This window comes from Rhizobium sp. N324, assembly GCF_001664485.1.
In the GTDB taxonomy this organism is placed as follows: domain Bacteria; phylum Pseudomonadota; class Alphaproteobacteria; order Rhizobiales; family Rhizobiaceae; genus Rhizobium.
In genome coordinates, this window is record NZ_CP013630.1 from 3,051,964 (window position 1) to 3,109,634 (window position 57,671).

Sequence of the window (57,671 nt, forward strand, 5' to 3'; positions counted from 1 at the left end):
TGACTTCCCGGTTTCGCCTGAACCATGAGGTTCTCGTAGGCGATCGAATTTGAGATCGCAAACATCGGGTCACTGCATCGGCGATGCACGAGCAAGGGCACGCCCACCTCCCGCGCCCCAAACTTGGTCTCGAACGTGCCGAAATATTCGGTGGCGCTGTCCGCCAGCGTTTGCGCTGACGCGGACGGCGCGTTGAATATCGTGGGATCGATTCCGAATCTCAGGCATATCGCGTCGGTCAGCTGGTCCGGGAGAACAACGACCGGCTCGATCTGAATGGGATCGCCGACGACAACAGCCCGTTTGGTACGGATGAGCGCGCCGACGGCAGCCTGAGGGAGGGCTTGCCCAGCTTCGTCAACGAGCAGCCAGCCGAGCTCGGCAGGCCCGACTTTACTGAACATCCGCGCCACCGAGGCGAAAGTCGTTGAAACTGCGGGCACCACCAGAAACAGGGTCGACCATAGGTGGGGTATGAGCGCGTCGCGTTCCGGGCTTCCAAGCGACCGCGTCCCAAACCCGTCCATCAGTACGTTGAGATTGTGCCGGATAGGCTTAGAGGCCGCGGCGGCAAAGGCTTTGTGAACGGCCATAGCAGCCTCGAACAGGTCGTTTCGAAGCCGCGCCGTCTCCTCGTTGAGCCACGGTGACGCTTTTTGTCGCTCGGCATGCCCGAGCGCAAAAAAGTCCGAAGTTATAAATGTCCCGCCTACCTCGGCCTGGAGAGATCGAAGCTCTTCCTTAGCCTGATCCAAGGCGGCCCGTTTGGTATCAACGTTGGCCCGGATTTGCCCAAAGGTGGCGACGGCTCTCGAGTTGGCCTCCTTCTTCACGTTCGCTGCCTGCTCTGCGCGAACCAGATACTCCTTTGAAGTCGCGAGTTCAGCTTTAGCAACGTCGTTCGCGGCTTGCCAACTGCGAGCCGCTGCGTTGTTGAGGACCCGGCTCAAAATCCCTGGACGATGGTCCGTCGCGTTCTTCAGACGTCGCGCCGCCGCCTCCGAATGCTCGTTGGCAGTCGCCAGCGTAGACCTTGCGCGATCGGCCTCAGCCTCGGCCATCTGTGACGCCACCAAGCTGGCCTCCAGCGCGGTTGCCAGGGCTTCCATCTCTGTTTCCAACTTGGGAATTGAGGCCAGCAGATCGCTTGCCCTTTGAAGAGAGGAGAGCTTAGCTTTCACGTCGGCGCTGACTTTGCGAAACCGCGATCGAGCGGTTTTCCATCTCCTGACAGCCTCGTCATGGTCGGACGGGGGTTTTTCCTCGGCGATGATCCTGGGGAGGCGTTGTGTTGTCGTGCCGTCTTCCGCTTTCTCAATGATCACCTGGGGGTTTCCGCTTGCCTGTTGGAAGAAGCGGTGCATTCCCAACTCTTCATCCCACCAGAACTTTTGGCGGAATTCGCTACGGTTCCGGGCATTGCCAAGCACCGCGGCGATCATTCCCCAAGTGTCGCGCCCGAGGACATTGTCGGAGACGGATTTGAAATATCGAGGCGTCGCCACCCCATCGGTGACCGCTTGAATACCGGGCAGCTCCGCGCTGACGTTCTCGACCGCCTTGTTGTTTGAAGATGCCACGACGATCTCGTATCCGCGCAGAGTCTCGCTGACACGGTAAAGGTGAACGAAGGTCTGCCCCTTCTTGATCCGCTGGCCGGAATTCTTGAATGCGTCTTCCGGATCGTCGTAGCGGATCATTGCGTCCGCTCTCTTCGTAACGACACTCGCGATCACATCACGCAGCAGCGTGGTCTTGCCGGTGCCCGGCGGACCGTTGACGGCAAGAATGCCCTCATGCTCGAGGTCACGATGGGAGAGATTTACCGCACACTGCTGGAGTAGTGTCAGCGGATGTCGTCCCGGCGCTGGCCATGACGACGTCGGAAAGAGCTTTGGTTGAAGCACCTCCGCCAACGCCGCTTGATCGGACATCAGGTTTTTGCGATAGCGAGGCCTGACGATCCGAAGGTACCGCCCGAGAGCATGCGGTGCGTCACCGCTGCCCACCAGCGCACTGGCCTTCGCGAGATCACTAAGGAAGAACGAGTTTAGCAGCACCGCTTCAGGCGGGTCGGGAAACTTGTAGTACTGATACGAGCGAAGGACGATCGCGGGCGGTTTCGCGAATTCCGTGCCAAGGCCTATCCGTTGCGTCAACCACTGATACCCGGACGCCATGACTTCGCGTGTCAGCGGAAGCGGGTTGCCGTCCTTGTCTTCCCTCGACCACTTCGCCAGAAGTCCTTCGAGGAGCCCGCGCTCCACCTCCGGCCATCTCTTCAGGTCCCCGAGCTTGCCCGAAAGAGCCACGGGGACACCCCACCCGAAGCTTGAGATGGCGATCGGATCAGGGTCGACCAGCCTTCCTTCGCGGTCGACCATGATAGTTGCCAACACGGCCTCTCCGGAAGCCGCGGGCCTCTCAGCTCGCGTGTCGGTGTAGGCCACGAGCAGCGCGCCGACAGCCTTTTCCATGTTAACCGTTCCGAGGATGACCTGGTAGTAGAGCCGTTGATTAGGCCTGCTCTTTTCGCCACCATTTTCCCAAGGAAGCGGCCTGTCAACGATGCTGGCAACTCTAACGCGCTCGCCACCCACCATATCCTCGGGCCGCCGGAAGGTCGGCGGCGACAGTACCTCCATCGCCGTCCAGGCAGACAGGACGTTTTGGGGATCGTTCGAAATAAGAATATTGTCGCCGGGGTCAAACTGGAAAGCCGCTGCCGCTACGACGTCGTTATCGAGGGTATTTGCCTGCCCGCCCCCGGCGTCACTTGAGGTAAATTGGTCTTCGGTGCGATCCTCGCGCCTAGTTGGCGGGACGACGATTGGACTGGGATCAATTGATGGGGCAGCGTCAGGCACAGCTTCCGCGGCTTCGGGACGCACCTCGGGTGGCTCGCGTCTCCTTGACGTCGCTGGCTTGCTCTTTGGCAGAGTGCCGAGACTGGCCACGGCGCGAGCGTGAAGGGCTTTTGCTCGCTGGGTCTCGCGCTTTTTCAGCTCGGCGACCAGTGTGTTGAGGAAAGCACGATCGTCGCGGTTCTCGTCGAATAGTCGTTCGAGTTCCGCGATGCTCGAATTGAAATACGGCCTGCTGTTCATGGCTAAAGTCTATTTCACACCCAATTCGACGCCCTTCGCAGCGCGCGGTTTCCCAAGCGCGTCCTTCAACCAGCATTCTGATTTTTTGGGAACGTATGAAAACGCCTTGCAGGAGTTGTCCCCAATGCATGCTGTAAAGCACTGTAGATAATTGCTGCCCTTCAAACGCTTGTAGTCCCCGCCAGGGAGGTCCATGCCGGAATAGCTGGTGAAGTCAGACATTATCACGTCGGCCGCCTTGCTCGATGCATACGACGCGACGGCGTCGCCATTTCTGATCAAAGCGACGACATTGTTTTTGAGAAAGCAGACGCCGTATTTGGTGTTGTAGGTGATCGCCTTGCATTGACCGTCCCCTTCGCAGGTCGCATGGCATTCAGAGAACGACACGTCTTTCACCGCGCGGTAGTCGAAACCGATCGCGTCATAGCCACGAGCGTCTATCAACGACGCAGTAATCGACGGTGGGGGCGAACTGGTGGGCATCTCAGCGGGTTTGACCGAGGCTTCGGCATCTGGCTTCCCGTAGCAGAGCACCTGAAAGACCGAGGGAGTGATCTTGTCGGCGAGATCCGCCGTGGACAGCGCCGGCTGATCCTTGTCAGCGTCGCCCGACTGGGCGGAGATGCCCTGGGACTGCAAAAAGAGGTCAGCGACCGAGGCACGAATAGCGAAATTCACATTTTGAGCCGTGATCCCTATCGCATCTGCCGTCTGCTTGGAGAGCGTGGCACTGGTGATACCCATCAGAAACCCCGCCCGATCAACGACAGGGCCGCCGGAATTCCCGGGCTGGATCGGCGTCGAAATCTGGAGGTAGCGAGTATCATTCCGTAGTCCAGCGAGCGCATTGACGTTGCCCGTCGTGACCTTCACGGAGTCGGCGAGCAGGGTCGCAAGCGGATAACCGATGGCGACGAGGTCTTCGCCGAGCCGCGTTGGGGCGCGACGGAACACGATCGGTTTCAAAGGTTCCGGGCTTGCGATTTTCAGCAAGGCAAGATCGTTGGTCTCGTCAACACGAGGATCGGAGGCATCCCCTTTTTCTTTGACTTCAATCCTCAGGCACCCCTCGACCACATGGGCATTGGTCATAAGCCAACCATCGGACGTCACGACAAAACCCGTTCCGGAAGATGTCGGGCTTTGTGCAAGGCAATTGAAACCGAAGGATGCCGAAAAAAGGGCGGCGAGAAAAACGCGAGACGCTACTGACATTTGGATTTTCCCCCAGATGCCGGACAGTAAAACGTTCCCGCAAAATTGCGCAACCCAGTATTGAAACTAGCGTTAAGTTCCGGCGGCTATTCAAGCCGTGCAATGACGGGATCACGCCATTGATACCCGCCGGTATTCGTCGTCTCCGAGCTATCGCCGGCTCTTTCCACGTCGTCGGTCCAAAAGGTCGATTGCCGTTGCAATCCGAGGATCATCCAGTGGCCGCAGGTCGGCGGAAACCGCCCAGTCAGGAGGACTGACCGATCTCCAGGTCTTGTACGTGCCAGGCACTGGAACAGCAGCGAGCACGTCTTTGAGCGCACCGTCGTCACTGTAGACGTCCATCAGCATCGACGGATTGCCGAAGTAGGGAGGCGCGGCGGTAAACGCGCCCGCCCCGACCACCCGCGATACGGTGCTTCCCCACGTCGTACGCCGGATCCAGAAACCCGGACCGCCAGCGTCCACGTACATCTCGAACACGTTCGAAGGACCGTCAGCCACAACGATCGCCCTCTCCTAGTTGAACTCTCGGAGGTTCAGGTCTTTGCGGGCCTCGCGCAGATCGATCTTTGCCTGGATGCCATGCTTTGCAAGAAGATGAAGCAGGTTCGCTCCGGAAATGAGAGTAATCGGCTTGCCGGACGCGAACTTGTGAGCGTCCGGGCCGTAATCGGCCGTGGTTACGAGAAGCCCCTTCGAGGCACCTTCGTTCAGGACGGTGCCGTAGAGATCGCGAACAGCGGAGACCCCAACGGTTCGCGTGTAGCGTTTGGCTTGGATCACGATTTTGCCACCACTAATCGGATCGGGATCGAACGCGATCGCATCCACGCCGCCATCGTTGCTCGCCTGGGTGACGCGAACCTCGCCTCCCCTCGACGCGAATTCCTTCTCGAAAAGCTCGCGAACCAAGTGCTCGAAATCCTCCCAGCTCATGGAAGCCAGGTTTGTTTCGTTGCTGACCGCATCGACAGTCGCTCGGCCCTCCACGAAGCGCCTGTCGTTTCGATCCATCTCCATTACCGGAGGGATGGGTGCGAGCGCCGACAATGTGGAAGCTGAGACGCCCTTCAGGCTCTTGAAGCAGCTCTTGGGATCGACGCGTGAGAGATCGATAGCCATGAATTCGCTCCTTCCGACGAGCACGGACATGATGCAAGCGCGGACGTCCTTTCCGGTGCTTCGGTCGACATATGTCGAAAAGCCGTTGAACAGGACGCGTTCGATGTTTCCGAATTCGTCGGCCTCAAGGAGTTCATGGATCGTGCGAAGGCATATCTGATAGCAGGCGGAATCGAAGTTCGCCTTCTGCTCCTTCTCGGTGATGTAGGTTTCCTTCATCTCCCCTGTCGCCTGAACGAAGCGGACTGCTTTGAGCCGCGGCATGTTATCCGGCGACGGCAGCTCGTACTCCACCATCAGCGTCTTGTCGGCAGTCAGGTAGTCTATGGAAAACGACTGCTCGAAAAGGTCGCCGTAATCCGAATTGTCGAGAACCAGGGACGCATGCTCGATAACCGCTTGCTGATCGCCGGTCGGCACCGCCTTGGAGAGAGCATCCACCTTGGCGTTCGCGAATGCCTGATTGTCGATGAAGTCCTGCTTTTGTTGGGCCTGCTGCCGCTCGAAATCGCGCTGTCTGTTACCCCATTCGATCAACCGACGATCAACGCTTTCTTGGTCGGCGATATCCTTGGCCTTCCATTCCGCATGAGCTCGCTCGAAAGCCTCGTAGGCGTCAGCGAGAATAACCTTCTTACGCCCGAAGAGCCCTTCGAAGAACCCGATCCGAGGAGGCTGGAAGACAGGCTCGTCGTAGCGCATCCGATCAGGCTTGCTCTCCGTGAACCATTTCGTCTGCTTCCATTCCGAGAAATCCTTGAGGCTTTCCCAGTTGACGCGGTCGTCCACACGAAGGGTATGGGCCAAGATCGTCGACAACGCATCGATCTTGAGCCCCGCGTCGATGGTCGCCTGGTCCGCGGCGTCCTTGCCTGCGAGCAAAGCGGACTTTCGGAGGTGTTCTGCGTAACGCTTGTCCCAATCGGACATCAACGCGTCGACCTTGCTCTGGAGCATGAAGAGCTCTGCCGCACTGACCTCCTTGTGGAGATCAAGGACCTTGTGCCTGAAGTCGATGGAATACCGAAGGATACGTTGTCCGTTGGCACTGTATTTGGCACGGAGCTCGCCCCCCGCGATGTTCTTTAGGTTCGTAGAAGAATAATTGATTGTCACAAGTCCGCCTCCAGCCTTATCCGCAAATTGCTACACCTGAGATTGCGGCGCAAGCGTCGGTCGGCGGCAATTTTTTCGTTCAAGCGCATCTGACGAACAGTTTCTGCGAATGTGGAAAACCTCGGTATCTCTCGTCTGCGAACCTCGCGCGTTCTTGGGTCGGTTTAACCGTCGTCGTTGACTTCCAGCGTCTGCAGCGCGACGACAGCACTTTGCTGGTACTCCTGAACAGGTTCATTTCCATCGATGAGCGAAGTTGCGCAACCCAAGTCTACCCTCCCGAAAGTTCTCCTCGCACGCATGAAGGCTCGGGCCCGTGCGATCCAGGAAGCCAGCTTAGAGCACATCGGACTGCCGACCGACTCCGATGAATGGGGCGAAATGCCTGAAGAGCTGACTGAGCCGTTGGATTACCCGCCCGACCAAGAGCTTGCCCGATTGATGGACCAACTGGACTTTGCCCTGCATGCTTATCCTATCAGCGATGGCGCGCGTCGCAGGTTTGAGAGCGGTAATTGGACATTTGGAAGCGCATTCCAAGCGTTTCAGCCCCGTAAGATAGTTCGTGGTTTCATTCTTCCTGTGAGGCAGGTTCCGATCTCGCAGCCGGTATCCCTAAGGGTGTTTGCTCTTATCGAGATCGACGACGAAAGCTACCTGGATCGCCACCTGCCTCAGGGGATTCACTATCACTACTGCTTAGCAGACAGGCGGCACACAACTACGGTTATCTGTTGGGACAACAGATGGAGGTCGGACAAAGCCGCCCGGGAGATGTACGCGGACTATTCCACGAGCTTCACGCGCAAGGTGCCAAGAACCTGCGCGCTAGACCCGAGCTTTGGAGCGATGAGAAGCGGCAATCCATTCGAGCAGCGTGCTCGCCGGACCTGACAAGATTTAACATCAACGAGTTTCGTTGCGCGTCCAATGGCTCGTCTCCGGTGTGGCCGACGAATGCCGTGCTAACACCGCGCCCTACCCCCGCGTCGCCACCCGGAAATCGTAAACGCAAATAGACGCTGCGCATAAGTTGGCTTTCCAGCGGTAATTACGGGCGATGGACGGTGAGAGCTATACTCCGCTCACGAAGCCCCTAGCGAGACACTAGACCCCGATGACCTTACTGTAGCCGGGATCAGTTTGCAGCAATTGCTAATCAAAGTTTTGCGGCGGTCCATCTGTGCAGCTCATCTGCACCGGCGGACTTGGTCCAATGCTGTCTTCTTTGCAACAAAACCTTAGCTGTTTAACGGTAGAGCTGACAATCGAGCTCAATGCGGGAAACAGAGATGACTAACATCGAGAGCGAGTTGGAAATCGAAGACGACGTCCGCAGCATGACGCCGCACCAAAAGCCGTTCATGCCGAGCCATGTCGGTCGACTTGTCGAGCGTGCGAGCTATTTGGATATCGCGATCGCAACGGCCGTAATTCTTCTCGCCTCGTCTTTTTATTTTGCGCACGCTCCACAAGGATGGGGCCTGAATAAATCTGACGCAGGCCTTCAGGACGCGCTCTACTATTCCGTAGTAACGTTCACCACCGTGGGTTATGGCGACCTTTCACCCGTGGGCCTCGGGCGCTATGTTGCAATGGCGCTCGCAGCTTCCGGTCTGTTCCTTTCTGCGCTTTTAATCGGCAAACTTGCCTCAGAACGTCAGTCGGCACTGTTACTTCTGCTGCACACGAGTGATACCCAACGACGAATATCGAAATTCGATCACGAAATCGCTGAACTGAAAACGCGCCTCGAAATGTCTCAAGCGCCGTTCGCGTCCACAACAGTTCAGGAAGACTTGGAGAGGATGAGGGCGCTAGCGGTTGCGCTGAAGCGCTATCTTGCGTTCAACTCCTTTCAAGCGGGCATAGCTGCTTTCGGCAACGCAAGTACGCTCGCATCTCTCTACGAAGAACTCGGCGGCACGTTCCACGCAGTGATTGACATAATGCACAACACGGAAAGCCGTGAAGTTGTCAGCCGTTGCTATAAGGCCTGCAAGCGCATTTACGAAATCATCGGTCTCATGGACCGCCAGCATAACCATGGCGTCCCGACAGAGTCGTTCACCGCCGCCGCTTTCAGAAAGTATAGCAGGTTGGGAGATCCGTCTCCTACCAAAGTCGGAATGGAGTGCGCCCGGTTGGCGTTAGAATTGAAAATTGCCATCGGGGACACGAAGGAATGGCTAGCCAAGGGCTATCACCCTATTCAGATCGATCGCGTATACCACGCATTCCCCGCTATCCCTAGAACCGAATGGCCAAAGGGAATGCACCGTGAACTTGCGTCCAAACTTGGTATATCACACAGCGTCCTCTCGAAATGCGTCGACAAATTGCAAGCCCAGAAGCGATTGCCTAAGATAAGCGCAATCGAGCAACTGCTTGACCTCTAGCCTCCCCTAGTGCGCGAGGGAGCCTCTCTTCCATTCGAATTTCGTGACAATTGGTCACTTTATTCCAAAGAATCGCAAGGTATTCGACCAAAGGTTCTGAACGACGTCGATCCCCTGCATGAACAACAGGCCGCAAAACTGGAACAGTTCTGAGAAGAGATCATTCCAGTTTTGGATAGCACCCCTGGCCGTGCAACTAGCGAAATACCCAATTGTTATCCCATATGACGCAGCATTCAGGCTACCTTTCCAATTGTATGGATTGTGGTCGGACTGCACGACCGCCAAAATGCGGTGTCTCAATTCGGTGAAATGCCAAGGAAAGAAAACGTATTCGGCAAACTCTTTGAGAACGCGCCACCCCAGTTCCAGGGTCCGAAATGGACCGACGACAGCCCCGATATCACTTCCGACGCTGCAGACCAGACGGCCAGTGTCAGTTGAGACAGATGTCACGGTCTTGATAGCGCCGAGGCCGACGACAATCGGGATATACACAAGGCCAGCCATATCCCCGATCAAAGTCCCGAACGTTAGAGTTCTGAGGGGATAACCAAAAACGCCCGAAAGTACACATGTCGCTAAGAACGCTATAGGAACAACTGCCACGCGGAAGAGCATGCTGGCAGCCCGGGCCTTCGACCCAATTCCTAGCAAGGCGGCGAAGCCAAGCCCCTGCAAAAAGACGCTGACGAGGGAGATACCGAGGACCAAAAGGATTGTTGACGCGCTTACGGTGGACCAGTGCACGTTCCAAAGTGTTCGAATGACCTCAAGGAATAACGCGAGGGTGCTGACAGTGACGGCTCCGCTGAAATTGACGGGGACCACGCTGCGCGGCGACAGCCAGGTCCGGGTTTCCTACACCTACGAGACCGACAAGGGCCGCCGATGCAAGGGACGCGCAGACGTCGAAACGATCTACCTCTACGGCCGCACGTTGATTTCGCGCATTAAGGCCCTGGACGGCTGCTGAGAAACGCGCCGGTGCGCTTTTTCCGTGGCCGGTAGAATTTTGCCAAACCTAAGAGGGTCGCTCTTCGCGATCAGCAAAATCGCCCGCAGCGATTTTCACCCCTTGCAGCCAGCCGAAATCCACGGAACACTTTATCCAGAAGCCGCTCGCGGCAATCACCCGATCAATCACGATCCGACTGGCCAGTACCTGTGGCCAGAATGGTGTCGCATGTTCCACTGGATATGAATCTATGGCCGATCACGACCTTTACCGCCTCTCGCGCTACAGCAAAGCGAACTTCAAGCTGGAGTACCCCGAAAAGGCCAGCGCCGATCCCACTCGTCCCGTCTTCATTGCACCCAACCTTTCGGCCCGCCCGGTCTTCGTGGGACCGGATGCGGCGATCGAAATCGATGGCGGTTCCGTCCAAGGGTATATCAACGGCGCTCCATCTGCGCCGGGAGGCCAGCTGGCTCAGCTGATCGACCGCTACAGGGAGCGGATCGGTGCCGCGACCTCAACCGATATTGATAACGGAGCACTGAAGATCGTTATCGTCGGCACATGGCATCACATCGACTTCAGTTCGGCCCCGAGGTTTGAGGGCTGCTTGACACACATTGTCGCAAACGACGGCTCGGTGACGACGAAGCTGTATGACGAGCGCGTGTTCGAATGGGACGAAACGCCCCATCGAATTGGTCATGGCTTCATCACCTCTATGTTTGGCGAACTGGCCGATTTCGCGGAGGACCTGCACGATCTGGCGGATTATCAAGTTTGCAAGTCGCGAGGGCGATACATCGGCACCAGCGGCCTCCCCGCTGTGGGCGGAGTGATATGGACCGCAAATGACGACACACCCGTGCTCTATTCCGCAGCGACGTGCACCGCCGAGGTTGAGTTCGAGGCTGACTATGAAGAAGAGGAATATCTCGCCGGCCAGCCGATCATCGGTGACGGGACCCTTGGCGCAGCGGTCGCCTCGAAGCTGCATGACCTCGACACCGTGCTAGGCTGGTTCCGCGGAAACGATGTGGACAGGTCCTCCCACCGACCACGGAAGCTCAAACTTCGGGAAGCTCCGGACGCGATCGAGGCGATCGGCTATTGGATTCAGGTCCGCTCCGGCGACGACGAACCGAGGTCCGAGTTTCGCCTGTTTGGCGGCGTTCCGGAGTGGAAGCACGAGGTGCTGGAAAAAACAGCCGAAGCGGATACCGACGAATACCTCGGCAACCTTTATGCGAGCGACTGGATTTACGACCCCACACATCAGGAGCCTGATCGCGAAGTACGTCTTCTCGCTCTGGGGCCTCTTCCCACCCTTTCCTCTGAGCCTCTTTGAGACCGATGGGCGCGGACGCCATTGCCGTACGTGCAAACGGGCGCTCAGTCCCGCCCAAGACCAGTCGGCTCCGCCTGACCGGCCCAGCCGAGAAACTTCGGTGCCCTGTCGAACTTCGGCCTGCAAGTGAGGAGACATAAATTTGTATCGTTGAGGCAGTCAGGTAGTCTTTGACAGGTGGCACAAGCTCGGGGTCACATACAACGTACACTTACGCCTGTTACTCGTCATGCGAATCTGAATATAGGTCAACCATCAGGGGTTGAGGTAACGGACTAGATTATGGACAAACTGGATCGCCAAGTTCTCGAACAGCACGCACGTGCGATCGTGCACATGCGAGAGCGGCATGCCACGAAAGCACTAGGCCTTGTTCTCGGCGCTGGAGTGAGCAAGCCCGTCGGCTTTCCTGCGTGGGAAGAGCTGGTACAGAAGATAGCCAATTCCGATAAGGTGAAGGGGGCCCACCTCCTTGCAGCGACAGACGGCGTTTCAGCGACGGCCAAAACGCAGATGCTGCTCCACCATTACCGGACGAAACGTCTCGATGAAATGTCGTGTCAGCCGAACGCAAAGACGCTGCGCAAGGTCCATGGTGAATGGAGGCGGATCGTACAGGAGGCTCTGTATGATGGTGTGCCTAAAACCGCCGAGCTGCTCAAGGAGAAGCATCCTTATCTGAAGGACCTCATACCGATCATTGCGTCGTCGCCGATGACTGTCACCTACAATTTCGACGATATGGTCGAGCGGCTGGTTCAGCATGAGGTCGGCTCGACCTATGGGAGACCGTTTGAGACCATCTGGGATGTAGCTCTGCAGCCTAAGAGAGACACCGCGGTGATCTATCATCCGAATGGCTACCTCCCGAGCAATATCCTCGAGCACCCTAGCGAAAACCTGGTCTTTTCCGAAGACGAGTTTGCCGACCAGCTGATAGAGAGCATGGCTGGACATCACGCATCGCTGCTGCACCATATCTCCCGCTCGACGTGCTTGTTCGTGGGCCTATCACTCGTCGACGAAACACTGCGCCACCTTCTCCGGCAGAGCGCACGGGTGAACCCTGGGAACTTTCACTACTACATTCAATGGCGGGAAGCTGGAGCAGCGAGAAACCACGATAGCGAACGTGCAATAAGAGAAGCAAATTTCGAGGTTTACAATCTCATCACGCTATTCCTCGATGACTCGGAGATCGCTGCGCTCGGTCGCTTGATCACCATACGAGACGGTGACCTCGTGCATGTGGCTGAAGAGGAAGGTATAGACCTCAGGTATGTCTACTATCTCACTGGAGCGATAGGTGCGGGCAAGACGACCACCCTCTCCTATCTGGCTTCTCTGGAGACCTACGAGGAATGGACGGAGCCGAGACACAGCCTCCTCGCCAAATCGTGGACGGACCTAACCCCTGACCAACGCGAGGAGGTCGACAGATGGATACTTTCTCAGTTCGCAAAAAAGAACCTGGCTCTCCTCGATCGCAAGCACGGGGTGATCGTCGTCGATCGTCCGCCACTTGACCCTCTCTCGTTCGCGCTGCCATCAGATATCGCGGCGAAAGCGCAGGCCATGATTGAAGGCATCAGCCCGGGAAAGTCGAATAGGCGCGTGGTCGACGGTCAGGTCGTGATGCTGAGCGGAGAGCCGAGAGAACTCGAGGCTCGCGTGATCAGCCGCCACAAGGAAAGCGGTGCGGATGTCATCGAAGAGCTCCAGGAAAGCCTGAGGAAAATCTACGGAGTGAAAGAGGAGATCGACACGTCTGGAAGCTCCATTCATGACGTAGTCAAATCCGTTGCGAAGAAAATCCACCTGCAAGCATACTGCCCCGACGACTTGAACAAGCGTCTACACGATCTTGCGGACGGCGGGGCGCTATGACCAGACCGCTCGTCTACGTTGCCGCTCCTCTTTTCAACTCTGGGGAAAGGCAGCTGAACTTGGCAATCAGGGACCGCCTCCAGCCCCACGCGGATGTGTATCTACCTCAACTGGACGGTGCTCTCCTCGAAGACAAGGTTCGAGCTGGCCTTGCCCCCCAAGAGGCCGCCGAAGCAATCTTCGAAGATGATTGCGATGCCGTCAGGAGGTCAGATGCGCTGTTGATCGTTCTCAACGGTCGGGCGATCGATGAGGGCGCGGCTTTTGAACTCGGCATGGCCTGGGCCTTAGGCAAGCATTGCGTCGGCTTCAAGGATGATCCACGGCAACTGCTTGCTACTGGTGAAAACCCAATGATTTCCCAGTCCCTGAGGACGATATTCAAGGACTTGGGTCAGGTGGAAAATTGGGCGCAGACCTTGCTCAAGGGAACAGGCTTGCGCGACCCGATGTAAGGATTAGATGTTATTGGCTTCCCGCAGCAGCGGGGAGCCCGCATCTCGCTGTCCAACATTGCCGACCCGAACTATTTTGCGAAATCCCATCCGAGGGGCTTGAGCGTCGCAAAAATTCAGATGACCATGGATTTATCAACTCGTTGGGACATGCGACCCAACTCAAGGAAACTCAGATATCCATGCATTATCAACCTGTTCGCGGGAACGCGGAGGCTATCGGTCTCTGCGAAATCCACACGGCCGACTGCGTCGAGATACTCTCCGAAATCCCGGACGGATCAATCGATCTTATTGTTACGAGTCCGCCCTACAACGTCGGCAAACCGTATGAAACGCGCTCGGTGCTAGACACCTACGTCGACTTTCAGACGACAGTCATCAACGAATGCTATCGTGTCCTCAGCGCAAACGGTTCGATCTGCTGGCAAGTGGGAAACTGGGTCGACGCCTCCGAAATCATCCCGCTCGACAGTATCTTCATTCCCATCTTCCGCCGCCTCGGCATGAAGATCAGAAGCAGGGTGGTCTGGACCTTCGGTCACGGGCTGCACTGCACAAAGCGTTTCTCCGGGCGACACGAAACCATCGTCTGGGCAATCAAGTCCGACCAGTACCATTTCGACCTGAATAGCGTTCGCGTCCCTCAGAAATACCCCAACAAGCGCCACTACAAGGGCCCGAACATAGGTCAGCTCAGCGGGAACCCGCTCGGGAAGAACCCCGGCGACGTCTGGGAGATCTCCAACGTAAAGAATCGGCATCCCGAAAAGACCAGTCATCCGTGTCAGTTCCCGGAAGAGCTCGTCGAGCGCCTTGTCCTGGCTCTTTCCAAACCATATCAGACAGTCCTCGATCCATTCGCGGGATCGGGCACCGTCGGTGCGGTCTGTAATCGGCTTGACCGAAGATCGGTCCTCATCGAGCGATCGCCGGAATATGTCGATATCATTCGCGATCGCCTCGACGGATCGAAGCCGCAAGCTCGCACGCAGGTGAGCGGCGAAATAGCTCTCGATCCGTCCATCGACGATCTGTTCTCGGTCGATCAGACATCCACGATAAATCCGGGATCGAACCCTGTCCCCTCGCCCGGATACCCTCTTGCGTTCGAGACGATCCTTGTCGAGCCGACCATGTAGTCGTTTCGATGGTGAATGTGCCCGTGCACCCACAATGTCGGTGCCGTCTCGCAAATGAGGTCTTCCAAATTCGACGCGTAGCAAGCCGAAAGCGGATCGTGGCGGAACCAACTGGCGACGGAATGCGGCGACGGCGCGTGGTGCGTCACGACAACCGTCGTTTGACCGACGCGTTTCCGTAGTTCCGCCGCGATGAAATCCTTCGTCTCGACGTGCTTGCGGTAGGCGTCTATCGGCTTGAACTTCTTAAACGGCAACTTCGACAGTTTGATCTTTTTGTAGTCGTTCATCCCGCTTAGCGCATACGACATCGCTACTTGGGGATTACGGCCGAACAACCCAAAATCGGACCACAAAGTACCGCCGACGAAAGCGACGCCGTCTATTTCCACCGCAGCGTTCTCAAGAAAATGGAGGTTTTGAAAGCCAGCCGCCTGCTCGACCTCGCGCAGACCGTCAATGATGGACGAACTGTAGAACTCGTGGTTGCCCGCCACGAACACGACCGGAACTCTCCGAGCGACGTTCTCGGCGAGCCACCTCATGCTGGGGGTTACACCTCGCGTCAAAACATCGCCCGCGCACACCACCACGTCCACGTCCTTCGGCGGATCGGTTTCAAACGGAACACCGAATTCAAGATGCAGGTCGGAAAACACCCATATCTTCATTCTTTCACCCTGGGATCACCGCGTGTGCAGCAGGCGGCGCACGAGCCCATTGCGTTCTGGCCACCACCGCAAGAAATGGACATCCTGCAGTCCTTGACCTCACATCCGAGCTTCCGAGGAATGACAATCGTGCCGAACTCCATACTCATCTGGATCGAGAGAGGGTCCAACTCCAGAAGCAGCGCATGTTTGCTTTCCTCAAAGGAAAGCCATCCATCGCCCATCCTCCATCGTTTCGCAAACAGGTCAGACAACAAACGGCGACTTCGGTCTTGCAGGAAAACCAAGGCTTCATGTCTCGTCGCATCGCGGTGTGCGTAACGCTTTGCGAAGTCCACCAACCCAGCGGCCTCATTGGTGGGCATCTCCGCGATGTCTTTGATTTTAGTCGCGATATCCTCGGGCATGCGCGATATCGCAGCATAGAGCGCCTCGACGTAACGCTTGTCCCTCGTGAAATTCATTCCGGCCTCGTAAGGGTTGTCGCGCCAGAGGATTGTTTCGGCAGCCGCTGTCCAGCTACGATCCGAAATCAATCCCAGGCTTTCAAAGGCCGGAAACGCCTCCGCCCCCAGGTCGGCCTGAGGGCATCCATACCCGGCCCGAATGTTCGCTCGCGGAAACCCCGACGATCGCTTTCCGAGGCCCGTTCGACCACGCCGCCGATATCTCAGTAGTCCCGACTGGCTAGCCGCCCAGACCACGGCTGTCGCTATGTCGTCCCACCGCGGAAGTTTCGCTGGCAGTGCAGGATCGGAGACGGGCTGCGCACCGCCGTCGACAACGATGGCCTGGCCCAGCGTTGCCATAGCCTGGCATGCTACCTCGTGAGCGGCGATAGAGAGATGTTCCCAGTCGCCGTTCGGAGCGCGCGGGAGCGTGAACCGGAAGAACTCGATTGCGGGAACTGACCAGTCGGTCGAAGTCCGGGGATGCCTTTCGGTCTGTTCGGTCTGCTTGCCAACAATGATCCGGCGGCCCAGCGGCTGAAACCCGATCTCGTCGAGCGCCTCCCCCAGCGAACCCGGCAAAGCAGTCTGTACTTTCTCGCCTTCCGCGGGCGACCGCGATCGTTTTGCCATGATATCCGCCCTTCCCTACAGCATGCGATGGAGCCAGGCTTCCCGCGGGTCAGACTTCGATCACGAAACCTCGGTCGAATTGCCGATAGCACTCTTCCCGGGAATACCCTCTCGGATTGGCGATCACTCGCGTGTCGTTGAACGTGTAATCGACGAAGTGATGGACGTGCCCGTGTATCCAAAGAATTGGACCGCCAGGTGCCATCAAGTCATCGAGGTTCGATGCGAACGCCGTCGTCAGCAGGTCGGTCCGATATTTCTTTTCGACCGAGAGCATGCTGGGAGCATGATGTGTCACGAAGACAACTTTACGATCTCGATAGTTCGCGAGAACACCCTCCAGAAAACGGCGGCTTTCCTGGTGGATTTTCAGTGAATGTATCGGCCTGAAGCGCTGCGACGGCTCTTCACCGAAGGCGATCAGCCGGAAATCGTTCATCGTGTCGGCGGCGGTTTGCATTCCCTTTTGCGACCACTCCGGTCCGAACAGGTCGAAATCTGTCCAGAGCGTTGCGCCGGCGAAAACAACCCCGTTGATTTCCACGCAGCCGTTCTCGAGATAGTAGAGGTCTCCCCTGGTATCGTAGCGGGTTGCGGCGATGTGGCCCTGCACGATCCCGCTGTGATAGAATTCGTGGTTGCCCGCGACGAAAACGACCGGCATGTGGGCGGCGATGCGGTCGTCGAGCCAACGGAGGCTCGGAACGACACCCCGAGTGAAAATATCGCCAGCGACGACGCAGACGTCGGCCTCCGGAGTATCGAGTTTGGCAAGCTCGCTCATGTCCAGGTGCAGGTCGGACAGAATCCATAGCTTCATCAGTTTACCCTCTCCAGTCGTGGTTGCCGCGCACTTGTGTCGTCGCGGTTCTCCTCCGCGAATTCCGTCGCGGCGACGACCACGAAGGCTGCCGACTTCAAAAATTCCGAGACCTCCGTCCCGGTCAGCGTTTTTCGGACGGTGAGCTCGGCCGCGAGCGCCTCGATCGCCGGCCGATTTTCAGCGATGATCCTTCGCGTCTCGCGCATCCGGGATGCCAGCAATCGGTCCACTCGCGCCCATAAGTGCGGGCTTCTCAGCCGTAACCTCGAAAGCTCGTTGTAATCGTACGGGCTGTGCTCGACGACCAGCGTCTCACCGAAACCGAGAACGCCCTCGACAAGGGTGGCCAGATACGTTGCTTTGTTGATGTCCGCATCCGGATGGCCGGACGCGCCATCGCCATGCTCGCCCACGAGCTCGATCTCTGCGGCCATTCCCGCCAAAGCGACGCATATGTCCCCGTGATAGGATCGGGCGGTGCGGCGGAGACCCGCGTTTTCAAGGCGGACGGTTCCCAATTCGAGGCCTTGACCAGCGTCCACCCGATAGCGGTCCACGATCCTGATGCTTTCGATAGTCCGGCCGAAAGCAAGGGCAACAATGGCATGTCCGACCTCGTGGATCGACAGGATTGCCAGTCGGTCCGGAGGAACGATCCGCGTCTCCGGCAGGCACGCTAGTAAATCGTCGGCAACAACTGCCCGGTTCAAGCCTCTTGCTCGACGCCGGCTTTCTCTTGCCAGTTGCTCGAGCTCCGCGCCGGACATCCCTTCCGTCTCGTCTGTCACTCGCGTCTCTAGCGAGCTCGGGATGACCGCCGGTATGTACTGCCGCAAGATGGCAAGCCGGGACGTTGCGTCCGGAAGCGGAAGTGCGATGTGCCGATCAAACCTCCCTGGTCGAAGGACCGCGGGGTCTATCAAACCGGGATGGTTCGTGGTGCCGATGACGATAACACCCGATCTCTGGGTCGCTCCGTCCAGGCACTCGAGAAAGCCGTTTACGACCTGGCGGGTATAAGTCCGCGAGTGGCTATCCTCGATCGCCCGCGACTCGAAGCTGTCGAGCTCGTCGACGAGCAATATGGCTGGTGCCGCGGCTTTCGCCATTTCAAAGGCTTCGCGCATCGCGGCAAGCATCTCCCCTTGATGCCCCGCGCTTTGCCATCGCGCGTAGGAGCCGTGAATCAGCGGCACGCCACAAGTGGTCGCAAGAGCCTCGGCGAACCTGGTCTTCCCGACACCGGATGGACCGGACAGCAACAGTCCAGGCTCGACGTCCGTCCACGCGATCTCGCCACGTCGATAGCGAGCAAGGTCGCGGGCTAATTCAAGACCCCAGAGTTTGGCCTGTCCGTAACCGTGGAGTTCCTCCAGGCGGATTGACTTCGTTCTATCTGCCGCGGCTTGTCGCTTCTCATCCATTTCCCTCAACAGTCGCAGCGACCGCTCGACCGGCCGCCCGCTCCGAAACGCCACCAAGACATCGTCAAGTGGTTGTTTGGCGACGAATTGTGCGTCTCTAAACGAGACCTTGGTCGCAAACGCTCGGTAAATCGCGGCCTTCACAATGCGTGGGTCAAGCTCGTCGATAACATGATACACGTCGGCGAATTCTCGAATTTGATAGGGGACCTGCTTCTCGTCCCGGAATATCAACACGAGCGCTTTGGGCTCCTGAGCCCGGGCCAACAAGGCTCGTTGCTTTTTCGGTTCCGTGATCTGTTCCACGACCGCATTGCGGCCGCCCGGGAAACTTCCGGTTTTCGCTTTACCGTGCAGGAAGGCTTCGCAAGCCGCCTCGATAGCGTCCGCAAATCCTTCGATCGCGACAACGATGGTCGCCAGGAACTTGGCATCCGCCTGATCGCTCCACGGCCTGAGAAGTCGATTGACGATACAGAGCGCCAAGGCGTGCTTTAATGTCGGCAAGCGTTCAACTCCTTTGACGCACGGCAATGCGTTCCGAAACGCATCGGTTGCTAAGAGGGAATCCAGCGATAAAAATTAAGGACGCCGCACCGAAAGGCGGCCGGGCAACCGATCGCTATATTTGCGGATTGGAAGGTGTGCCGAGGCGATACCATCGCGAGAACGTTCGAGCGATCCCGCCTTCGGGATCGAAGTAAAAAAGCTGAGACGAAATGGACGCGTGGCCATCGAAGATATTGGGATGGTCAAATGCGTTTCCCAGAAGGCAGGGCACCTCTCGCCTACCGACTTTCCATTTGTCGATCATTACTGGAATGCTCGGCGGATGCGGAAAGTCAGGTGCCGCCAGATCTGTGACGAGAGACTGCAGCTTCGCGAGCAATGCCCTGCGATCGTCGCCGAGAAAGATACCGTTCTGGGTCGCCATCATGTGTATCTCCGTAATCCAGCATCTGAACCTATCGAGAATCGGCAGTCGACCCCGCTCCGTCGATGTCTTTGATTACATCTTTATTAACGTATTTCAAGTCATTTAAAACGTATTTTACGTCTTTTTTGACTTACCTCGCGATAACCCGTTTCTGCAGGTAATGACGACTTTGTTGACAGGCGATCTGATAAGGGCCGCGCGAGCGCTCATTGGGATGAGTCAAGTGGATCTCGCCAAGAAGGCGGGCATCACCCAGAAGGCGTTGAGCGATTTCGAGTTAGGGAAACAACAGATCACCGCGAGAGCCAACGAGAAGCTCCGCCGGGTCTTTGATGAACAGAAAATCCAGTTTATCGCGGCGAACGTCGAATCCAGCCACCTCGAGGGGGCCGGCGTGCGGTGGAAACCGTCGAAGCCGAATTCCGGGATAAAGACTATATAGACCGCGAGCCTGCAGTCCGGCTGACTGATCGCCAATCGAGGCCATCACGCATTGAACACTGCGGCCCAGCGCGCGCTTTTGGTTCATTCCAAGCAATCTGCTTTACTCAATTCGCTTGGCAGGAACGGCCGAGTTACACCGCTACCGGCGCTTCGATCGCCGGATGGGGGTCGTATCCCGCTACTTCGAAATCTTCGATCTTGTAATCGTCGATGCTGGCCGGCTTGCGGGTGAGCGTTAGAGTTGGGAACGGTCTGGGCTCCCGAGATAGTAGCGTCTCGGCCATCTCCATGTGATCGAGATATAGGTGCACATCGCCGCCTACCCAAATGAGTTCCGATGGCGTCATGTCGACTTGCTGCGCGACCATGGCCAACAGCGCCGCCTGCTGGCAGATGTTGAACGGATTCCCAAGCCCGATATCGCAGGACCGCTGATTGACCATCAGCGAAAGCTTCGGGGGTTCCTCCCGCCCCAAGCCGGACGCGTAAAACTGATACGTCATGTGGCACGGGGGCAAAGCCATCGTACCGAGCTCCGGCACATTCCAGGCGTGGAACAGCATTCGTCGACTGCTGGGATTTGCTTTCAGGGTGGCGATGACTTCGGCCACCTGATCGTATTCCTTACCGTCAGCACCGAGCCAACGTCGCCATTGCTTCCCGTAAACGGGACCGAGGTCTCCCCACTTCGACGCGAACTCATCGTCCGCGACGATGCGCGCCTCGAAATCCTCCTGTGAAATTTCCTCGCCGGTTGCTTTCCGATATGCCGCCAGCGGCCAGTCCGTCCAAATCCGGACGTTCTCCCGCAGAAGCGACTGGATATTCGTCTGCCCGGTCAGGAACCACAGCATTTCCTTCACCGCGGTTTTCCAGAAAACGCGCTTCGTGGTGTAAACCGGAAACGCGCCGCCTGACATATCGAACCGCATCATGGCTCCGACCGTCGAAAGGGTGCCCGTCCCCGTGCGGTCCATACGGCGATCACCCTTATGAATCAGATGGTTAATCAGATCCAGATACTGCTGCTCGGGGTGATTTGTCATCGCGTTGGTCTCCGACCTTCGACATGTCATTCATTCACTCACTTAGACGGAAAATGTTTACCGTCGCTGCCATTTTGGTCAATGATATGAGAGGCTTGGCCGAATTTTCTTCAAAATAATGCCGGGAAAGAAGGGCACGCCGAGGAAGATGTCGGCCGAGCGCTGATAGAGCTGGCAGGAAAGCTTGCCGTCGGCGACATAGAACTGGAACAGGCAATGGCAGGGCGGCAGCGCCATCTCGTCGACCTCGGCCGGATTCCAGGCCGAGACGATGTGGCGGCGTGAATTCGGGTTGTTAACGATGCCTTTGACGAGATTGGCGATCTGGTCGATATGGCCGCCGTCCGGCGCCGGCCAGGAGCGCCACTGGGCGCCGTAGACCGGCCCGAGATCGCCGTTTTCGTCGGCCCACTCATCCCAGATCGAAACGCCGTTCTCCTTGAGATAGCGGATATTCGTCTCGCCCTTCAGGAACCATAAAAGCTCATGGATGATCGAGCGCAGATGCAGCTTCTTCGTGGTCAGCACCGGAAAGCCTTCCTGCAGGTCGAAGCGCATCTGGTAGCCGAAGACCGAGCGTGTGCCGGTGCCGGTGCGGTCGCCCCGGTCGGAGCCCTTTTCTATCACATGGTTGAGGAGATCGAGATATTGCTTCATGTCGCGCTGATTCCGTTTCGGCCAATTTAAGCCGCCGGCAGCAGGAAACCAATCACCGCCGGGCATTTTCCCAAAAAGTTTCTGATGCGGTGCATAACGCTTTTATGACGTTGGCCCTTTCCTTGGGCTGAGGAAACCACTATATCAACTCTGCCGGCTTTCGGGCCGGCTATGGCGATAAACGAGCGGTGTAATAAACCTATTGGACCCGGGGGCGGTACCCGGCGCCTCCACCAAAAACCGGCGGGGTTGAAGGCCGGCTTTTGATGGGGGCGAAACAGGATCGACAAGGGTGTAAAGATCGTCTTTTTGCTCGGCATTGTACCGCCGTTATCGGGCTAAAATTGTAGTTGCAAACGACAACTATGCGGAAGCTCGTCTCGCTGCTTAATCGCGGTGTGACACTTCAATCAAAGCCCTAGTGGTTCGCACCTCTAGGCGGGGTCCGAAGGCACCTGGCAACAGAAGCCTTCACCTTCTCCCTGCCGCCGAAATCATGTATGCTGCTGAAAAACGTGACTCGGCTCCGGTCTTTCCCAAGGCGCCCGGACGTGGCATATAACCTTGTGAAAAGACTTCCGAACCGACGAAAGACAGGAAAAGCATGGGGCAGGATCATATCCGCTACGACATTCTGGCACAGGATGCACTTCGCGGCGTCATCCGCAAGGTTTTGGCGGAAGTCGGAGCGACGGGCCGTCTGCCCGGCGACCATCACTTCTTCATCACCTTCCTCACGGGTGCTGCCGGCGTGCGCATCTCCCAGCACCTGAAGTCGAAATATCCCGAGCAGATGACCATTGTCATCCAGCATCAGTTTTGGGACCTGAAGATCACCGAAACGCATTTCGAGATCGGTCTTTCCTTCTCCGACGTTCCGGAAAAGCTGGTGATCCCGTTCAATGCGATCCGCGGCTTTTACGATCCCTCCGTCAATTTCGAGCTCGAATTCGACGTGCCGCTCGCCGATGGCGAGGAAGCACCGTCCGGCGAGATTACCGCCTATCCCGTCGACGCGGCTGGAAAGCCGGATGAGGCCGCGGGCGCAAAACCCGCCGACGGTGAAGAGAAGAAGCCGGGCTCGGTCGTCTCGCTCGACTCCTTCCGCAAGAAGCAGTGATTTCAAAGGGAGGCCAGGCCTCCCTTTTTCATAAGGATATAGGCCCCGCATGAGCGCCGAAATCGTCAATCTGCGCCAGTTCCGCAAGCAGCAGGTCCGCTCCGAAAAGGAGGCGCAGGCCGAGCAGAACCGCATTTCCTTCGGTCGCACCAAAGCTGAAAAGCAGCTCACCCGCAGCCTGAACGAGAAGGCTGACAAGGCCCATCGGGCCGGCCGGATCGAGACGGATGACGACGGAGCCTGACACCTTCATGCAGAGCGTGAGCAGCCGGAATCGATTCCAAGATCAGCCACTTATGCGGTTTTACTGAATCAATCCGCGAGAACCAAACCGAGATGCCGCTTCATGATCCGCAAGCATTCGGCGACATTACACGGCCATCGCACCAGTTTTTCGCTCGAAGACGAGTTCTGGGCTGAGCTCAAAACGATCGCCGCAGGCCGTTCCATGCCGCTTGCTGCACTGATTTCCGAGATAGATGATCATCGACCGCCGGACAGCAACCTCTCCTCGGCACTCCGGCTGCATGTGCTCGCCTGGGCGAAAGCCGGCGATGCTGCATGAGCGAACAGCGCCGCGCGCTGTAATGCGTGTTCACTGTGCCTGAACGCCCGGCACCTGGTCGAAATTGAGCGAACCGGGCTGCGGCCCGCTGCGCCGGGCCGCTTCCGCCTCGGCGGCTGCCCTTGCCTGCGCATCCGCCTTGTCTTTGGCCTCAGCCGCGCGTGCCGCCTCCGCTTCCGCGAGAGCCTTCTGCGCGGCCGCGGCCTGCGCCAAGGCGCGCAGCCGCTCTTCCTCGGCCTGCCGTTGCCGCTCGATTTCGGCCGCCCTGATGCGCTCGGCGTCGTTGAACCGGTAGAGCGCCGCCTCGCGCCGCAGCCGCTGCTTTTCGAGCACAATCGCCTGCAGGCGCTCGACGCGCCGGCGTTCGCGCTCAAAGGCGCGCAGCGACAGGAAGCTGGTGATATCTGTCACATCCATCGTCTTGCCTGGCGACGGCAGCATGCCGGAAAAATTCAGCCTGAGCGCCGGCTCGGCGCCGGAAAGCGCTTCCGTTCCGGGAATGAGCCCGACGCCCAACGTCGCGCTGATCCGTTCCTCCGGCAGCGCGATCTGCGCATCGGCGGTAATGCGGGCAAGATCGTTGGCGACGGTGACATTCTGCACGCGCAACGTCCCGTCGGCGATATTGAAGGGGATGCCGAGCGGCGGCAGCTTCGCCTCTCCGTTGCTGAGCAGCGTCTCGACGATCGGATGCACCTTGCCGGCATTGATCTGCTCCTGCATCGTATCGGTCGCGGCAAGCAGCGGCGGGAGGATGGCAAGGTTCAGTCCGCGTATGCTGGTATCTCCGAGCCTCAATTCACCCGAACCATTCAGCGAGCTGGCGATCTCGCCGATGGTCTTGCCGGAGGCTTCCATCGACAGCGACAATCCGAATTTGCCGTTGGCGATCGGCGCCCCGTCGCGCAGCCAGACGACGCCGGCCAGATCGGAGTCGGCAAGCGCAAGCTTCGTCTGCACGAAGCCGGTGCCGTCGGCATTGGTGAACAGCAGATTGCCGGAGAGCTTTCCGCCGTCCCAGTTGCCGGCCATGTCGTTGAGCTGCAACTCGTCGCCCTTGTAGGCGACGTTGCTGGTGAAGTCGGTGACCGCCGTTTCCGGCAAGCCAGGCCAGAACTGCTTGGCCGTCAGCTTCACGTTGACGTCGAGATCCTTGAAGACGGGCAGCCCGAGCGGCGCCGTCGTCAGCGCGCCACTGGCGGGATCGACGATCTGCCCGAATACCGCCTCGCCAAGCCAGCCGGCATCCGCCTTGGAAAGGGTCAACGCGCCGCTCGCCGTCGTCTTCGTAGCCTTCCGGTCGAAGCTCAGCGCGCCTGAAAACTCATTGTCGGCCGCATGGCCCTTGAGATCGGAAAAAACGATCTTGTCGCTGTCGACGCCGGCATTGACCTGCAGGCCGAACGGCAGCCCGGTTCCCGTCTGCGGCAGAGCGATCCCGTTCATGATCAGATAGGGATCGATATCGGCGCTGTCGAGCGAAAGCGCGATCTGGCCGTGCATGAAAGTCTCCGGCCGGACATCGACCTTGCCGTTGGCGGTAAACGAGGTCCGGTCGGTCGCAAAGGTCAGCGCAGCATCGGCCGGATCGTTGCCCGATGCCTTCACTTTCAGAGTCAGGCGGCCGTTGGCGCCGACATCGACCGGCAGCGGGTCGAGCCCGGCCTGGCCGAACAGGATGGACGGCACGGCGTTTTCGAGCGTCGCCTCGAGGCTCGTGGTCCCGTTGCCGGTCAGCGCCAGCAGGTCGGACATGCGGTAATCGAGATTGACGCGGCTGCCGTTCGCCACACCGGCAAGCGTCACCGTCAGGGCATCGCCCTCGTCGCCGCCGAGCGTCAGCGCGCCGCGCAGCGCCGTATTGCCGTACCAGCCAGCATTGCGCACCAGCCGGTCGAGCACCGGATGATGCGGCAGATGCTCGCGCAGCATGGTGAAAAAGCCACCGGGATCGGCCGATTTGAAGGTGATCTCACCCGCACCCTTGTAGTCGAGCAGCGAGCCTTCCGCCCTGCCCGTGGCCGTCAGCTCTGCGCCCGCGATATTCTTGATCGACAGCCGGTCGACGGCAAGCGCCCCGTCGGCGATCGTGAAGGTGGTCTCGACATTCTCGGCCTCGACCCCGAAGGCGGTGAACTTATCGGCCTTGAGCTGGGCGGCAATCTTGTGATCGAGCACATTGTCGCCGGCATCTTGGCCGGTCATCAGCCCGCTCAGCGCCTGTAGCGCGTCCAGATCGAGCGTATCGCCGTTCAGGGCCACCGACAGGGTCGGCGTCTGGCCGGAGATCGCCTGCCGCTCCAGCCGGCCCTTCAGCGTCGCCGGTCCCATGGCGATCTCGAGATTTTCGAAACGCTGCAATTCGGGTGTCAGGCTGACATTGGCGGAAAAGCCCGCCTGCCGCAATTGCCGGATGGCCGGATCGACCGAGCCGGCAAGCCAGGAGGCAAGCCCCGTCGGCTGGCTGGAGGCCACCACGATCTGGCCGTTGAAAGAGGCTTCGCCCTGCAGCAGGAGCTTGCCTTTGCCTTCCACCTGCGTGCGCCCCGGCAACGTGCCGGTGGCGCTGTCGATCATCCAGCCGGTACCGGCCGGTTCGAGTTCCAGCTGCACGTCGCGCAGCGTCGTATCGCCGGCGACGATCGCCGGCAGCTTGACACTCGCCTTTCCAGGCACCTGCGGGATCGGCACCTGCCCGATGACATCGATCAGCGAGTTCAGCCGCTGGCGTGCCGAAACGGCCGCATCGCGCGTCGTCTTGCCGGCCGCGCCCTGATTGCCGATACGGTTGACGTCGATCTGCTGCCCGTCGGCGGTCAACAGGAATTCCGGCGCATTGCCGGTATCGAGCGTCGCCTCGCCGGTGATGACATAGGGATCGTCCGTCGGGCCGATCTCCATCCGGTATTCGGGAATGCGGATGCGTTCGTTGGTGAGTTCGAAGCGGCCCTTGACGCGGGGCGGCTGCTCTTTCTTGTTGGCGGGTTTGGCGCTGTTGCCGCTTTCGATCGCCGCCGAAAGCTGGCCCTGATAGTTCGGCTTGCTGTCGACGAGCTTCAACTCGCCGTCGAGATCGACGCTTACAGGATGTTTGTCCGGCGAAAGCTTCGTGCGCATGCGCAGCACGCCCTTCTCGTCCGGCTGGCTGCTCGCGATCAGAAAGCTGCCGTGCTCGCCGTCAAGCGCCGCATCGCCTTCGATGCGCCAGGGGCCGGCCAGCGACTTGGCCGACATTTCCGCATTGAGGCCGGTGATGCGGCGCGAGCGGCCGGACTGGTCGTCGATGAACTCGACTTCGCCGCCATTGACATGCACGTTTTCGAGAACGACGGTTTTCGCCGGTATTTCGGCGTGGCTGCCGCGCATCCAGTCGAGCGTGCCGTCCTTGAGCAATCTCAGGCGCACCTTCGGATTGACGATGCGCATGTCGAAAATCAGCGCCTCGCCCGACAGGAAAGGCGCAAGCTCCGCATCCATGGAAAACTGCTCGACCTTGACGATCGGCGTGCCGTCCGCTTCCTGGCCGACGCGCACGTCATGCAGCGTCACCGACGGAAACGGCAGGAGCCGCGCGTCCACGGTGCCGTAGACGGTGACTTTCTTGCCGATGATGCGGCTTGCCTGATCCTCGAAATTCTTGCGGAAATCCGTCCAGTCGATGAATAGCGGCGCAAGCAGCGCCACAAACAGCACTACGACGATCACTCCCCCCAGAAAGACGAGGAACCGGCCTACCAATGCAAGGATTCTCCATTCGGGATACTGTTGCCAACACTAGCGCTATTCATGCCGGGGGCAAGGCCCAAGTTCATGAGAATATTCCGTTTTCAGCCCTGGTGGAAAATCTTGCCGGGATTGAAGATATCGTCCGGATCGAGCGCCTGTTTCACCTGTCGCATCAGATCCACCGTGCCCCCCAGCTCCTGTTCGAGGAACGCCATCTTGCCCTGCCCGATCCCGTGTTCGCCGGTGCATGTCCCATCCATGTCGAGCGCCCGCCGATTGAGCCGCTGCACGAAGCTCTCGGCCTTGGCGATGTCTTCGGCGCTTTTGTCATCGAACAACAGCAGCACATGGAAGTTCCCGTCGCCGGCATGGCCGACGATCGGACCGAGCAGTCCATGCGCCTCGATATCGGCCTGCGTTTGCGAAACACAGTCGGCAAGCCGCGATATCGGAACACAAACATCGGTCGAAAGTGCGGCAAGCCCGGGCGCCAGCGCCCTTGCGGACCAATAGGCATCGTGGCGCGCCTTCCAGAGCTTGGTCCGCTCCTCAGCATTGGCGGTCCACAGGAACTCGCCCCCGCCGCATTCCGCCGCGATCTCGCCAAAGGCTGCCGATTGCAGCGGCACCGTCTCGTCGGTGCCGTGGAATTCGAGGAAGAGCGTTGGGCTTTCGGCATAGGAAAGCTTGGAATAGGCATTGCAGGCCCGCATCTGCACCGTATCGAGCAGCTCGATGCGCGCCACCGGGATGCCCATCTGGATCGTCATGATGACGGCGTCGCAAGCGGCCTTGACGCTCGGAAAGGCGCAGGCGCCGCCGGCGATCTTCTGCGGGATCGCCTGCAGGCGCAGCGTCACCGAGGTGAGGATGCCAAGCGTGCCCTCGGCGCCGACGAAGAGCCGCGTCAGGTCGTAGCCGGCGGAAGATTTGCGGGCGCGCCGGGCCGTGCGGATCTCCTCGCCATTGGCGGTGACGGCGGTGACGGCAAGCACATTGTCCTTCATCGTCCCATAGCGCACGGCATTGGTGCCGGACGCCCGGGTCGAGGCCATGCCGCCGATCGAGGCATTGGCGCCGGGATCGATCGGGAAGAACAGGCCGGTATCGCGCAGGTGGATGTTCAGCGCCTCGCGCGTCACACCCGGCTCGACGGTGCAGTCGAGATCCTCGGGATTGACCTCGATCACCCGGTTCATGCGGCTGAAATCGATCGAAATTCCGCCATTGGCGGCGTTGACTTGGCCCTCGAGCGAGGTGCCGACGCCGAAGCCGATCACCGGCACCTTATGCGCCGCGCAGACCCTGACCGCCGCCTTCACATCCTCGGCGCTCTCGGCAAAGAGCACGCCGTCCGGCGGCTGCGGCGGGATGTAGGTAGTCGTATGGGCATGCTGTTCGCGGAAGGATTGGCCGGTCTGGAAGCGCTCGCCGAAGCTCTGCTTGAGAATGCCGAGCACGGCTGATATCCCCGCCTCATTGCGTGTGCCGGCCTTCGCGTCCTTCAGCGCCATCCCTTTGATCTCCCTGCCATTTCGCAGAAACCACATCGTGTCCTGCAGGCTATAGCACCGCGCATCTTTTCAGACGCGCAAAGGCCGCTGTAGACCTTTAAAATTACTGGATAATTTCATCCTTAAATCGATTCCGGTTGAAGGAATTATCCAGCAGGCTGGGTATGGGGCAAGTCAAAGCGGCTGTCCAGTTAAGTTTGCCAGAAGATTTCATTCCCCCTTTGTTATATGCCCATCGCCACATACAAGTCCGCCGTCCCCGGCGCCTCAGACAATGGGTGGGTTGAGCCGCGCAAAACCCTCCTGCCGCCGATACGGGAAATAGGGATAGGGCGCTGTCACAGTGCTGACGGCGTCGAGCCTTGCGATCTCATCCTTCGAAAGGCTCCAGCCGACCGCGCCAAGGTTCTGCCTGAGCTGCTGCTCGTTACGGGCTCCAATGATGACACTCGAGACCGTCGGCCGGCCAAGCAGCCAGTTGATGGCGATCTGCGGCACCGTCCGGCCGGTCTCCTCAGCGAGGGCGTCCAGCACCTCCACGATGTCGAACAGCTTCTCGTCGTCGACAGGCGGCCCGTACTGCGCCGTATCATGCAGCCGGCTTGCCGCAGGCAGCGGCTGGCCGCGGCGGATCTTGCCGGTCAGCCGCCCCCAGGCAAGCGGGCTCCAGACGAGAGCGCCGACACCCTGGTCGGCGCCGAGCGGCATCAATTCCCATTCGTAATCGCGCCCCGCCAGCGAATAATAGACCTGATGGGCGACATAACGGGGATGGCCGTGGCGCTCGGCGGCGGCAAGCGACTTCATCAACTCCCAGCCGGCAAAGTTGGAAACGCCGACGTAGCGGATCTTGCATGCGGAAACGAGCCCGTCGAGCGTCGACAGCACCTCCTCGACCGGCGTCGAGGCATCGAAGGCGTGCAGCTGCAGGAGGTCGATATAATCGGTCCCGAGCCGGCTGAGCGCTGCCTCGGTGGCGCGGATCAACCGGGTTCGCGAGGTGCCCCAGTCCCGCGGCCCCTCACCCATCGGCAGCGCTGTCTTCGTCGAGATCAGCACGGCGTCGCGCCGGCCGCGGATCGCCTGGCCGAGCACCTCTTCGGAAGCGCCAGCCGAATAGACATCCGCCGTATCGAACAGCGTCACACCCGCCTCCAGGCAGATATCCACCATCCGCCGCGCCTCTTGCGCATCCGTCGTGCCCCAGGCGCCGAACAGCCGACCGCTGCCGCCAAATGTGCCGGCCCCGAAGCTTAAGACCGGCACCCTCAAGCCCGATGCGCCAAGATTTCTGTATTCCATGATGCAATCTCCTGTTTGTTTTGCAGAGATAGACCTCGTGAAAACGATGATATAGATTGCCTAAAAGCATATCATCTGTGATTTGAATTCATCATGAGCCGTCAGGACGTCAATCGATCAGGCGAAATGGAAGTCTTCGTCAGCGTCGTCGAGCGCGGTGGCTTTTCAGCTGCCGCGCAAATCCAGCGCATGACGCCATCGGCCGTCAGCAAGCTGGTCGCCCGGCTGGAAGCGCGCCTCGGCGCCCGCCTCGTCAACCGCTCGACCCGCAAGCTGCAGCTGACGCCGGAGGGCTGCGTCTTTTATGAGCGCAGCATCGCCATCCTTGCCGACATCACCGCGGCCGAGCGGCAGGCCTCGACTGGCGAGGAGGTCTCGGGCCGCATTCGCATCAACACCAGCGGCTCCTTCGGCAATCATGTGCTGGCGCCGCTCGTTCCCGCCTTCATGACGGTTCATCCCGCCGTGACGCTGGATATTTCCCACACCGACAGGATCGTCGACCTGATGGAGGAGCGCGCCGATGTCGCGATCCGCGCCGGCCCGTTGAAGAATTCCAGCCTGATCGCCCGCAAGCTCGGCGCCACCGGCAAGATCATCGTCGCCTCGCCCGATTATCTCGAGCGTCACGGCGAGCCGCTGAGCGTCACCGATCTCCGTCGCCATTGCCGCATCGGCTTTTCCTATGCCCGCGCCATCGAGGGCTGGCCGATGCGCGAGGACGGCGAAACGGTGACGGTCCCGATCACGCCGGGCGTGCAGGTAGCGGACGGTGAAGCCATGCGCCATCTCGCGCTCGCAGGCGCGGGCCTTGCCCGCCTTGCCGCCTTCACCGTGCGCGCCGATATCGATGCCGGCCGGCTGGCGCCGGTGCTGAAAGAAGCCAATCCCGGCGACACCGAGGAATTCTACGCCCTCTATATGGGCCAGGGCGGCCCGCTGCCGGCGCGCGTGCGCGCTCTGCTCGACTTCCTCGTCAGCCATGTGCATCTCTGATGAGATAACAAAGACTTGAAGCGGCCGCTTGAATCACATTCGCATGACAGGCGGCCGCAAAGCCAGATTTCGCAATTGACCGCGCACGCAGCGCCCGCCTATACGAGCCGTACCGACCGGCCCTTGCCGCCGGCCTCTCTTCGTCATGCCGGAGCCTCCTCCCATCTTCAGCCTCGGGGCTTGGCGCCGGCCAGGAAAGATACGGGGATCATGCCATTCAGCGACGCACGCCGCCTGCTGCGCGATACCGCCCTGCCGAAATGGGCGCTGCTGCTGGCGCTCTCCACCGCCCTCACCCTCTTCCTTGAACTCTTCGCCCTGCCCGCCTCGCTGCTGATCGGGCCGATGGTCGCGGCCATCCTGCTGGCGCTGACAGTCGGCAAGGGAAAGCTTCGCGTGCCGCTCTGGCCGCTGCAGTTCGGCCAGGTTCTTGTCGGCCTCATGATGGCGCGCACCATCACCCCTGATATTCTCGGCGCCATGGCGAAGGACGCGCCGCTCTTCCTGCTGTTCGTCTTCTCCGTCATCGCCATCGCCACCGGCCTCGGCTGGCTGCTGACGCGCTGGCAGGTGCTGCCGGGAACGACCGCCGTCTGGGGCTCCTCGCCGGGTGCTGCCTCCGCCATGGTGATCATGTCGGAGGCCTATGGCGCCGATGCCCGCCTCGTCGCCTTCATGCAGTATCTGCGTGTCGTCTTCGTCGCCGTCGGCGCCTCGGTGGTCTCGCGCCTCTGGGTGGCGGCTGACGGCCGGGAGCCGCCACCGCTCATCCTCTTTCCCGCAGTCGACTGGCCGGCCCTTGCGGCGACCGCCGCCTTTGCCGGCTTTTGCGCCTATGGCGTGCGGCGCCTGCGCATCCAGGGCGGCATGATCATCGTGCCGCTTTTTCTCGGCGCCTTCCTGCAGGGTGTCGGCCTCTTGAAGATCGAGCTGCCGATGTGGCTGCTCGCCATCGCCTATGCGCTCGTCGGCTGGAGCATCGGCCTGCGTTTCACCCGCTCGATCCTCAGCCACGTGGCGCGCGCCCTGCCGCGGGTGTCGGCCTGCATCGTGCTGCTGATGGCGCTCTGCGGCTGCATGGCGGCAGCCCTTCACGTCTTCGCCGGCATCGATCCGCTGACGGCCTATCTCGCCACCAGCCCCGGCGGCGCCGATTCCGTCGCCATCATCGCCGCCTCCAGCGATGTCGATGTGCCCTTCGTCATGGCGATGCAGACCGGCCGTTTCCTGGTGATCCTGATGATCGGCCCGGCGCTCGCCCGCTTCATCGCCCGCCGCTCCGGCCTTGCGGAAAATCCCGTATAAGGCGCCGCGGGTTATGCGCCAGCGTTGCCCACTGCCCAGGCGTCATTCCGTAAGCCTTCTTGAAATGCCGGTTGAGATGGCTCTGGTCTGCAAAGCCGGTCGCCGCCGCCGCGTCCGAAATCCCCTCTCCCGCGCCGATCATGGTGCGGGCCCGCTGCAGGCGCCGCATCAGCAGATAGCGGTGCGGGCTGGTGGCGAAGGCCGCCCGGAAATGCCGCGACAGCGCGAAACGGTCGAGCCCCGTCACCGCTTCCAATTCGCCGGAGCGTACCGGCCGCGTCGTATGCGCCTCGAGATAGTCCCGTGCCGCCCGCGCCTGCCGCCAGGCGACACCGCCGAGCGGCCGGCGCGGCATCAGCGCATGCCGGGACAGCCCGCCCGCCACCTGCGACAGGAAATCGTCGACGAAAAGCTCGTCCAGTTCGCGGTCGAGCTCGCCGAGCGCGGCGAGCAGCACGGCGGCCAGCGCCGGATCCCCAATGACGGGCTGGTCGACGAAAGGCAGACCGATGCCATCAGCCTCCAGGCATTCAAGCAGCAGTGACGGCTCCAGGTAGAGCATGCGGTAGTGCAGTCCGTCCTCGGTCCCGGCCCCGCCGTCATGCTCCTCATCGGGATGCAGCACAATCACCTGGCCCGGCAGGCTGAAGCGCCGCTCGCCGCGATAGCCGAAAGTCTGCACGCCCTTCAGCGTCACGCCGAGTGCATAGGTGTCGTGGCGGTGCGGCTCGAAGGCATTGCCTGAAAACTGCGCCTCGATGCGCTCGATGCCGGGAAAAGCCGGCGCCGCCAGGATGACGTCGCCGGATGGTCCCGCGCACAAACGTTCAAGACCTTCGAAGGCCTGCGGATGTAGATCCTGGCTCAACGCGCCCGAGACTCCATAACCCGAGATGAAAGACTATCCGATGTTTGATACCAAAATTGCCGTCGTCCTGCGAAACAATCTTGCCGGCTGGCAAAAACTGAACGTCACCGCCTTCCTGATGACCGGCATCGCCGGCGGCCATCCCGAAATCATCGGCGAGCCCTACAAGGACCGCGCGGGCAATCTCTACAATCCGCTGTCGATCCAGCCGATCATCGTGCTTTCCGCCGACGAGGCGACGATGTCTGCCATCCACCGCCGCGTGCTGGAACGCGACGTTACCGCCTCGCTATTCATCGAGGAAATGTTCGCCACCTGCCATGACGCGGCCAATCGCGCCGTGTTTTCCGAATATGCACCCGACGATGCCAAGGTCGTCGGCATCGCGCTACGCGCCGACAAGAAGATCGTCGACAAGATCACCAAGGGCGCGGCGATGCAGCAGTAACAAAAACGGCCGGGCTTAGCCCGGCCGCTTGAATGACGGAAAAATTCCAATTCAGCCCTGTGTGATCGGCGCGATCTGGATTTCGACGCGGCGGTTCTGGGCGCGGCCGGCCTCGCTGGCGTTGGAGGCGACCGGCTGTGACGGGCCGAAACCAACAGCCGAAACGCGGCGCTGGTCGATGCCCTGGCCGCCGAGATAATCGGCGACCGAAAGCGCGCGGCGCTGCGACAGATCCTGATTGTGCTGCAGGCTGCCGGTCGAATCCGTATGGCCGTTGACGTCGATCAGCGTGCGGTTGAACTTGCGCAGCACGATCGCCACCGAATTCAGCGTCGGATAGAAGCCCGGCTTCACCGCATCCTGGTCGACGTCGAAGGTGATGTTCGACGGCATGTTGAGAATGATGTTGTCGCCGTTACGGGTCACGGAAATACCGGTGCCTTCGAGCTGGGCGCGAAGCTCGGATTCCTGCTGATCCATGTAATTGCCGATCGCGCCGCCGGCGAGCGCGCCGACGCCGGCGCCGATCAGCGCTGCGTTGCGCTTGCCGTGTCCGCCGCCGCCGACAGCCACGCCGACCAGAGCGCCGCCAAGCGCGCCAAGCGCCGCGCCGCCCGCCGTATTGGAAACCTTCTGTTCACCGGTATAGGGGTCCGTCGTTGTGCAGGCGCTGAGATAGCTTGCTGCAACAGCCAAAAGTACGAATTTCTTGATCATGGACAGGATGGTCTCCGTTCGAAGCTGATGCGAGCAAATGGCAAGGATTGCGGCAAGAAAATGAAGATGCTTTCGTGATAGGGGAATTTCAGGCGCCGAAATAGGAGCCATGTTGCCGGAATGCGCTGATACCAACAGTTTTAATGGATCGACTGCGCCCATAGGCAGCAGGCACGACGATCAGCCCTCATGGTGAGGAGGCCCGCGGGGCCGTCTCGAACCACGAGGGCGGGTGACGGCTCACAACCTTAGAAATTCTGGAACAACTGTCTGACCGTATCATAAGTCGCGTTGGCGATATTCAGCGATTGCAGGCCGAGCTGCTGCTGCGTCTGCAGCGCCTTGAGCTTGCTCGACTCTTCCTCCATGTCGGCATCGACGAGCCGGCCGATGCCGGCGGTGTTGTTGTCATGCAGTTTGGTGGCGAAATCGTTCTGCAGATTGATGCGCTTTTCCAGTGCACCAAAGGCCGAACCGACCGTCGTCAGCTGCGTCAGCGCGGCATCGACGACACTGATCATTTCGCCGATCTGTCCTTTCGTTGTGGCCGCCGAAAGCGAGATCACCACCTGCCCGGTCGTGGCGCCGTTCTTGCTTTCCATCAGCACATAATTCTGCGAGGCGCCGAGCTCGGTGGCGAAATAGGACGAGGTCAGCACGCCGTATTCGCCAGAACCGGTGGCGCGGTCGTCGATCAGATAGCGCGCGTCCTTGGAGCTCGTCGCTCCCACCGGCGTGTTGTCGATGTGATAGCTCAGCATGCCGACCGAGACCGTGCCGTCGGCATTGCGGATGAAGGAAGCCGGGATCTGGCGCGGCTGCGTCGGCGTCGCGTCGTTGTTGAGGATCACCCAATTGTCGCTGTTGAAGGTCGCCGATTCCGAAACGCTGCGCAACTGCTCCTGCAGCTGTTTGATCTCTTCATTGACCTTGTCCTTGTCAACGCCGTCTTCGGTCGCGGCAACCAGCTTGGCCTTGATCTCGGAGACGACGTCGATGACGTTCTCGACGCCGGTATAGGCTGTGCCCATCGTCGCCGCCGCCATGCCGAGCGCATCCTGGATCGCCGAAACAGCCTTGTTGTCGGTGCGCGCGGTGGTGGCGACCGACCAGTAGACGCCATTGTCGGCGGCTTTCGCGACACGCATTCCGGTCGTGATGTGGTTTTGCGTAACCGTCATATTGCGGTTGATATCGCGCAGCACATGAAGCGCCGCGTCCACGGAGACGCGCTGATAAATACTCACGGGAACTAAACTCCAAAACGCAAACAGGACGCAAACTGCACAAGAAATGAACCGTTGCCGCGCGGACATTCATGTCCGGGGTCGCTGAAAATCCAGCGCGTTGCAGCCTTCGAGAAACGAAGAAGACCAGCCGGTTGCTGCCCACGATCATTGCCGTTTATGCTTAACAAACGGCTAAACTTCAGAAGTAATTTATCTTATTTCGCAAGGTTTCATACACCATAGGAAACGCCGCCGAATGGCGATCCGGCGGCGTGTTCAATTCGGATAGAAGACCTATTCGGCGGCCTGCAGCTGTTCCTCGTCGGGAGCGGCGCGTGGCCGCGTGGCGACGGCCATCTCCTCGTGCAGCCGCGCTTCCTCATGGGCATGCGGCTTGCCGAAGCGGGCGAGCAGCAGATAGGCGACCGGCGTGATGAACAGCGTCACCAGCGTCGCGAAGCCGAGACCGCCGACGATCACCCAGCCCAGTGCCACGCGCGCTTCTGCACCGGCGCCATGGGCAAAGACCAGCGGCACGCCGCCGAGGATGGTGGCGATCATCGTCATCATGACAGGGCGAAGGCGCAAGGCGCAGGCCTTTTCGATCGACGAGCGCACGTCCTCGCCCCGGTCGCGCAGCTGATTGGCGAATTCGACGATCAGAATGCCGTTCTTCGCCATGACGCCGACCAAGAGCACCAGTCCGATCTGGCTGTAGATATTGAGGCTGGAGCCGGTGATCACAAGCGCGAAGACGGCGCAGGCAAGGCCGAGCGGCACCGTCGACATGATGATCAGCGAGGACAGCACGCTTTCGAACTGCGCCGCCAGCACCAGGAAAATAATGACGATGGCAAAGCCGAAGGTCAGCGCCATACCGCTTGAATTCTCCTCCAGCGTCGCGGCTTCGGCAAGCGGCAGCAGGCGCGCGCCGGCCGGCAACAGCGGCTGCGCAAGCTCGGTTACTTGCTTGACCGCATCGCCGAGCGACATGCCGTCCTTCAGGCCGGCGGTGATCGCGACGGAGGCGAGCTGCTGTTCGCGGTTGAGCTGCGGCGCAACCGAACCTTCCTTCATCGTGGCGATGACCGACATCGGCACGATCTTGCCGTCGCCGGTTTTCAGGAACACGTTTTCCAGGTCGGTCGGATCGTCGATCGGCCGCGTCGTCGAGGTCAGAAGCACAGGATAGGACTCGCCGTCGACAAAGACGTCGACCACCGAGCGCCCTTCGAGCAGCGACTGGATCGCCGTCGAAAGCCCCGTAATGTCGATGCCGAGATCGGAAGCACGCTCGCGGTCGATCGCCACCGACACCTGCGCCTGGCTAGGCTCGTTGGTCAGGCGCGGCGTATCGTACCGGCCGGTGGCGTCGAGTGCCTGGACCAGCTTGGCGGCCGCTGCCGTCAGCGCGTCGTGATCATTGCCGATCAGCGCCATCTGCACGCCGCTGCCGGCACCGCGGATGCGCAGGCTGTTGGAGGAGATGGCATTGCCGCGCAGGGCCGGCACCCTTGCTGCCGCCTGATTGATGTCGCCGACGATCTCCGCCTGTGTCCTGTGGCGCTCTCCCCAGGGGGCAAGTGTGAGCACCATGAAGCCGCTATTCAAAGAACCGCCCTGGCCGGAGATCGAGAAAATGTTGCGGATGTCGCCGCGGTCGACGAGCGGCTGCAGATTTTCCTCGACGAGCTGCATCTTGTCGCGAGTGTACTCGAGGCTCGATCCCTGCGGCGTCGTCAGCCGCATCATCACCATCGACCGGTCCTCTTCCGGCGTCAGTTCGCTCTTGACGCTCGAGAAGGCGACGAGTGCCGCGCCGGCAAAGATCACCGAGAACAGGAGGACGACGAAGGGGGCGTTGAGGCAGCCATGCAGCGCCCGTTTGTAGAGCCGGGCGAGCGCCCCGCCCAGACGGCCGAGCGCGCCGTGATCTTCTATCATCGGCTTCGTCAGCATGCGCGAGGCCAGCATCGGGCAGAGCGTCAGCGCCACAAGCGACGACAGGCCGACGGAGAAGGCGAGCACGAAGCCGAATTCACGGAAGAGGCCGCCGACCTGCCCCGGAAGGAAGGAAAGCGGGATGAACACGGCCGCAAGCGTCGCGGTCGTGGCGACAACCGCGAAGAAGACCTCGCGGGTCCCGAGCACGGCGGCGGCGCGCGGCCCCATGCCTTCGGCGCGCCGGCGCACGATGTTTTCGAGCACCACGATCGCGTCGTCGACGACGAGGCCGGTCGCCAGCACGATCGCCAGCAGCGTCAGGATGTTGATCGAGAAGCCGACCATATAGATCGCCGCCAGCGTGCCGATCAGCGCCACCGGCATACTGACCGCCGGGATCAGCGTCGCCCGCCAGTCGCGCAGGAAAAGATAGATAACGGCGGTGACGATGACGGCGGCAAGCACCAGCGCCAGCACCACCTCGTGGATCGCGCCCTGGATGAAGACGGCGTCATCGCTGGTGATCGCGATCGTCGTGCCCTCGGGCAGCGTCTTCGACAATTGCTCGACGGCGGCCTTGATGCCGGTCGAGATATTCAGCGTGTTGGATTGCGCCTGGCGGATGATCCCGAGGCCGATGCCCGGCTTGCCGTTCGATCGCAGCGCCGTTTCCCCGTCGCGTGGGCCCAGCGTCACCGTCGCGACGTCGCCGAGCCGGACGCGGTCCTGCAGCATGACGTTGGAAAAATCCGCCGGCGTCTGCAGGTTGGCGGTGGCGCGCACCACGATATCCTGCGTATTGCTCTTCAGCGATCCCGCCGGCACGTCGAGTGCGGCATTGTCGAGCGCCTTGGTGAGGTCGCCGATGGTCAGCCCGCGGCTCGCAAGCGCCCCCTGATCGACATCGACGCGGAAGACCTTCTCCTGGTCGCCATATTCCTCGACATCGGCGACGCCGTCGACGGAGGCAAGGCGATCGATCACCTCGTTTTCGACGAGCTGCGTGAGATCGTCCATGTTGAGTTTGGTGGAGGTGACGGCAAGGCGCATGATCGCCGAGGAATCCGAATCCGCCTTGACGATCTGCGGCGCATCCGCCTCATCGGGCAGGTTCTGGGTGATGCGGCCGATCGCGTCGCGCACGTCGTTGGCGGCGACGGCGAGATCGATCGTATCCGAGAATTCGAGCGTCACCCGACTCTGGCCGAAGGAAGAGGTGGACGAGATCGATTTCAGCCCGCTGACGCGCGCGACCGCGCCCTCGATCACCTTGGTCAGTTCCTGGTCGATCGTCTGCGGCGATGCGCCGTCGAAAGTGGTGCGTACGGTGACGACGGGACGGTCGACATCCGGCAGTTCGCGCACCTCCACCCCGACATAGGCCGCAAGGCCGGCGACCACCATCAGCGTGTTGAACACCAGCGCCAGGATTGGCCGGCGAACGAAAAGCGCGGTGAAGCTCTGCTTGCCCGAGGCCCTGTCCTGATGAATCTCGGTCACACTCATTGCGTGGCGACCTCCGCATTCGCGGCCGCGTCGGCGGAAACGCGCACCGCCCCGCCCTCACGCACCCGCTGCAGGCCCTGCGTCACAATCTTGTCGCCGTCCTTAAGCTCGGCTTTGACGAGCACGAAATCCGGGTTGCGCTGCACCACGCTGACCCGCACCTTATGCGACTTGTCGTCGTCAACCAGCCAGACGAAGGACCCTTGCGAATCCCACTGAACGGACTGCGGATCGACCGCCGGATATTTGTCACCTGGGAATTTCATGCTGACGCTGAAGGACATGCCGGCGCGCAGCTCATCGGAAGAGTTGTCGATGCGGGCGCGCAATCGAAGCGTACGGCTTGCCGCGTCTATGCGGTTGTCGACTGCCTCGACCACGCCGGCAAACATCTGTCCCGGTTTTGCCACCGACATCGCCTCGACCGGCTGGCCGACCGATACCGTGTTGGAGAAGCGCTCAGGGACCCAGAAGTCGACGAGGATTTCCGAACGGTCGTCGAGCGTGACGATCGGGATGCTCGTCGTGACGTTGTCGCCGATATTGACCGGCACGATGCCGACGATGCCGTCGATCGGCGCAATAATGTTGCGCCGTGCGAGATTGAGTTCGGCGGCCTGCAGCTGCAGCCGCGCGCCCTGCTCGGCGATCTCGGAATCGAACACGTCCATGCGCGACACGCTGGATTTGATGTTGTGATAGAGATCGGATTTCTCGACCGCGGCCTTGACCGCCACATCGGCCTGGCCGCGGGCGATCACCTGCTCCTCGCTGTCGAGCTTGGCGAGCACTTGGCCGGCCTTGACCCTGTCGCCTGACTTGATGAGGATTTCGCGGATAGTGCCCGATGCCTGCGGTGTCACCGCAACCGAGCGGATCGCGTCACCCGTGCCGATGGCGTTCAGCCGGTCGTTGACGACGCCCTGAACGACCGCCTGCGTCGCAACGAGAATGGCGCCGTTGCGCGCCCCGCCATTGCGGCGGTTCTGTCCCTGACCCTTGCCCTGTCCTTGGCCCTCGCCACGCTGCTGGCCTTGCGCCCGGGCGGGAGCCTCAGCATCCGCCGTCTCCTCAGCCTTCGGCGCGATCCTGGAAACGATGCTCTCTGGAATACCTGCATCGCGCATCGTATCGCCGGCGCCTGGGACAAGGAAAACCCACGCGGCAAAGCCGGCAATAATGACGATGAGCGAAAGTATAAACTGCTTCCAAAAGGCCATTCACGTCTCCAGAGGGACTCGAGGTTGGACCAGGGTCGGTCGAAAGAGGCGCTGCGGGATCAAGATCCCGTCTGATGCGACAATATCGCGCGTTTGCAGCTTACCGGCAAGCATAAGCAGCCGGCATTACCGATTTGTAATTTCAGCAAAGAATGGAAATAACCCGGCCGCTCACTTTTGCTTGAACGAAGCTCGCAAACGTCTTGGACGCTCCTGAAAAAACGGCCGGGATCGCCGATTTACCGGCGCATCGACCATCGCAAGCCCATGACGGCCACAATCCCCAGTATCGGCCACACCGCCCAGAACTGCCCCGTCCAGGTAAAGAGGTTGATGCCGACCATGCCGAGGGCCACGATCGCCAGCGAGGTGACCTTCCGGTTGAACAGGGTCTGGCTGCGATTCCAGGCCAAGGCTGCGACGACGGCGAGCGCAAGCACCGGAAAGCGCGCCCAGAAAACGCCCTGCCACGATAAAAGATTGATGCCGATCAGCACAGCCGCGATGACACCGAGCACACCGAACAGCCTGCGTCTGCCAGGCACTGGGCTTGCTTCGGCGATTTGAGCCGCCGGCTGCGGCCGCGGGCCTGGTCGTTGGGGCGGCGGCGTCTCGTCCTTGGCATCGCCGATCTTCACCGCGTAGCTCGGCACGCCTTCATCGACGTTCTTCACCATCAGCGGCCCGAGAAACTCAAAACCGACCGCCACCTTGTTGCGGACCTGGTCGTAAACGGTGCTTGAGATGACGATGCCGCCGGCCGAAGCCGAAGCCTGCAGCCGTGCGGCGATATTGACGCCGTCGCCGTAGATGTCGTCGTCTTCGACGATCACATCGCCGAGATTGATACCGATGCGGAACAGCATGCGTCCGTCTTCCGGGCGGCGGGCGTTGAAACCGGCAAGTTCGTTCTGGGTATCGACGGCGGCGCGCACCGCCTCGACCACGCTCGGGAAATCGGCGATCAGCCCATCGCCCCAGGTGTTGATGACACGGCCGCCATGGCTTTCGATCAGGCGCCCCATCGCTTCGCGGCAACGCTTCAACGCCGCAAGCGTCCCTTCCTCATCGGCCCCCATCAGCCGCGTATAGTCCTGCACGTCAGCGCAGAAGATCGTCGTCAGCTTGCGCCGCGTTTCACCCATGGTGTCTCGTCTCCGCGCTCTCCGCCGGAAAGATCGCTGCAAAGGCCGAATTTGCTCGAGTGAAGATCAATAGCGACGATTGCAGCGACGATAAATTACGCAGCCTTTGTGTTTGTTACCATCGATAATTATAAATCACCGTCCTTCACGTTCCGGCCCTCGAACGGATCACGATCATACGAAGGCGGTCGGCCGGCCCCATGAAATCATCCGGAATCGGATCTTTCTCATGGAGTTCGAAAAGGTCGCCCCATGACTCCGGCTTGCGTGACAGAATGACATCGCCGGTCTTCGGATCACGACGAACGAACACCTCGCTCTCCTCGAAGCGAAATTCGGCGGGAAGCCTGACCCGTCCACCTTGCGATAGCTATCATGATACATACCGCTGACCAGCAGCCAGCAAGAGCGTCACCCGGCCCTTCCACGTCCGGCGCCTTAAAGAAAAACGTTGGATTACTGAACGATCTTGCGCGGGCTCGCCGTATGCTCTCTCGCCACCGTGCTCGAGCTATCGATTTCCTGCAGCAAGACGTCGTAGCCCCAGAGATCGGCGAGATGCTGGAGGACGAGCTTCGTGTCGTTTTCCTGAAGATAGCAGCCATTCATTACGATGTGCTGCAGCAACAGCCGGCGGTCGCCGGCGAGGTCGACGTCGACGATATCGATGGCCGGATCGGTCCAGCCGATATCGTATTCGCGGGAGAGTTGGCGGCGGATGCGCAGGTATCCGCGCTCATTGTGGATCGCCGAAACCAGCACCCCTTCGGTCTGTTCCGGATCGTCGTAGAGATGGAACAGCCGCAACTGGCGAATCAGGTTCGGGCTCAGGAACTGGCTGATGAAACTCTCGTCGCGATAGTTGGCCCAGATGTCGCGCAGGATCGCCATCGCATCGCCGCGTCCGGCGATATCGGGAAACCATGCGCGGTCTTCTTCGGTCGGCGTCGTCACGATCCTCTCTATATCCTGCATCATCGCAAAACCAAGCGCATAGGGATTGAAGCCCGAGAACCGCCGGTCGTCATAGCTCGGCTGGAACACGACGTTGGAGTGCGACTTCAAGAATTCGAGGAAGTTTCCGTCGCTGATCTGTCCCCGCTCATGAAGCCGGTTCATGATCTGGTAGTGGACGAAGGTGGCGGTTCCCTCATTCATCACCTTGGTCTGCCGCTGAGGATGGAAATATTGCGCGACATGGCGGACGATGCGAAGAATCTCGCGCTGCCATGGCTGCAGCCGCGGCGCCGTTTTCTCAAGAAAGTAAAGGATGTTGTCCTGCGGCAGGCCGAGGGCGGCGCGGCGCTTTTCCAACCCGATGTCGCCCGTCTTTTTGGTTTTGCCGACGGGAACCGTCCGCCAGAGGTCATTGAACATCTGCTCCTCGTGGGCGCGGCGCTCCTGCTGGCGCTTCTCCTCCTGGCGAAGATCGATGGTGGTCTTGCCCGCGAATCGATGCACCCCGTGCGACATCAGCGCATGGGCTGCGTCGAGTGTGCGCTCGACGGCCGTCTCGCCGTAGCGCTCCTCGCAGCGGGTGATGTAACCCTTGGCGAAATCGAGGTAATCGAGGATGCCCTCCGCATCGGTCCAGAGCTTGAAGAGATAATTGTTCTTGAAGAAATGGTTGTGGCCGAAGGCTGCATGCGCGGTGACGAGCGTCTGCATCGTCGCCGAGTTCTCCTCCATCAGGTAGGAGATGCAGGGAGAGCTGTTGATGACGATCTCATAGGCAAGGTCGCGCATCCCGCGGCGATAGAAAGTTTCGTGATGCGCGAAATGTTTGCCGAAGGACCAATGGCGGTAAAAGAGCGGCATGCCGGTCGAGGAATAGGCATCAAGCATTTGCTCCGAGGTGATGACTTCGATCTGATTTGGGTAGACGTCGAGGCCGAGTTCGTTGAGCGCGATCTCCTCGCAGGCGTCGTGGATGCGCTGGAGTGTTGAAAAGTCCCAGTCGGCACCCTCGAACAACAGCCGCTCTCTGGGCCTCATCGTCACGGTCATGGTGTCACCCTCGGCTGTGCGTCACGTTTCTGGAAGAGATCATGGAAAACCGGGAATATTTCGTTTCGCCGGCAGACCTTGCGCATCGAAAGCGGCTGCAGCTCGGAACGGATCCCGTCATAGAGCATCCAAAGCGGTGAACGGGATATCGAGGAGTCGCCGCCTTCCTCGCCGACCTCGATATAGGCGAAATACTGACACAGCGGCAAAATCTCGCGCAGCAGCTGCCCGCTCAAATTCCCGTCCGAATGGGCGTTGTCGCCATCGGAGGCCTGGGCGCCATAAATATTCCATTCGGCCGGATCGAAACGCGCCGCGATGATCGACCGCATGGCCGCAAGGGCGCTGGAAACCAGCGTACCGCCCGTCGCCGGGCCATAGAAGAAGGTTTCCTCGTCGACTTCCTCCGCCTTGTCCGTGTGGCGGATGAAGACGATCTCCACTTTCTTGTAGCGCTTCGACAGGAAGAGATAGAGCAGCAGATAGAACCGCTTGGCCAGGTCCTTCATGTGTTCCGACATGGAGCCGGAGACGTCCATCAGGCAGAACATCACGGCTTTGGCCACGGGCTTCGGCTCGTTTTCGAAGCGGCGATACCGCACGTCGAGCGGATCGATATAGGGAATACGCCGGCTTTTTTCCGTCAGGGATTTAAGTTTTGCTTCAAGCGCCAGGCGGCTCTCGTCGTCCTCGCACTCCTCGATCTGTCGCTGCAGGGCTTCGATCTCTTCGCGGCGCGGACGGTGAAGTGCGACACGGCGCATCATCGCCAGCCTGGTCGTGCGACCGACGGCGATATTGGACGGCGATCCCGATACGGAATAGCCGGCGCGGAAGGGCGTTTCCTCTTCGGTTTCGGCCAGACGCCGCTTGGCAAGGTCGGGCAGTTCCAGATCGTCCAGGAACACATCAAGGAATTCCTCGCGCGTCAGTACGAAACGGAAGCCGTCCTCGCCGTCGCCCTCGCCCGCATCCTTGGGTTTTCCGCCCCTGCTCCCCGGCGGGCGCGGAAGAATGTCGCCTTCGACGAAGGCCCTGTTTCCAGGCAGGATATGATCGCGGATGCCGCCATCGCCCCTCCGCAAGTTCGGCTCGGCCATCCCGTCGATCGGCAGGCTGATTTCCCCGCCGTCGAGCACATCGCGAATGTTGCGGTTTTGCAGAGAACGTTTGACCGCCTGCTGCACGGCGCCCTTCATGCGTCGAAGGAACCGCTGCCGATTTTCCAGACTTTTACCGCGCGGATTTAACCGCCGGTCGACAATGTGCATAATGGCTCCGCATTAACTTGCCTGTTTGACGCGCATGTACCATTCCACAAGGCGTCGAACCTGCCTCTCGGTGTAACCCCGCGCGGCCATGCGCGAGACGAATTCGCTGTGCTTCTTCTCTGTCTCCGAGTCCTTCTTCGATCCGAAGGAAATGACCGGCAGAAGATCTTCGACCTGCGAGAACATACGTTTCTCGATTACTTCCCGGATTTTCTCGTAGCTCGTCCATGACGGATTTTTTCCGCCGTTGGCTGCCCGCGACCGCAATGAGAACTTGACGATTTCGTTGCGGAAATCCTTCGGATTGGCAATTCCCGCCGGCTTTTCGATTTTCGTCAGTTCCTGATTGAGGAGCTCGCGGTCGAGAAGCTGGCCTGTATCGGGATCCTTGAAGTCCACGTCTTCGATCCAGGCATCGGCATAATCGACATAGCGGTCGAACAGGTTCTGTCCGTAGTCCGCGTAGGATTCAAGATAGGCCTTCTGAATCTCGTTGCCAATGAACTCTGCATAGCGTGGCGCAAGATCGGCCTTGATGAATTCCATATAACGCTTCTCGACATCGTCGGGAAACTGCTCGCGGCGGATCGCCTGCTCCAGCACATACATCAGATGCACAGGATCGGCACCGATATCCGTGGTGTCGTGATTGAAGGTGGAGGCGAGCACTTTGAAGGCGAAGCGGGTCGAGATGCCGTCCATACCCTCGTCGATGCCGGCAGCATCCCGGTATTCCTGAACGCTGCGGGCGCGCGGATCGGTTTCTTTCAGGCTCTCGCCGTCATAGGTGCGCATCTTCGAGAAGAATGTCGAGTTCTCGTGTTTGCGCAGCCGTGACAACACCGAAAAACGGGCTAGCATTTCGAGCGTTGCCGGGGCGCATGGCGTATCGGCGAGTTCCGATCCCTCGATCAGCTTTTCGTAGATCTTCTGCTCTTCCATCACCCTCAGGCAATAAGGCACCTTGATCACGCAGATGCGGTCGATGAAGGCCTCGTTGTTCTTGTTGGCCTTGAAGGTCTGCCATTCCGCTTCGTTCGAATGCGCGAGCACGATGCCCGAAAAGGGTATGGCGCCGATATTCTCGGAGCCGATATAGTTCCCCTCCTGCGTCGCCGTCAGCAGCGGATGCAGCATCTTGATCGGCGCCTTGAACATTTCGACGAATTCGAGAATGCCCTGGTTGGCGCGGTTGAGGCCGCCCGAATAGCTGTAGGCATCGGGATCGTTCTGGGAGTAGGTCTCCAGCTTGCGGATATCGACCTTTCCCACCAGCGACGAGATATCCTGATTGTTCTCGTCTCCGGGCTCGGTCTTGGCGATGGCGATCTGGCGCAGCCGCGACGGCTGAATTCTGACGACACGGAAGCGGGAAATATCGCCGCCGAAGTCGTCGAGCCGCTTCAGGCACCACGGGCTCATCAGCCCGTTCAGGCGTCGCAACGGGATGCCGTATTGCTCCTGCAGCAGCGACCCCATCGTTTCCGGATCGAAAAGGTTGAGCGGGCTTTCGAAAACCGGGCTGATCTCGTCGCCCGCCTTCAGCACGTAGATCGGATGAACCTCCATCAACTGCTTCAGCCGCTCCGCGAGCGACGACTTGCCGCCGCCGACCGGGCCTAGCAGATAGAGGATCTGTTTGCGTTCCTCGAGCCCTTGCGCCGCGTGCCGGAAGAAGGAAACGATCCGTTCGATCGTCTCTTCCATGCCGTGGAAGCCGGTAAAGGCGGGATAAATCCGGATCGTCCTGTTCATGAAGATCCGGCCAAGCCGCGCATCCCTGGCGGTGTCGACCATCTGCGGCTCGCCTATCGCCGCGAGCAGACGCTCCGTCGCATTGGCATAGGCGATTGGGTCCTTTTTACAGAGATCGAGATACTCGGCCACCGACATATCGGTTTCGCGGCGCGCTTCGTAACTGCGCGTAAAGGCATCGAATACGGATTCGTTCAGCATGGGCCCTCCAGTAAGGTTATGCCGCAGGCTTCAAAGTCGTATAACCATCGAGATGGCTACGACGTTCCTAAGAATCAATAATTTCGTAGGTATATTCGACGCTCACCGGACGTTTCTTGCAACGCACAAAAGCGTGCATGCACCGGTTATTTTTACTCTACGAAACTGTTTCTCATTATAGTTGAAAAAAGCACCCGTGCGGTATCAGCACATTTCGCGACGTGACAGAAAGATGAAAAGGGTGTGCAATGTCGCCCGTGATTCGAACTCTCAAAAAATCGACGATTGCCAGCCAAATCTGCGCAGAGTCGATGCCGGGCAGCATGTGCCGATCCTCCTGAGATGACGAAAAACGGGCGCATCCTGGCCGATCATTGCGATCATGCGCCCGCCGGCGAATTCAGCCGTTGAATGCCTTTTCCAGCGCAGCGACATCGATCTTGACCATGCCGAGCATCACCTCGGTCACGCGCCTGGCCCGCTCGCGGTTGTCGTCGGCAATCATCTCGGAAAGTATGCGCGGCACGATCTGCCAGGACAGGCCCCAGCGATCCCTGAGCCAGCCGCAGGCCTCCGCCGTGCCGCCATTGGCGAGGAAGGCGTTCCATATCCGATCGATCTCGGCCTGGCTTTCCAATAGAATTGCGATCGAGAAGGAATGGTTGAAGCTATCGAGCGGGCCGGCCTTCATCGCCAGGAAGGCCTGATCGCCGAGCGTGAACTCGATCAGCTCGACGCTGCCGGGAGGCCCGCTCGGCGTTTCCGCCGGAAGGATGGTGGTGCGGCCGATTCTGGATTCCGGGATGACGGACACATAAAATTCGACGGCTTCGCGCGCTTCCTGCGCGAACCAGAGATTTGAAACGACCTTCGCCATGATGCAGCCTCCTTGTTGACGGTAGATCCGGACCATTGTCCGATGATCCAAGGACGCCCCGCCGACGCGGTTTCCGACAAGTGCGGCTGAAATTTTCCGTCGGGTCGCCTCTCTCCTATCAAGCAGCCTTGCCGCCATGCGCAAACCCCTCGGGATAGCGGCGGCTTGGGAATGAAAGCAGAACATCTTTTCTGGTCTTTCGTTCCCGAATCACTACATTACGCGCCATGAGCAATAGTTTCGACGATATTCCCTTCTTCGACGAAGAGCCGGGCGAGATGGCGCGCAAGCCGCAGCCGCCTGCCGTCCCGGCTGGAAGGGCGCCCGCCACCGGTGGCATTGCCGCCCGCGCCATGGCGGCGCGCGACGGCGGCAGCCGGCCGGATTACCTCGCCGGGCTGAACCCCGAACAGACCGAAGCCGTCGAAACGCTGGAAGGCCCGGTCCTCGTGCTTGCCGGCGCCGGCACCGGCAAGACGCGCGTGCTGACGACCCGTATTGCCCATATCCTCAATACCGGCCGCGCCTTCCCCTCGCAGATCCTCGCCGTCACCTTCACCAACAAGGCCGCCCGCGAGATGAAGGAGCGCATCGCGCTGCTCGTCGGCGGCGCCGTCGAAGGCATGCCCTGGCTCGGCACCTTCCACTCGATCGGCGTCAAGCTTCTGCGCCGCCACGGCGAGCTCGTCGGCCTGCGCTCCGATTTCACCATTCTCGATACCGACGATGTCGTCCGCCTGATCAAGCAGCTGATCCAGGCCGAAGGCCTTGACGACAAGCGCTGGCCTGCCAAGCAGTTCGCCGGCATGATCGATACCTGGAAGAACAAGGGTCTCGGCCCTGCCGACATCCCCGAGGGCGATGCCCGCGCCTTTGCCAATGGCCGCGGCCGCGACCTCTATTTCGCCTATCAAGCGCGCCTGACGACGTTAAACGCCTGCGATTTCGGCGACCTGCTGATGCATCCGATCGCGATCTTCCGCAAGAACCCGGATCTCCTGAAGGAATATCACGGCCGCTTTCGCTACATCCTCGTCGACGAGTATCAGGACACCAACACCGCGCAATATATGTGGCTGCGGCTGCTCGCCCAGCGCGCCAAGGGCGAGCCGCAGAACGTCTGCTGCGTCGGCGACGACGACCAGTCGATTTATGGCTGGCGCGGCGCCGAGGTCGACAACATCCTGCGCTTCGAAAAGGATTTCCCCGGCGCCAAGGTCATCAAGCTCGAGCGCAACTACCGGTCGACCGAACATATCCTCGGGGCTGCCGCCCATCTGATCGCCCATAATGAAGGGCGGCTCGGCAAGACGCTGTTCACCGACCGCTCCGATCCGGATGACGCCAAGGTGCAGGTGCACGCCTCCTGGGATTCGGAGGAGGAAGCCCGCGCCATCGGCGAGGAGATCGAGCAGCTCCAGCGCGGCAAGCATCTGCTGAACGACATGGCGATCCTCGTGCGCGCCTCCTTCCAGATGCGCGAATTCGAAGACCGCTTCGTCACCCTCGGCCTCAACTACCGCGTCATCGGCGGCCCGCGCTTCTACGAGCGCCTGGAGATCCGCGATGCCATGGCCTATTTCCGCCTCGTCGCTCAAGCCTCCGACGATCTCGCCTTCGAGCGCATCATCAACACGCCGAAGCGCGGCCTCGGAGATACGACGGTGCGCGCGCTGCATGATTATGCGCGTGCCCGTGATATCCCGATGCTGGCGGCCGCCGCCGACATCATCGAAACCGACGAGTTGAAGCCGAAGGCGCGCAAAGCCCTCTTCGACGTGATTCAATCTTTCCGCCGGTGGCAGGAACTGCTTGAAAACACACCGCATACCGAACTTGCCGAGCAGATCCTCGAAGAGTCCGGCTATACCGATATGTGGAAGAACGACAAGAGCGCCGAAGCGCCCGGCCGCCTTGAGAACCTCAAGGAACTGATCCGCTCGATGGAAAGCTTCGAGTCGATGCGCGGCTTTCTCGAGCATGTCTCTCTCGTCATGGATGCCGAGACCAACGAGAACCTCGATGCTGTCTCGATCATGACGCTGCACTCGGCCAAGGGCCTGGAATTCGACACCGTCTTCCTGCCGGGCTGGGAGGAAGGCCTCTTTCCGCATCAGCGTTCGCTGGATGAAAGCGGCCGTGCCGGCCTGGAAGAGGAACGCCGCCTCGCCTATGTCGGCATCACCCGTGCCAAGCACCGCTGTCACATCTGGTTCGTCTCCAATCGCCGTATCCACGGCCTCTGGCAATCGACCCTGCCTTCGCGTTTCCTCGATGAGCTGCCGGAAACCCATGTCGAGGTCGCTGAAATGGAGCAGAGCTATGGCGGTTACGGCCGCGGCGGCTACGGCCAGTCCCGCTTCGACAAGGCCGAGCCCTTTGCCAATTCCTATTCCACTCCCGGCTGGAAACGCGCCCAGGCCAACAAGACCGATGCCACGCGCGACAATTGGGGCTCCCGCTCCGGCCATGCCGTCGAACGCATCGGTTATGGTGAAAGCGGCCCCAAGGGCCGCACGATCGAAGGCGAATTGGTGGCGAAATCCACATCCTCGGAGCCGTCGCGTTTCACCGTCGGCGACCGCGTGTTCCACCTGAAATTCGGCAACGGCAATATCACCGGCATCGAAGGCAACAAGCTGACGATCGAGTTCGACCGCGCCGGACAGAAGCGGGTGCTGGACGGCTTCGTCGAGCGCGTATGATAGCGCGTCAGCCAGGAGCGAGAAGTTTCATCCGAGCATCCGCATGCTTCCAAGACCGAGCATGTCGTTGACGAGCGCGATGCCGATTCCTGCGGCGACGATTCCCAATCCGATCAGAAAGAGCCGGCGCGACCGGTCATATTTGATGGCAAAGAGGGAGTCGCGCGCCAGCAGATCGGCGAAAACCTTCACCTGAATGGCTATGCCGATGGTCAGGAACAACATCGGCAGGATATCGATGCGGCTCCAGTCATTGGGATTGGAAACCCAGACACTGATGAAATTAAGGGAGAAGCCGAGGATGATCCCGGCCGCCGTCAGCGACCCGTTGCGGAACGTCGCATCGATCTTCTCGTTCGGCTCTGGCTCGGACATGGTTTTACTTCCGGCTTGGGTCTGAGCAAGAAAGGCAGAAATCGCGGCCGGGAGCAAGATCGGCCTCGCATCGCGCTTCCGCGACCGGTGCAGAACTCCATGCGATCGAACCCATCTGTCTATAAAAACACAATAATTCCAAAAAGATATCTTTGGTAACCGAAAAGTTAACGTGTCAAAACGTCGCTTTGACGCTTGGCGCAAATCAGCTTAGCCCGGAATCTGCCCGTCCATGAAAGGCGGGCTTCACGACGAACTTTTCGAAGGAGGTTCAAGTGACCAGTGTTTCATCTCTCGGCAGCGCCTTATCCCAGTACCAGTCTCCGCTTTCCAGCCTCGACAAGAATGGCGACGGCGTCATTTCCCCGGATGAGCTCGCCGCCGCATCGCAATCCTCGTCATCCGGCACGGCGGCGACAGCAGACGACGGCGACGACAGCAGCGCCGATATCGTCAAGAAGATCACCGCCGACATCCTGTCGCTGATGCTGTCCCTGCAGAAGACTGACGGCAGCGACAATCAGAGCGACGGCAGCGATCAGAGCGACGACGATTCCAAGGGCGTCTTTGCCGCGATGGATAGCAATGGCGACGGCAAGTTGACCGAGTCCGAATTCCTCGCCGCCGATCCGAACAAGATTAATACGTCAGGCGATAGCGACCCGCTCCTCACCAAAGTGCTGAGCGACATGCAGACGGCCCTCCAGGCCCACCGCAATACCTACGGCGCTTCCGCCGCAGCGGATGATTCCCCAGCCGATGGCGTGACCGCGGCATAGTTCGGCGTGGGGCTCCGCCGGGGGAGCCTCGGTCCGCCGGACGCAAGAGCGTCTTGCGCTGTCCTCCCATTTCGACTCAAGAGTCACCTCCACCTATCGCACTGATTGTATTAGCATATTCTTTTTCAGCCGATTGCTACCGCTAGTGCCAGATTTAACACTTGCGCGTCCGCGCCCGGAAATCCACAAGTTGATATTGCGATAAAGCGAAGGGACTGGCCTTGATGAAAGCGCTGCTGCTCGTCGACATTCAGAACGGCTTCTGTCCGGGCGGCAATCTGCCGGTGCCGGATGGCGACAGGGTGGTTCCCGTCGCAAACAGCCTGATCGACAGCGGCAAATACGACCTGATCGTCGCCTCGCAGGATTGGCACCCGCCGGGCCACGGCAGCTTCGCCTCGGCCCATCCGGGCGCCGCGCCTTTCGAGATGGGCGAACTGTCGGGCAAGCCGCAGATGATGTGGCCCGACCACTGCATTCAGGGCACGCTCGATGCCGAACTGCATCCGAAGCTGAAATCGGAAGAGATCGACCTGATCCAGCAGAAGGGCGAGGATCCCGATATCGACAGCTATTCGGCCTTTCGCGACAATGACCGCGATGCCTCGACCGGCCTTTCCGATTTTCTCGAGGACCAGGGTGTCACCGATCTCGACGTCTGCGGGCTGGCGACCGACTATTGCGTCAAGTTCTCCGCGCTCGACGCGCTGGAGATGATGCCCGGTGTTCGCGTCCGCTTTATCGAGGACGCAAGCCGCGGCATCACCCCCGAAGGCGTCGCCGCCGCCGTCGACGAGATGCGCGCGCATGGCATCGCCGTGGTCAACAGCGCGGACGTGCTTCTGCGCGAATAGATCGGCGCCCTACTTGAGCAGGTACACGTCGAAATCTCATCCCTTCCGGCAACCGGGCCGAAGCGCTTGATGAGGCCTGATTGACCTTTCCATCCCGGACACGACCTGTAGAGCAGCAGGATAACCGAAGCGCAGATGCCCCAACTTATGATGTGGGCGGACTTACGCTTGCGCAAGTAGGGAATCTGAAAGGTCGCGACGCTCTTCAGAATTTTTCCTCCCTCTCAAGCAGATGGATATCCTCGGCAAGGTCTTCTATTCTCTTCAACAATGCGGCCTGGGCATCTCTCAGCCCTCGATTGTAGAAGTACGGCCCGATCTCCTCGGCGAAGAAGTCGAGCAGGAATTCAGCCGGCAACGCACCAATGGGATCGAGTTCTCGATCGAAATAGGCGCGGATGCGCGCAACGATCTCAGCCTTTTCGTCCTTCGAAAATTCGATCTTCTTCATGAGGTTCTCTCCGGCCGATGTGATCAGGACTTTGATGCTTCAGCGAAATCGATCGGTCAATCAACGAAATTCAATTGCCGCAGCAGGCCATAGCCCATAAGTGAAAGCTGAATTTCCAACAGGATCATTCCCATGAATCGCGCCGACTTTGTTGAAGGTTTGCGGGGCGGCTCCGCCGTTGCGCTGGCGTCGGCACCCTTCGGCGCTCTGTTCGGGGCGCTCGCGGTCGAAAACGGCCTGTCGCTTTCTGAGGTCGCCTTTATGAGCGCCACCGTCTATGCCGGCGCCAGCCAGATGGTCGGCATCGAGCTCTTCGGCCACAATGTCCATGCCTGGCTGATCGTGCTGTCGATCCTCGCCGTCAATTTCCGCCACGTGCTCTATTCGGCGGCCTTGGCGCGCTATATCGGCCATTTCACGCCGGTGCAGAAATTCTTCACCTTCTTCCTGCTCGTCGATCCGCAATTTGCCGAAGCGGTGAAGCGCAGCGAGGCCGGCAAACCGCTGACCTTCGCCTGGTATTTCGGCTTCGGCATCATCATCTACATCCCCTGGGTGCTGATCAGCGTCGCCGGCGGCATGCTCGGCGGCTTCATCGGTGATCCCAAGGCCATCGGCCTCGATATCCTGCTGCCGGCCTATTTCCTCGGCATCGTCCTCGGCTTCCGCAAGCGCGACAATTTCCTGCCGGTGGCGCTCGTCAGCGCGGTGGCTTCCGTGCTCGCCTATCGCTATGTCGGCTCGCCCTGGCATGTCAGCCTCGGTGCGGCCGCCGGCATCGTGCTCGCTGCCCTGTTGCCATTGCCGCCGCAGGAGCCCGATCTTGAAGTCGACGCCCTGCAACCCGAAGTGCGGGAGGTCTGAGCCATGGAATTCGATCTTCACATGGCGCTCGTCATCCTCGCCGCCGCGGTCGCCACCTTCGCCACACGCATCGGCGGCTACATCCTCATCACCCGGATGAAGAGCATCCCTCCGCGCATGGAGGCCGCGTTGAATGCCGTGCCGGCCGCCGTGCTAACAACGCTGGTCGCGCCTGCCTTCTTCATCGGCGGCTGGGACTCGAAGCTGGCGCTGATCGTCGCCCTCTTCGTCGGCCTGCGTTTCAGCCATACATGGATGCTGGTCGCTGCCTGGATCGCCGTGATGATCTGGCGCCATAGCGCCGGCGTCTGAGTCCGGCGGCAGACGCCATTATCCTAATATTCCAGCGGCAGCGTCGCGTTTTCGAGCCACGCTCTGACGTCGTGGTCGTGGATCAGCGGCATCAGCGCCTCGCGCGTGCGGCGGTGATAGTCGTTGAACCAGTGCAGCTCGTCATGGGTCAGAAGCTCCGGAATAACGAGGCTGCGGTCGATCGGGCAGAAAGTCAGGGTTTCGAAGCCGAGCATGGCCGCATCGCCGCCGTCGATCTCCTCTGCCCCGCGCACATAGATCAGGTTCTCGATGCGGATGCCGAAGCTGCCGGGCCGGTAATAGCCAGGCTCGTTCGACAGGATCATGCCGGGCAGCAGTTCCTGCGTCGAAAGCCTGGAGATACGCTGCGGCCCCTCATGCACCGAGAGATAGGAGCCGACGCCATGGCCCGTGCCATGCGCGAAATCGGCCCCTGCCCGCCAGAGCGCAATGCGCGCCAGCGGATCGAGGTCGCAGCCGCGCGTGCCCTTCGGGAAACGCGCCGTGCTGATCTGGATCATGCCTTTCAGCACCAGTGTGAAGAACCGGCGATGCTCCTCTGAAACCGCCCCGATGCCAACCGTGCGAGTGATGTCGGTCGTGCCGTTGATATATTGCGCGCCGGAATCGATCAGGAAAAGTTCGCCGGCCTCGATCATCCGGTTGGTCTCGGTCGTCACGCGGTAGTGCATGATCGCCGCATGTTTGCCGGCTCCGGAAATCGTGTCGAAGGAAATCTCCTTCAACGGGTTCTGCATGTTTTGGCCGACCCGGGCGCGCGCCGCTTCGAGGTGCTCGGCGGCGGCAATCTCGCTCACCGTGCCGGGTTTTTCCTGCGACAGCCAATAGAGGAACTCCACCATCGCCGCTCCATCCTGTAGATGCGCTGCGGCCGAGCCATTGATCTCGACGTCGTTCTTGACCGCGCGCGGCAGCTTGGCGGGATCGGCGCCCTCCACCCCTTCGCCGCCCGCCTTGCGGATGATCTCGGCCAGCGCATAGGAGGCGATATCAGGGTCGATCAGCACCCGGCCGCCATCCCTGGAAACGGCAGCCAGCCTCTCCTTTAGCGCCGAGGGCGGCAGCTGTGTGCAGATCTGCGCGAGATAGGCCTCCGGCTCGATGCCGGTCTTGCGCTTGTCGAGGAAGAGCTCGGCCCGCCCGTCGGCATGGACGATGGCGCGCGCCAGCGGATGCGGCGTATGCGGCACGTCGGCGCCGCGGATGTTGAAGATCCAGGCAACCGAGGAGGGATCGGCGATCAGCACCGCCGCAAGGTTTTTCTTCGAAAGATCGGCGGCAATCGTAGCGATCTTGTCGCTCGCCAGCACGCCAGCCTGCGCGACATTCTGGATGCTGACGGCACCGAGCGGCTCGGCCGGCCGGTCGCTCCAGAGCCTGTCGAGCGGATTGTCCGGCAGGAAGGTGAGCGTGCCGCCGATCTGCGAAAGCGCTCGTTCCAGACGGCGCACCTCAGCACCGGCATGCAGCCAGGGATCGATGCCGAGCCGAAGGCCCTTGGCTCCGTTTGCGGCCAGCCAGAGATGCGGCGGCTCATTGACGAGATCGCCGCCCGAGAAGACCGAACCGTCGACCTGTTCTGCAAGCTGCGTCACATAACGCCCATCGACGAAGACGATCGCCTGGGTACGCAGGATCATCGCAACGCCTGCCGAGCCCGTGAAACCGGTCAGCCATGCCAGGCGCTCCGAACAGGCGGGAACATATTCGCCGTTGAACTCGTCGGCGCGCGGCACGAGGAAGGCGTCGATTGCAAGCGAATCGAAAGCGGCGCGCAGCGCCGATACGCGATCCCTGCCGAATTGGGGCGTGGAGGTGACTTCGAAGGACTGGAACATGCTGGAAACCCGAATGGTTGAGACGAATCCGGTAAAGGGGATGCCGGCCATGTTAGCGAAATTTCAATCGATGGGGAGAAAAAGCGACGAAACGAGTCGAAACCCTGGGTGCCGCCCAATATTTTGACAGAACTGTGACGCCAAAAGTTAATTTGGCACGCTTTATGCATTAGCCGCATGGCTCCCATGAGCGAAACCCTCTGCCTCGGCTTTTCAGAATAGCTATATAGGCGGCATCGAACGGTTCGCGATGAACCGGCAACAAAGGAATTTTTGAAATGACCGCCTCTCTCTCGCGCTTCGCATATAGCAGCCCGGTACAGGCTGGCGAACGCCAGACCGTACGTCACGTCATCGGCGCCCGCCGGCCGCAGAACGACCACAGCCTCAAGCTGCTCGGCGCCAGCCAGCGCGCCACGCGCCACAACGGCGCTCCCAGCTACGCGTTCTAAATCTGAAAGCCCGTCCGTCTCCTCCCTCCCGGACCGGCCTATTGGAATGCAGTAGAGCCCGCTCGAGCGCTCCTCCCCTTGAGCTCGCGGGCATTGGCCGGATAGACCGGTCCAAGGCGGTGCCATCGGCACCGCCTTTTTTATTGTGTTGAGGCGAGTTTAATTATTTTTCGGGGCGGTGCAAAGAATGGTTTCGCCTCGGTGAAATGCACAACCTCTCCTCCCTCATCTCTGTGCTCGTCACAGGGATCCAGCGCGCCCAAGTCCTTGGGCGCGGGAGACTCTTCAAAGTCTGCTGGAGTCATTCACGGCGCGGACGCGCCGTGGCTGGATTCCTGTGACATCCCTCGGGTCGAAGCCCGAGGACAGGAATGAGGGTGGGGAGGAGGCGGAGCGCCTACAGCAGGCGTGCTGCAGACCCAGTCTCAAAAAACTCACAGCCGATCGAAATGGATCGTCACCCAGCCGTTGCGCCAGATCGTCCTGACATGCCGGAGCCTCGCGCCGCTATAGGCGGCGATCACCTTCAAGCGTTGCGCGGCGAGAATGCCCGAAAGGATCACCGAGCCGCCGGGTGCCAGATGCGTCGCAAGCTGCGGCGCCATGCGGATCAGTGGCCGGGCGAGAATGTTGGCGATGATGAGATCGAAGGGACCATGCTCGGAAAAGGCCGTCGAATGAAAGCCCGGCGCAGTCCGAGTGACGATGCCCGACGCGATGCCATTGCGGCGCACGTTTTCTGCCGCCACCCGCGTCGCGATCGGATCGATGTCGGTTGCCAGCACCGGTATGTTCTTCAGCTTGCGCACCGCAATCGCCAGCACGCCGCTGCCGGTGCCGAGATCGAGCGCGTTGCGGACCGGGCGCGAGCGCACCACGGCGTCGATCGCCTCGAGGCAGCCGGCGGTCGTGCCATGATGGCCGGTTCCGAAGGCCTGTCCGGCATCGATCTCGATGGCGATATCGCCGGAGCGGACCTTGTCGCGGTCATGTGAGCCGTGCACCAGGAAGCGCCCTGCCCTGACGGGCTTCAGCCCCTCCAGCGATTTCACCACCCAGTCGACATCGGGGATGACTTCCCGCTCCAGCCGGGCATCGGGGAAAGAGGTTTTCAACGCGCCCTCGACGCGGGAATGCACCTCGGCCTCGTCCTCGGCCATCATATAGATCGAGGCTTCCCAGATATCCTTCTTCTCATCGATTTCGGTGGTGCCGATGGCAAAGTCTTCTTCGCCGAAGACTTCGCTCAAAAGGTCGAGGATCTCTTCGGCCCGGCTTTCGGTCGTCGTCACGTAAAGGCGGATTTCACTCACGATAGGCGGTCTTTCCCGTTTCCGTTGCCCGCCACCGGTCGAGCCAACGCCCCATCACGCTGAAACCATCACCCCTTGTTGACGAGATTCTCCAGCTTCTTTACCGCCGTGTCCGGGTTTTCGCCATAGGCGATCGTTCCGGAAAACCGCCC

General features: G+C 60.3%; 49 protein-coding genes, 1 other RNA gene and 1 pseudogene (2 of these 51 only partly in view). 21 read left to right on the plus strand and 30 right to left on the minus strand.

Annotated elements, in window-relative coordinates; translation table 11 throughout:
* The 3 genes from AMK05_RS14745 to AMK05_RS14760 form a co-directional block, all read right to left on the minus strand.
* On the minus strand, window positions 1–3,107 hold the 5' portion of the coding sequence (locus AMK05_RS14745; protein WP_064839578.1) for a DEAD/DEAH box helicase. It extends 475 nt beyond the left edge of the window; 3,107 of the gene's 3,582 nt are visible here — the first part of the coding sequence; it begins with the start codon at window positions 3,105–3,107; its stop codon lies off the left edge, out of view.
* A 9-nt stretch (window positions 3,108–3,116) separates the two neighbouring features.
* Window positions 3,117–4,325 (minus strand): trypsin-like peptidase domain-containing protein, encoded by a 1,209-nt coding sequence (locus AMK05_RS14750; RefSeq protein ID WP_064839580.1) that lies wholly within the window; start codon window positions 4,323–4,325, stop codon window positions 3,117–3,119.
* Window positions 4,326–4,844: 519 nt separating this feature from the next.
* A complete protein-coding gene (locus AMK05_RS14760) occupies window positions 4,845–6,566 on the minus strand; it encodes a restriction endonuclease (RefSeq protein ID WP_082935668.1) in 1,722 nt (573 codons plus the stop codon).
* Window positions 6,567–6,812: 246 nt separating this feature from the next.
* Between AMK05_RS14760 and AMK05_RS14765 the strand changes: the two genes are divergently transcribed.
* Window positions 6,813–7,460: a hypothetical protein gene (locus AMK05_RS14765; RefSeq protein ID WP_064839584.1), complete on the plus strand. Its 648-nt coding sequence runs from the start codon at window positions 6,813–6,815 to the stop codon at window positions 7,458–7,460.
* 398 nt (window positions 7,461–7,858) lie between these two features.
* Window positions 7,859–8,965 carry a potassium channel family protein gene (locus AMK05_RS14770; protein WP_064839586.1) on the plus strand — a complete coding sequence of 369 codons (1,107 nt, stop codon included), beginning with the start codon at window positions 7,859–7,861 and terminating at the stop codon, window positions 8,963–8,965.
* Between the two features lie 54 nt (window positions 8,966–9,019).
* On the opposite strand, the gene AMK05_RS34585 is transcribed toward AMK05_RS14770, so the two are convergent.
* A complete protein-coding gene (locus tag AMK05_RS34585; RefSeq protein WP_143535842.1) occupies window positions 9,020–9,475 on the minus strand; it encodes a hypothetical protein in 456 nt (151 codons plus the stop codon).
* A gap of 280 nt (window positions 9,476–9,755) precedes the next feature.
* Here AMK05_RS34585 and AMK05_RS34590 point away from each other — a divergent pair, with 280 nt between their 5' ends.
* The 5 genes from AMK05_RS34590 (at window position 9,756) to AMK05_RS14795 (ending at window position 14,755) form a co-directional block, all read left to right on the plus strand.
* On the plus strand, window positions 9,756–9,941 hold the full coding sequence (locus tag AMK05_RS34590; protein WP_210186602.1) for a hypothetical protein: 186 nt from the start codon (window positions 9,756–9,758) through the stop codon (window positions 9,939–9,941).
* A 232-nt stretch (window positions 9,942–10,173) separates the two neighbouring features.
* A complete protein-coding gene (locus AMK05_RS14780) occupies window positions 10,174–11,271 on the plus strand; it encodes a hypothetical protein (protein ID WP_064839590.1) in 1,098 nt (365 codons plus the stop codon).
* Between the two features lie 282 nt (window positions 11,272–11,553).
* Window positions 11,554–13,158: an SIR2 family protein gene (locus AMK05_RS14785; RefSeq protein WP_064839592.1), complete on the plus strand. Its 1,605-nt coding sequence runs from the start codon at window positions 11,554–11,556 to the stop codon at window positions 13,156–13,158.
* Entirely contained in the window at window positions 13,155–13,613 is a 459-nt protein-coding gene (locus tag AMK05_RS14790) for a nucleoside 2-deoxyribosyltransferase (protein ID WP_064839595.1), read from the plus strand. The genes AMK05_RS14785 and AMK05_RS14790 overlap by 4 nt, the downstream gene beginning before the upstream one ends.
* Window positions 13,614–13,795: 182 nt before the next feature.
* Window positions 13,796–14,755: a DNA-methyltransferase gene (locus AMK05_RS14795; RefSeq protein WP_064839597.1), complete on the plus strand. Its 960-nt coding sequence runs from the start codon at window positions 13,796–13,798 to the stop codon at window positions 14,753–14,755.
* Here AMK05_RS14795 and AMK05_RS14800 read toward each other — a convergent pair.
* From AMK05_RS14800 to AMK05_RS14820, 5 genes are all read right to left on the minus strand, one after another.
* A complete protein-coding gene (locus AMK05_RS14800) occupies window positions 14,662–15,426 on the minus strand; it encodes a metallophosphoesterase (protein ID WP_064839599.1) in 765 nt (254 codons plus the stop codon). The genes AMK05_RS14795 and AMK05_RS14800 overlap by 94 nt on opposite strands.
* Window positions 15,423–16,508: a hypothetical protein gene (locus tag AMK05_RS14805; RefSeq protein WP_064839601.1), complete on the minus strand. Its 1,086-nt coding sequence runs from the start codon at window positions 16,506–16,508 to the stop codon at window positions 15,423–15,425. Before AMK05_RS14805 ends, AMK05_RS14800 begins: the two co-directional genes overlap by 4 nt.
* 49 nt (window positions 16,509–16,557) lie before the next feature.
* Entirely contained in the window at window positions 16,558–17,328 is a 771-nt protein-coding gene (locus AMK05_RS14810; RefSeq protein WP_064839603.1) for a metallophosphoesterase, read from the minus strand.
* Window positions 17,328–19,262 carry an AAA family ATPase gene (locus AMK05_RS14815; RefSeq protein WP_064839605.1) on the minus strand — a complete coding sequence of 645 codons (1,935 nt, stop codon included), beginning with the start codon at window positions 19,260–19,262 and terminating at the stop codon, window positions 17,328–17,330. Before AMK05_RS14815 ends, AMK05_RS14810 begins: the two co-directional genes overlap by 1 nt.
* A gap of 115 nt (window positions 19,263–19,377) precedes the next feature.
* Window positions 19,378–19,692: a DUF6634 family protein gene (locus AMK05_RS14820; protein ID WP_082935670.1), complete on the minus strand. Its 315-nt coding sequence runs from the start codon at window positions 19,690–19,692 to the stop codon at window positions 19,378–19,380.
* Between the two features lie 223 nt (window positions 19,693–19,915).
* On the opposite strand from AMK05_RS14820, the gene AMK05_RS14825 reads away from it, so the two are divergent.
* The gene (locus tag AMK05_RS14825; protein WP_190237326.1) at window positions 19,916–20,134 is read left to right on the plus strand and encodes a helix-turn-helix domain-containing protein; all 219 of its coding nucleotides are present in this window, start codon (window positions 19,916–19,918) and stop codon (window positions 20,132–20,134) included.
* Window positions 20,135–20,267: 133 nt separating this feature from the next.
* Here AMK05_RS14825 and thyA read toward each other — a convergent pair whose 3' ends face one another.
* Window positions 20,268–21,182, minus strand: coding sequence for a thymidylate synthase (gene thyA, locus AMK05_RS14830; RefSeq protein ID WP_064839610.1), 915 nt, complete (start codon window positions 21,180–21,182; stop codon window positions 20,268–20,270).
* Between the two features lie 129 nt (window positions 21,183–21,311).
* Window positions 21,312–21,839, minus strand: a pseudogene (locus tag AMK05_RS14835) (thymidylate synthase); the annotation flags it as partial.
* 113 nt (window positions 21,840–21,952) lie between these two features.
* Between AMK05_RS14835 and ssrA the strand changes: the two are divergent.
* From ssrA to AMK05_RS14855, 4 genes are all read left to right on the plus strand, one after another.
* Window positions 21,953–22,315, plus strand: a transfer-messenger RNA (tmRNA) gene (gene ssrA, locus AMK05_RS14840).
* Between the two features lie 128 nt (window positions 22,316–22,443).
* Entirely contained in the window at window positions 22,444–22,959 is a 516-nt protein-coding gene (locus AMK05_RS14845; protein WP_064839611.1) for an SspB family protein, read from the plus strand.
* Window positions 22,960–23,008: 49 nt separating this feature from the next.
* Complete coding sequence (locus AMK05_RS14850; RefSeq protein ID WP_064839613.1) at window positions 23,009–23,203, plus strand: DUF4169 family protein; 195 nt, start codon at window positions 23,009–23,011, stop codon at window positions 23,201–23,203.
* 102 nt (window positions 23,204–23,305) lie between these two features.
* On the plus strand, window positions 23,306–23,524 hold the full coding sequence (locus AMK05_RS14855) for a ribbon-helix-helix domain-containing protein (RefSeq protein ID WP_064839615.1): 219 nt from the start codon (window positions 23,306–23,308) through the stop codon (window positions 23,522–23,524).
* A 30-nt stretch (window positions 23,525–23,554) separates the two neighbouring features.
* On the opposite strand, the gene AMK05_RS14860 is transcribed toward AMK05_RS14855, so the two are convergent.
* The 3 genes from AMK05_RS14860 to AMK05_RS14870 all read right to left on the minus strand — a co-directional run bounded on the left by AMK05_RS14860 (window position 23,555) and on the right by AMK05_RS14870 (window position 30,066).
* Window positions 23,555–27,262: an AsmA family protein gene (locus AMK05_RS14860; protein WP_064839617.1), complete on the minus strand. Its 3,708-nt coding sequence runs from the start codon at window positions 27,260–27,262 to the stop codon at window positions 23,555–23,557.
* Window positions 27,263–27,351: 89 nt separating this feature from the next.
* The gene (locus AMK05_RS14865) at window positions 27,352–28,764 is read right to left on the minus strand and encodes an FAD-binding oxidoreductase (RefSeq protein ID WP_064839619.1); all 1,413 of its coding nucleotides are present in this window, start codon (window positions 28,762–28,764) and stop codon (window positions 27,352–27,354) included.
* A gap of 267 nt (window positions 28,765–29,031) precedes the next feature.
* Entirely contained in the window at window positions 29,032–30,066 is a 1,035-nt protein-coding gene (locus tag AMK05_RS14870; protein ID WP_064839621.1) for an aldo/keto reductase, read from the minus strand.
* 93 nt (window positions 30,067–30,159) lie between these two features.
* Between AMK05_RS14870 and AMK05_RS14875 the strand changes: the two genes are divergently transcribed.
* Together AMK05_RS14875 and AMK05_RS14880 are read left to right on the plus strand one after the other, a co-directional pair.
* A complete protein-coding gene (locus tag AMK05_RS14875) occupies window positions 30,160–31,062 on the plus strand; it encodes a LysR family transcriptional regulator (protein ID WP_064839623.1) in 903 nt (300 codons plus the stop codon).
* A 210-nt stretch (window positions 31,063–31,272) separates the two neighbouring features.
* A complete protein-coding gene (locus tag AMK05_RS14880) occupies window positions 31,273–32,367 on the plus strand; it encodes an AbrB family transcriptional regulator (RefSeq protein ID WP_064839625.1) in 1,095 nt (364 codons plus the stop codon).
* On the opposite strand, the gene AMK05_RS14885 is transcribed toward AMK05_RS14880, so the two are convergent.
* Window positions 32,327–33,235 (minus strand): AraC family transcriptional regulator, encoded by a 909-nt coding sequence (locus tag AMK05_RS14885; protein ID WP_064839627.1) that lies wholly within the window; start codon window positions 33,233–33,235, stop codon window positions 32,327–32,329. The genes AMK05_RS14880 and AMK05_RS14885 overlap by 41 nt on opposite strands.
* Window positions 33,236–33,275: 40 nt before the next feature.
* Here AMK05_RS14885 and AMK05_RS14890 point away from each other — a divergent pair, with 40 nt between their 5' ends.
* A complete protein-coding gene (locus AMK05_RS14890; RefSeq protein WP_064841393.1) occupies window positions 33,276–33,683 on the plus strand; it encodes a DUF2000 family protein in 408 nt (135 codons plus the stop codon).
* Window positions 33,684–33,734: 51 nt separating this feature from the next.
* On the opposite strand, the gene AMK05_RS14895 is transcribed toward AMK05_RS14890, so the two are convergent.
* From AMK05_RS14895 to AMK05_RS14940, 10 genes are all read right to left on the minus strand, one after another.
* Window positions 33,735–34,400 carry an OmpA family protein gene (locus AMK05_RS14895; protein WP_049733608.1) on the minus strand — a complete coding sequence of 222 codons (666 nt, stop codon included), beginning with the start codon at window positions 34,398–34,400 and terminating at the stop codon, window positions 33,735–33,737.
* A gap of 248 nt (window positions 34,401–34,648) precedes the next feature.
* Window positions 34,649–35,647 (minus strand): flagellin N-terminal helical domain-containing protein, encoded by a 999-nt coding sequence (locus tag AMK05_RS14900; RefSeq protein ID WP_064839629.1) that lies wholly within the window; start codon window positions 35,645–35,647, stop codon window positions 34,649–34,651.
* A gap of 276 nt (window positions 35,648–35,923) precedes the next feature.
* Window positions 35,924–39,079 carry an efflux RND transporter permease subunit gene (locus tag AMK05_RS14905; RefSeq protein WP_064839631.1) on the minus strand — a complete coding sequence of 1,052 codons (3,156 nt, stop codon included), beginning with the start codon at window positions 39,077–39,079 and terminating at the stop codon, window positions 35,924–35,926.
* A complete protein-coding gene (locus tag AMK05_RS14910) occupies window positions 39,076–40,299 on the minus strand; it encodes an efflux RND transporter periplasmic adaptor subunit (protein ID WP_064839633.1) in 1,224 nt (407 codons plus the stop codon). Before AMK05_RS14910 ends, AMK05_RS14905 begins: the two co-directional genes overlap by 4 nt.
* Window positions 40,300–40,538: 239 nt before the next feature.
* A complete protein-coding gene (locus AMK05_RS14915; protein WP_064839635.1) occupies window positions 40,539–41,444 on the minus strand; it encodes an adenylate/guanylate cyclase domain-containing protein in 906 nt (301 codons plus the stop codon).
* Window positions 41,445–41,589: 145 nt separating this feature from the next.
* On the minus strand, window positions 41,590–41,757 hold the full coding sequence (locus tag AMK05_RS14920; RefSeq protein WP_237352113.1) for a hypothetical protein: 168 nt from the start codon (window positions 41,755–41,757) through the stop codon (window positions 41,590–41,592).
* Between the two features lie 143 nt (window positions 41,758–41,900).
* Window positions 41,901–43,451 carry a SpoVR family protein gene (locus tag AMK05_RS14925; RefSeq protein WP_064839637.1) on the minus strand — a complete coding sequence of 517 codons (1,551 nt, stop codon included), beginning with the start codon at window positions 43,449–43,451 and terminating at the stop codon, window positions 41,901–41,903.
* Entirely contained in the window at window positions 43,448–44,722 is a 1,275-nt protein-coding gene (locus AMK05_RS14930) for a YeaH/YhbH family protein (protein ID WP_064839639.1), read from the minus strand. Before AMK05_RS14930 ends, AMK05_RS14925 begins: the two co-directional genes overlap by 4 nt.
* Before the next feature lie 12 nt (window positions 44,723–44,734).
* Entirely contained in the window at window positions 44,735–46,678 is a 1,944-nt protein-coding gene (locus AMK05_RS14935; protein ID WP_064839641.1) for a PrkA family serine protein kinase, read from the minus strand.
* A gap of 400 nt (window positions 46,679–47,078) precedes the next feature.
* Window positions 47,079–47,555 carry a VOC family protein gene (locus AMK05_RS14940; protein ID WP_064839643.1) on the minus strand — a complete coding sequence of 159 codons (477 nt, stop codon included), beginning with the start codon at window positions 47,553–47,555 and terminating at the stop codon, window positions 47,079–47,081.
* A 227-nt stretch (window positions 47,556–47,782) separates the two neighbouring features.
* Here AMK05_RS14940 and AMK05_RS14945 point away from each other — a divergent pair, with 227 nt between their 5' ends.
* Window positions 47,783–50,260 (plus strand): ATP-dependent helicase, encoded by a 2,478-nt coding sequence (locus AMK05_RS14945; RefSeq protein ID WP_064839645.1) that lies wholly within the window; start codon window positions 47,783–47,785, stop codon window positions 50,258–50,260.
* 27 nt (window positions 50,261–50,287) lie between these two features.
* Here AMK05_RS14945 and AMK05_RS14950 read toward each other — a convergent pair whose 3' ends face one another.
* Window positions 50,288–50,635, minus strand: coding sequence for a hypothetical protein (locus tag AMK05_RS14950; RefSeq protein ID WP_064839647.1), 348 nt, complete (start codon window positions 50,633–50,635; stop codon window positions 50,288–50,290).
* A 275-nt stretch (window positions 50,636–50,910) separates the two neighbouring features.
* Here AMK05_RS14950 and AMK05_RS14955 point away from each other — a divergent pair, with 275 nt between their 5' ends.
* Both AMK05_RS14955 and pncA read left to right on the plus strand, forming a co-directional pair.
* The gene (locus AMK05_RS14955; RefSeq protein ID WP_064839649.1) at window positions 50,911–51,414 is read left to right on the plus strand and encodes an EF-hand domain-containing protein; all 504 of its coding nucleotides are present in this window, start codon (window positions 50,911–50,913) and stop codon (window positions 51,412–51,414) included.
* Window positions 51,415–51,638: 224 nt separating this feature from the next.
* Entirely contained in the window at window positions 51,639–52,268 is a 630-nt protein-coding gene (gene pncA, locus AMK05_RS14960; RefSeq protein ID WP_064839650.1) for a bifunctional nicotinamidase/pyrazinamidase, read from the plus strand.
* 205 nt (window positions 52,269–52,473) lie between these two features.
* On the opposite strand, the gene AMK05_RS14965 is transcribed toward pncA, so the two are convergent.
* Window positions 52,474–52,719, minus strand: coding sequence for a DUF2164 domain-containing protein (locus AMK05_RS14965; RefSeq protein ID WP_064839652.1), 246 nt, complete (start codon window positions 52,717–52,719; stop codon window positions 52,474–52,476).
* Window positions 52,720–52,851: 132 nt separating this feature from the next.
* Between AMK05_RS14965 and AMK05_RS14970 the strand changes: the two genes are divergently transcribed.
* Together AMK05_RS14970 and AMK05_RS14975 are read left to right on the plus strand one after the other, a co-directional pair.
* The gene (locus tag AMK05_RS14970) at window positions 52,852–53,583 is read left to right on the plus strand and encodes an AzlC family ABC transporter permease (protein ID WP_064839654.1); all 732 of its coding nucleotides are present in this window, start codon (window positions 52,852–52,854) and stop codon (window positions 53,581–53,583) included.
* Between the two features lie 3 nt (window positions 53,584–53,586).
* Complete coding sequence (locus tag AMK05_RS14975) at window positions 53,587–53,895, plus strand: AzlD family protein (protein ID WP_064839656.1); 309 nt, start codon at window positions 53,587–53,589, stop codon at window positions 53,893–53,895.
* A 23-nt stretch (window positions 53,896–53,918) separates the two neighbouring features.
* Here AMK05_RS14975 and AMK05_RS14980 read toward each other — a convergent pair whose 3' ends face one another.
* The gene (locus AMK05_RS14980) at window positions 53,919–55,754 is read right to left on the minus strand and encodes an aminopeptidase P family protein (RefSeq protein ID WP_064841394.1); all 1,836 of its coding nucleotides are present in this window, start codon (window positions 55,752–55,754) and stop codon (window positions 53,919–53,921) included.
* A gap of 278 nt (window positions 55,755–56,032) precedes the next feature.
* On the opposite strand from AMK05_RS14980, the gene AMK05_RS35250 reads away from it, so the two are divergent.
* Window positions 56,033–56,206 carry a hypothetical protein gene (locus AMK05_RS35250; RefSeq protein ID WP_171899789.1) on the plus strand — a complete coding sequence of 58 codons (174 nt, stop codon included), beginning with the start codon at window positions 56,033–56,035 and terminating at the stop codon, window positions 56,204–56,206.
* A 434-nt stretch (window positions 56,207–56,640) separates the two neighbouring features.
* Here AMK05_RS35250 and AMK05_RS14985 read toward each other — a convergent pair whose 3' ends face one another.
* Together AMK05_RS14985 and AMK05_RS14990 are read right to left on the minus strand one after the other, a co-directional pair.
* On the minus strand, window positions 56,641–57,519 hold the full coding sequence (locus tag AMK05_RS14985; RefSeq protein ID WP_064839659.1) for a 50S ribosomal protein L11 methyltransferase: 879 nt from the start codon (window positions 57,517–57,519) through the stop codon (window positions 56,641–56,643).
* A 68-nt stretch (window positions 57,520–57,587) separates the two neighbouring features.
* Window positions 57,588–57,671, minus strand: the final stretch of a protein-coding gene (locus AMK05_RS14990) for an SCO family protein (RefSeq protein WP_064839661.1). 519 nt of this gene lie beyond the right edge of the window; 84 of the gene's 603 nt are visible here — the last part of the coding sequence; the start codon falls outside the window, past its right edge — the gene reads right to left on this strand; its stop codon occupies window positions 57,588–57,590.

Bases quoted from the DNA above. Each gene is read 5' to 3' on its own strand.
- AMK05_RS14795 (WP_064839597.1), top strand. From the start codon at position 13,796: ATGCATTATCAACCTGTTCGCGGGAACGCGGAGGCTATCGGTCTCTGC.
- AMK05_RS14930 (WP_064839639.1), bottom strand. From the start codon at position 44,722: ATGCACATTGTCGACCGGCGGTTAAATCCGCGCGGTAAAAGTCTGGAA.
- AMK05_RS14870 (WP_064839621.1), bottom strand. From the start codon at position 30,066: ATGGAATACAGAAATCTTGGCGCATCGGGCTTGAGGGTGCCGGTCTTA.
- AMK05_RS14970 (WP_064839654.1), top strand. From the start codon at position 52,852: ATGAATCGCGCCGACTTTGTTGAAGGTTTGCGGGGCGGCTCCGCCGTT.
- AMK05_RS14910 (WP_064839633.1), bottom strand. From the start codon at position 40,299: ATGGCCTTTTGGAAGCAGTTTATACTTTCGCTCATCGTCATTATTGCC.
- AMK05_RS34585 (WP_143535842.1), bottom strand. From the start codon at position 9,475: ATGGCTGGCCTTGTGTATATCCCGATTGTCGTCGGCCTCGGCGCTATC.
- AMK05_RS14905 (WP_064839631.1), bottom strand. From the start codon at position 39,079: ATGAGTGTGACCGAGATTCATCAGGACAGGGCCTCGGGCAAGCAGAGC.
- AMK05_RS14750 (WP_064839580.1), bottom strand. From the start codon at position 4,325: ATGTCAGTAGCGTCTCGCGTTTTTCTCGCCGCCCTTTTTTCGGCATCC.
- AMK05_RS14880 (WP_064839625.1), top strand. From the start codon at position 31,273: ATGCCATTCAGCGACGCACGCCGCCTGCTGCGCGATACCGCCCTGCCG.
- thyA (WP_064839610.1), bottom strand. From the start codon at position 21,182: ATGACAAATCACCCCGAGCAGCAGTATCTGGATCTGATTAACCATCTG.
- AMK05_RS35250 (WP_171899789.1), top strand. From the start codon at position 56,033: ATGACCGCCTCTCTCTCGCGCTTCGCATATAGCAGCCCGGTACAGGCT.
- AMK05_RS14935 (WP_064839641.1), bottom strand. From the start codon at position 46,678: ATGCTGAACGAATCCGTATTCGATGCCTTTACGCGCAGTTACGAAGCG.
- AMK05_RS14800 (WP_064839599.1), bottom strand. From the start codon at position 15,426: ATGAAGATATGGGTGTTTTCCGACCTGCATCTTGAATTCGGTGTTCCG.
- AMK05_RS14875 (WP_064839623.1), top strand. From the start codon at position 30,160: ATGAGCCGTCAGGACGTCAATCGATCAGGCGAAATGGAAGTCTTCGTC.
- AMK05_RS14865 (WP_064839619.1), bottom strand. From the start codon at position 28,764: ATGGCGCTGAAGGACGCGAAGGCCGGCACACGCAATGAGGCGGGGATA.
- AMK05_RS14915 (WP_064839635.1), bottom strand. From the start codon at position 41,444: ATGGGTGAAACGCGGCGCAAGCTGACGACGATCTTCTGCGCTGACGTG.
- pncA (WP_064839650.1), top strand. From the start codon at position 51,639: ATGAAAGCGCTGCTGCTCGTCGACATTCAGAACGGCTTCTGTCCGGGC.
- AMK05_RS14790 (WP_064839595.1), top strand. From the start codon at position 13,155: ATGACCAGACCGCTCGTCTACGTTGCCGCTCCTCTTTTCAACTCTGGG.
- AMK05_RS14890 (WP_064841393.1), top strand. From the start codon at position 33,276: ATGTTTGATACCAAAATTGCCGTCGTCCTGCGAAACAATCTTGCCGGC.
- AMK05_RS14785 (WP_064839592.1), top strand. From the start codon at position 11,554: ATGGACAAACTGGATCGCCAAGTTCTCGAACAGCACGCACGTGCGATC.
- AMK05_RS14945 (WP_064839645.1), top strand. From the start codon at position 47,783: ATGAGCAATAGTTTCGACGATATTCCCTTCTTCGACGAAGAGCCGGGC.
- AMK05_RS14820 (WP_082935670.1), bottom strand. From the start codon at position 19,692: ATGATGGCGACCCAGAACGGTATCTTTCTCGGCGACGATCGCAGGGCA.
- AMK05_RS14805 (WP_064839601.1), bottom strand. From the start codon at position 16,508: ATGGCAAAACGATCGCGGTCGCCCGCGGAAGGCGAGAAAGTACAGACT.
- AMK05_RS14940 (WP_064839643.1), bottom strand. From the start codon at position 47,555: ATGGCGAAGGTCGTTTCAAATCTCTGGTTCGCGCAGGAAGCGCGCGAA.
- AMK05_RS14975 (WP_064839656.1), top strand. From the start codon at position 53,587: ATGGAATTCGATCTTCACATGGCGCTCGTCATCCTCGCCGCCGCGGTC.
- AMK05_RS14770 (WP_064839586.1), top strand. From the start codon at position 7,859: ATGACTAACATCGAGAGCGAGTTGGAAATCGAAGACGACGTCCGCAGC.
- AMK05_RS14845 (WP_064839611.1), top strand. From the start codon at position 22,444: ATGGGGCAGGATCATATCCGCTACGACATTCTGGCACAGGATGCACTT.
- AMK05_RS14810 (WP_064839603.1), bottom strand. From the start codon at position 17,328: ATGAAGCTATGGATTCTGTCCGACCTGCACCTGGACATGAGCGAGCTT.
- AMK05_RS14950 (WP_064839647.1), bottom strand. From the start codon at position 50,635: ATGTCCGAGCCAGAGCCGAACGAGAAGATCGATGCGACGTTCCGCAAC.
- AMK05_RS14895 (WP_049733608.1), bottom strand. From the start codon at position 34,400: ATGATCAAGAAATTCGTACTTTTGGCTGTTGCAGCAAGCTATCTCAGC.
- AMK05_RS14965 (WP_064839652.1), bottom strand. From the start codon at position 52,719: ATGAAGAAGATCGAATTTTCGAAGGACGAAAAGGCTGAGATCGTTGCG.
- AMK05_RS14765 (WP_064839584.1), top strand. From the start codon at position 6,813: ATGAGCGAAGTTGCGCAACCCAAGTCTACCCTCCCGAAAGTTCTCCTC.
- AMK05_RS14980 (WP_064841394.1), bottom strand. From the start codon at position 55,754: ATGTTCCAGTCCTTCGAAGTCACCTCCACGCCCCAATTCGGCAGGGAT.
- AMK05_RS14855 (WP_064839615.1), top strand. From the start codon at position 23,306: ATGATCCGCAAGCATTCGGCGACATTACACGGCCATCGCACCAGTTTT.
- AMK05_RS14780 (WP_064839590.1), top strand. From the start codon at position 10,174: ATGGCCGATCACGACCTTTACCGCCTCTCGCGCTACAGCAAAGCGAAC.
- AMK05_RS14850 (WP_064839613.1), top strand. From the start codon at position 23,009: ATGAGCGCCGAAATCGTCAATCTGCGCCAGTTCCGCAAGCAGCAGGTC.
- AMK05_RS14925 (WP_064839637.1), bottom strand. From the start codon at position 43,451: ATGACCGTGACGATGAGGCCCAGAGAGCGGCTGTTGTTCGAGGGTGCC.